This window comes from Granulicatella sp. 20925_1_28 (assembly GCF_041433575.1).
Taxonomy (GTDB): Bacteria; Bacillota; Bacilli; order Lactobacillales; family Aerococcaceae; genus Granulicatella.
Genome location: NZ_JAPWBS010000010.1, coordinates 1 through 51,268, shown reverse-complemented (window position 1 = coordinate 51,268; position 51,268 = coordinate 1). Strand labels below are relative to the sequence as shown.

Sequence of the window (51,268 nt, the reverse complement as noted above, 5' to 3'; positions counted from 1 at the left end):
TAGATAGGCTAGAAGTGGAAGTGCCGCGAGGCATGGAGCGGACTAGTACTAATCGGTCGAGGACTTAACCACGAGTTGTATAGCTGGTAGATTGATGGAGTTGGATATAGATTCAGTTTTGAAAGAACGAAAGTTTTTTCAGAAGATAAAGTGTGGTGACGATGGCAAGAAGGATACACCTGTTCCCATCTCGAACACAGAAGTTAAGCTTCTTAGCGCCGATAGTAGTTGGGGGTTTCTCCCTGCGAGGGTAGGACGTTGCCACGCTTTAATATTTTTCCGCCATAGCTCAGTTGGTAGTAGCGCATGACTGTTAATCATGATGTCGTAGGTTCGAGTCCTACTGGCGGAGTTCTTTTTTTTTACCCAAAAAACGCTGCTTTAGCTCAGTCGGTAGAGCGTCACCTTGGTAAGGTGGAGGTCGCCGGTTCAATCCCGGCAAGTAGCTTTAAATGAATTTTATAATAATTGAGCAAACTAGAAATATTTCCGATATTTCTAGTTTTTTTATTTTTCATTTTTAAAAGAAAAAAATCATTAAAAACACATGATTTAGGGGCTTTTGAATTGCAGTTAGAGCAATAGTAGTTTAGAATAACTATTAGTTGATTTATGTTCAAATTTCTTTCAAAACGTAATCGCTTTTTCGAAAAAACCGTGTTGATTTTAGGATAAAAAATGATTGAGTTTGAAAGAATAGAATTTAAATCAAGAAACTAGGAGGATTTTTATGAAAAAGAAATTATTCTTATTACTATCCGCTCTATTTGCTTTAACAGTATTCTTTGCTCCAAAACAAGCAAGTGCGGCAGAAGTAACAAAAAATGGAACAGCGATTGAAGTGAAGAATCCAACTGTTCAAATTTCGGGAGATGCAGCCGATTTATATGCTCGTTGGGGAATTACATTTAAAGTAGATATTCCTGATAATATCGATATCAACATGAATGACACAATGACATTCAAAGTGAATTCACCTGTAAAAATTCAATCTTCTTACAGCTTCCCAATTTATAATAAAGCGGGAGAAACAGTAGCATATGCTGAAGTGTCACCAGAAAGCGGTGCAGTTACAGTAACGTTTGGTCCATACTTTAAAGACCACAAATTAAACAAAAACATCGAATTAAAAGTTGATGTTAAGTGGGAACCAGACAATCGTTTAGCAGATACTACTCAAGAACTTGATTTTAACGGTACTGTCGTATCACAAAAAATCGATCCACTTGAAGGACCTACTCCAGGAGAAATGGTTACTAAATGGGGTCTTCAACCAACAGAGAACGCTGAACAAGTTCACTGGTGGGCACGTTTAAACGCCGCTAGAAAAACATTAAGTAATGTTGAAATTAAAGATGTTTGGGATTCAAACCAAACATACGTACCTGGTTCATTACGTGTTGAATTAGTGGATTCAGAAAATCCATGGGTTTCATCTGGATTCCTTTCTGAAAGTGACTACGAAGTTACTGATACTGGTATTAAAGTAAAAATCGATACAACAGATAAAATTATTTATATTGACTATATCGTAAACTTAGTGGATCCTACAAAGAACCCACAAAACAAAATCTCAATTACTGCTGAAGGTTTAGATAGTGAACAATCAACAGATGTAATTTACACATTATTATCTGGTTCTGGTACAGCTGATGGTGAAATGCCTGAAACTACTACTACGACAACAACTACTACAACTGAAAGTACTACAGAGAGCACAACTACAACAGAAAGTACTACAGAAAGTACAACAACGACTGAAAGTACTACAGAAAGCACAACAACGACTGAAAGTACTACAGAAAGCACAACAACGACTGAAAGTACTACAGAAAGCACAACAACAACAGAAAGTACTACAGAAAGTACAACGACAACTGAAAGTACTACAGAAAGTACAACGACAACTGAAAGTACTACAGAAAGTACAACAACGACTGCAAGTACTACAGAAAGTACAACGACAACTGCAAGTACTACAGAAAGTACAACAACAACTGCAAGTACTACAGAGAGCACAACGACAACTGCAGCAACTACAGCTGTAACAACAGAAGGAACTACAACTGAAGGTTCAACAACAGAAACTCCAGCAGTTCCAACGACAGAAGAACCAAAACGTCCTGAATTACCAAATACAGGTACAGCAAAAGGTTTCACTGTTATCATTGGTGGCGTACTTGTGGTTGTAGCGGCAGCGTTATTATTCACTCGTAAAAAAGAAAACCAATAATCTTAAATGACGAAGAAGTCTTACGAAAGTAAGGCTTCTTTTTTTGCAAATTTTTTCATGAGTCAAATCCACTTTCATATTGATGCGAAAGTTTGCTATAATAGACAGTAACAGAGCAATTGAGGTGTAGAAAATGAAAAAAACATATTTTATTATTGGTGATATTCACGGCGAAGCAGACATGATGGAAGAAATGCTTCAAAACTGGGACGAAGAAACTCAGCAACTGGTCTTCATGGGAGACTTGATTGACCGTGGTCCCGACAATAAACGTAGTGTCCTTACAGGGATGAAATATGCGAAAGAGAAAAACGCATGGTATTTGATGGGAAATCATGAAGTGATGTTCCTGGCATTTATCGACGATCCCGAAGGTCGTTTTCCACACTACTTCAGAAACAATGGGGATACAACGATTAACGACTTACTCGGACGTCCACAAGGCACTCCAGTCAATCCGGTGGAAGATGCCGAAGCGATTAAAGCACAATATCCAGAACTAATCGCGTTTCTAAGAGAACGTCCTCTCTTTATCGATGAAGGCGATTTGCTCTTAGCGCATGCTGGGGTAGATTTACGCTTGGACGACTGGCACGACACTGAGCCAAAAGACTTCTACTGGATTCGCGAACCGTTCCATAAAGGGGTTAACAACACTGGCAAAACGATTATCTTCGGACACACACCTTTACGTGGCTTAAACGAAGATGGCGACTTTATGAAATTATGGCAACACGATGGCAAAATCGGTATCGATGGCGGAGCTGTTTTTGGCGGCGCGCTTCACGGTATCGTATGGCATGATGGCAAAATCGAAAAAATCTATAGCATTAAAAATACAAAACCAGTCCGTTTCACGGATGACTAGAGGTGTTCTATGAAGAAAAATGCGGTTCTATTATGGGTTGTTTACTTTTTAAACTTGATGGTGTTCCCGGTGTTCTTTATTCGTTATACGTCTTCGGGACCAAGTGTGGATACAAACGCCTACCTAATTCTTCAATTGGTTTCAACAGCGATTGGGGTCGCATTGTTCCGCGAGAAGCTTGTGGAAGGGTTCAAAAACTTCATCAAGCGTCCGTTTATTCGAGATTTGGCAATTGGATACGCACTTCGTATCGGATTAGCAATTGCGGTCGCTCAGTTTATTGGAGATGTGACGTCGGACAACCAAGAACAAATTGAGAAGATGATGAGCGCAAATGACGCCGTCTTGATGTTTGTTCTACTATGCGTTGTGGCGCCAATCCTAGAAGAATTGGTGTTTCGTGAAGCGATTATCGGGTCATTTAAGAAATCGCTCAACGTTCACGTATTAACGTTTATTTCAGCGTTTCTATTCGTGCTACTTCACGCACTTTCAAAAGATGCTGCAGGTTTGATTGATTGGACAGCGGCATTGATGTACGTCCCATTAACGATTCCGATTGTTGGGATGTATCGTTATTATAACGACAATGTTTTTGCATCTATCTCGATGCATTTTCTCAATAATTTTATCGCGTTTTTATTTTTATTAAATCAGTAATGACAAAGGGGTGAAATCATGAAAATCGATCAATGGGTACGATTCATTATTCGGTATGGTTTCATCCTTTTTGCGCTTTTTGAATGGTCGCAACTACCGAATATGAACGCAGGAGACATCGCCTTCTTCTTTGGATTTATCGCGCTTGTGCAAGTTGGCTATTATTCATTGAAATATCAGTGGTATATCCTGATTGAAGGCATCGCGGTCGTCCTCCTCTGTTTGTATTTCCATACTATTTTTACAGGACTGATTCTACTTCTCTGCTTCGAGGTGAGTCTGCGATTCTCCTTTAGAAATGCATTGATTCTACAGTTCATATTAGGGGCGGTCGTTATCGTTCCAGCCGTTCAACAAGGGAACAGCATTCAAGTCGTGATGACTTTGTTCTTCCTTTTATTCTTCTCTTATGGAAATCATATTTTGGAAGAGCGAAGAGCGCTGCAAGAAGAGTTGGAAAAAGCCGAGCAAAAACTCAGCGAGCAACGGTATGACTTGCAACAAGCCCAATATAAAATGGGGACGATGAAGGAAATTTTCACGTTGCAAGAGCGAAACCGAATTTCTCGTGAGATTCACGATTCTGTGGGACACAGTCTGTCCACGATTATTATTCAGCTAGGGGCGATTTCGCAACTGGCGAAGCAACAAAATTCACCGATTCAAGAAATGAGCGAAGGGCTTCGTGATTTTGCGGTCGAAGGATTGCAAGAAGTGCGTAAGATTGTTCATGACTTGAAGCCGGAACAAATGGATAAGAAGCAGCTGGATATTGCGCTGGAAGAATTTTTCCATGAGGTGCAAGTCAACAGCGGTATCGATATTCAATTTAGAAAAAATGAGCCAACCTTCACGCTCACAAGTGAGGCAGAGCTCAGCATCTTCCGTGGGGTCCAAGAGGCGATTACAAACGCGATGCGACACGGACAAGCGACACGCATTACCGTGCTACTGATGTATAATCCATCGCAATTAGTCGTAACGATTAAGGATAACGGAACGGGAGCGGTCGATTTAGCTCCAAAAGGCGGACTCAAATCCCTCCAAGAACGACTTCGTGCAGAAGGTGGGTCGGTGACACTTGAGGCGTCAAATCCAGGTGTGACCGTGCAAATGATCCTACCGAATACAGAAAAACAATAGAAACGAGGAGAACCATGACAAACCCAATCAAACTTATTATTGCCGACGATGAAATGCTCATCCGTACGGGTTTAAAAATCATGCTTGAGGCGAGCGGTAATGTCGAAGTCCTCGCTTTAGCAGAGAGTGGACGTGCGGCCTTTGAAGCCTGCAAGGAGCACCAACCAGATGTGGTCTTGATGGATATTCGCATGCCTGAGAGTAACGGAATCGAAGGAACGAAGCTGATTAAAGAGACATTTCCGGAGGTGAAGGTGCTGATTGTGACGACCTTCCAAGATACCGAATATATCGTCGAAGCCGTGCAAAATGGTGCTTCGGGGTATTTATTAAAAGACAGTAGTCCAGAGGCGATTCTTGATGGGATTAAAGTCGCTCTGTCTGGGAAAGTCGTGATGGATACGGTGATTTCAGAGGCTCTACTGACGAATACGACTGTTGAGAAGCCTGCAACCTTTGATGCGGAGAAATGGGGACTGACACCGCGTGAAGTGGAACTCATCCAACAAGTGGCGCAAGGCTTAAGCAATAAAGAAATCGCGCAAACCCTCTTCCTTTCAGAAGGAACCGTAAAAAATAATATTAGTACGATTTTATCGAAATTAGAATTGCGTGACCGTACACAACTTGTGATTTTTGCGTACGAAAACAAACTCAAACAATAATTAAGACTGCTCCGATTCTTTCAGACAAACCACTATGGAGTATAGAATCTGAAAGAGTCGGGGCATTTTTTATAAAAACATGACTTTCGTCACGGTATGTGATGACGTTTTGGACTATAGACTCCGATGGGTGTTTGCTATGATAAGGGTACAAACAAGTAGGAGGGTAAACAAATGAACGAATCCAAGAAGACCCCTAAAGATTTAAAAGAGGAAGCAATTGTCGCGATTGTTCTTTGTTTATTAACAGCCATTCTTTCATTTATTCGATAAAGAGGTGTACATATGATTGAAATTAAAGACGTAACCAAATCTTACGGACGACAAAAAGTCCTACAAAATGTTTCCTTTGAAATTATGGAAGGGGAACTTTTTGGATTACTTGGACCTAATGGAGCCGGGAAAAGTACATTGATTGATATTCTGACAGGGATTCAATCGATGGATAGCGGTGAGATTTTCATTAATGGAAAGTCGATTAAAACCGATAAAGTAGAAATTCGAAAACACTTAGGCTTAGTGCCACAAGATATCGCGCTTCTTGAGGAATTGAACGCGGTTGACAACTTAGAATACTTCGGTGGACTTTACGGGCTAGCGGGAGCAGAGTTGAAGAGTCAAATTGAGAAGTTGCTGGAAGTGGCAGGTCTAACCGACAAGAAGAAAGAGAAAGTGAAAAACTACTCTGGCGGGATGAAACGTCGCTTGAATATTGCCGTTGCGATGTTGCATAATCCTTCGATTTTGATTTTAGATGAACCAACTGTTGGGGTGGATGCGCAGTCGCGTCAACATATCTTCGACTATATTCAATCTCTTGCCGAACAAGGCACGACGATTCTTTACACGTCGCATTATATGGAGGAAATCGAAGCCCTCTGTAAGCGTGTCTTCATTCTCGATTTAGGAGAAGAAGTGGCGTATGGCACGAAAGAAGAAGTGAAAAAACTCGTGGGGCATACACAAACGGTGGCGCTCACATTGGACCGCGTGCCTGCTGGATTTGACGAAGTGTTGAAGAATAGCGAAAACGGCATTCAATTTGTAACCGTCGACGGCCAAGACATGGAACTTACGATTGACCAAACGATTTTCTCGATGATGAAGTTGATTGAGCAAGTCGAACAGGCACAACTCGTGATTAAATCCGTCAACGTCAAAGAAACGACATTGGAAGAGGCGTTCTTACAATTAACAGGAAAGACGCTTCGTGATTAAGGAGGACTTATGAGATACATTCGTTATATTAAAGCCAATTTAATATCCTCTCTGAAGTCTTTGCCGGCGCTATTACTCATGGTCATAATGCCGTTTCTATTATCGTTATTCTTAGCCTTCTCCACAAAGGGAGCCTTCAATCCATCTGATTTAAATATAGAGACGAAGATTTATATCGATAATCAAGACAAGGGTGCTTACGGACAACAAATCGTTGCGTTATTTGAGCAACTCACTGAGGAAAAACAAATTGCGCTGACAAGTGTGAAAGACGATGCCAAAATCATTGCGACGATTCCATCTGATTTTACAGAGTCGATTCAAACGCGTTCGCAAGCAACTCCGATTACCATTGAGAAATCAGGACGAACATCGAGTACGTCACTTGCGGTGTATGAATCTCTCTTGAAAACAATGACTTCGCAATTATTAGAAGCCAGTTCGGTGATACATGAAGTTGCAGAAAGTAAAAATGCAACCATTACACCCGAACAAGCAGCTGCGATGCTTGTATCCTTGCAACAGGAGATTCTGGCGGGGGCCTTCGAGACGGACCAAGTGGAAGCTGAGTCCCAAGTAACCGCGAACCAACACTACGCAATTACAGGGCTTGGATTTCTATTCATCATATTCCTTGAAACTGCGATGCGCTTTGGGGTACAACGAGAACTCAGTGGCCTTCGCAAACGCTTGAACGTATTGCCATTTAGTATTAGTGAACGAGACAGACTTGATTTAGCCGTGAATATGATTATGACGACGCTATTGGCATTCGTGTATATCGGCCTATGGAAAATCCTCGATCCAACAACTTTTGGAGGAAACATCGGTAGCATCTTTGTCCTCATCGTTTTCTATAGTCTAGTCTTTAATGTTCTTGGAAACTTACTCGGCAATTTCGTGACGGAGAAGAACTTACCAGCCTTCTCTACTGGAATCAACTTGGTTTACATGTTCTTATCGGGTGTCATCCCTCTAGATCGAATTAGTTCAACCTTTAGTTTCCTAAGCGGAAATCCGTTTCGCCAATTTACTTACACCCCATTTATCGATGTGATGAATGGTGTGCCGATGAAAGTTACGGTTGCTTCAACGATTATTATAGTGTTAAGTCTAGTCTTTAACTGGTCATTGAAGAGAAAGGAGGCGCGTCAATGAATCTTGTAAGAATGACAATCTTTCATTTGAAACGATTATTGAAAATACCAAAAATTCTCTTTATGATGATTGGAATGCCGGTCCTTGTCAATGGGATTATGCTGGCTTCGCAAGGAACGGTGGATACGAAAGCGCCAAGTACGGTCGCAAAAACCGTTGCCTTTGTATTCAACGAGGGAAATGAGGAGTACCAAGAATTGATTGCGCCGTATATTCGAGAAGAGAATGTGTACTTCGATTTAGATAGCGCCAAAGAGGCCTTGAAAAAAGGCGAAATGACCGTTATTTACGAAGTGCCTGCGAACTATTTACAAAAGGCAAAAGAAGGCCAAGTGCCAACGATTCGCATCTGGAATACGCAGCGCGGCACGAGAGACTTTCTTCTTGATGCACAGTTGACGAAGGTGTTAAAAGAAGTCATGCTAAACGCGAAGCTGCAACAAACAGGCGTGTTGACGAAAGAAGAGACCTTGCCAGAGAGTGACAATCAAATGGTGGTTACTATCAATGAAACGAAGACGAGTGTTGCGAGTGGAGTCGTCATACTCATCTCTCTTCTCTATGTCATCATGAATGCATCGGTGATTGCTTCGGACTGGATTAACTTCAAGAAGAGTCATGTGTTGAAACGCTCAGTCGTCTCTCCACGCTCTAATTTGGAAATCACACTTTCGTTTTTATTGGCGTACTTTATCTTTATGTTTATCGTTAATATGATTATGATGGCAGCGATGGTCTTGACAGGCCTCGTTCCAGAAATGAACTGGGGAGTGTTTTCAGGACTATTAGCCGCGACGATTATTTTCAGTCTCTGCCTAAACTTATTCTTCTTCAGAATTTTCAAATCACCAGGACACGCGACGACGTTTGGAGTGCTGTTTGTAATGATCATGGCGGGGATTGGAATGCCAGCAGCGTTTGGTGATTTTGGAGGAAGTTGGCTCAGACTTGTGGCGTATATCAGCCCGATTTACTGGTTGTACAAGTCGATTGACCTTCAAACGCTCTTCCCATCAGTTTGGGTGATTCTTGCGATGGCAGGGGTCTACCTCACTGCAGGAAGCTACCGATTAGAACAATACGTGCAAAATAAATAGGACGGACAAAAAACAGGATACTACAAGCTCCTATGGATATCTTCATAGGAGTGACAATAGCTACACCGGATTGAGCCTTACGTCTCAATTCCTTTCAAGCTTCAAACTGCCGCTAGGAAATAAATTCCCAAGCGGCAGTAATTCACATTGAATGCACACGCTATTGTTCCTACTATAGAATCCATGGAGCTTTTCGTATCCTGTTTTGTCCTTTTTGCTAAAAGGGAATGGGGTGCTTTCTGGGTGAGGTGCCTCTCGAGATAAGAAGCTGATGAGAAGTACGTTCTCAGGTTGAAAGGAAACAAAAAAAGCAAAATGTAACTTATATGTTACATTTTGCTTTTTCTATTATTAGTCTTCTAAGTTTACGTTGTGGTACACTTTTTGAACGTCTTCGTTGTCTTCTAGAGCGTTAATCATACGTTCGAATAAACGTAAGTCGTCGCCTTCAAGTGTTACTTCTGATTGAGGAATCATTTCGATTTCGCTCACTGTGAATTCAGTGATTCCTAAATCTTCTAATGCTTTACGAACAGTGTGGAAGTCGTTTGGTTCAGCGTAAACAATCGCTTGGTCGTCTTCTTGAACAACGTCACGAACGTCAACGTCTGCTTCCATTAATTGTTCTAATAATTCGTCAGCATCTTTGTTTGCGATACCGAAGATTGCTGTGTGGTCAAATAAGTAAGTTACAGAACCTGGTGCACCCATGTTACCGCCGTTTTTGCTGTAAGCGGCACGTACGTCAGCTGCTGTACGGTTTACGTTATTTGTTAAGGCATCTACGATAATCATAGAGCCGTTTGGTCCGAAACCTTCGTAACGGAGTTCTTGGTAGTCGCCATCGCCGCCACCTTTTGCTTTTTCAATCGCACGTTCGATGATATGACGTGGTACATTATAAGTTTTAGCACGGTCAATAACGAATTTTAATTTTTGGTTTGAATGAGGATCTGGTTCCCCTTGTTTTGCAGCTACATAGATTTCAATCCCGAATTTAGCGTAGATTTTACTATTGTTAGCATCTAATTTTGTTTTCTTTTCGACAATATTTGCCCATTTACGTCCCATTGTTTCACTCACTTTCTGATTTTCATCTGGACTTAACTCTTCCATTATACACAATCAAGACGCGGTTTGTTAAGTGTTTTCTACTAAAAAAGGGCCTATGAGCAAAGTTTGCAAGAATTCTTGGGCTATCGGGTATGATAGGAGTGAGGTGAGAAAATGGAAACCGTAAAAATCATCTATATTTCGACTCCAACATGCGGCGTGTGCCATGTGATTCGTCCGCAAGTTATGGAAATCGCGGGAGACTACGGCATTACCGTAGAAGAAATCGACGCCACTCTTCATCCAGAAGTGGCTAGCCGCTATGAAGTATTAACCGTGCCCGCCATTCTCTTGATGGTTGGAGACAAAGAATTCGCGCGCCAAGCTCGCTTTATCGACCTGATGGAACTCGAAAAGCGTATTGTTCAAGCAAAGGCGTATGTGAAAGAGGAGGAAACAGAATGAAAACCATGAAAGAACGTATGCTCACGGGAGACTTGTATATTCCGTCTCTGACAGAAGGGCTAAGAGACTTATCAATTAAAGGGAAAAAACTAGCGCAACAATACAATCGTTTGGACTTCGATGATTTCGAAGGAAGACGTGCGTTGTTGAAACAGTTATTCGGGAAAACAGGCGAGAAGATTTACATGGAGCAACCAGTCTATGTGGACTACGGAGTTCATACAACGATTGGCGAAGGCTTCTATGCGAATTTTGACTGTACATTACTAGACGTCGCGCCGATTACGATTGGGGACAACTGCATGTTCGGTCCGCACGTATCGCTTGTGACGCCAGGACATCCAACTGATGCCGAAACGCGCAATGCGGGTCCAGAATTTGGCAAGCCGATTACGATTGGCAACAGCGTATGGCTGGGGGCGAATGTGACGGTGAATCCAGGAGTGACGATTGGCGATAATACGGTCATCGGGTCTGGCTCTGTGGTGACAAAAGACATTCCAAGTAATGTGATTGCGGTCGGAAATCCATGCCGCGTCCTTCGTGAAATTACCGAAGAAGAGAAGGCAGATTGGCGCCAAAAACACCAAGAACTATTAAAAGAACTTGGAAAATAGAAGTCCATTAAGATAGAAATTAAGATAAAAAGTAAAAGGTCGTCCTAATAGGACGACCTTTTCGTTTGATTTATTTTTCAGTACAAGCAATAAAGCTTTCGCGTAATTGGTTTTCTGGAAGGTTCTTTCCGATGAAGACCAATGTTGAGCTGCGTTTTGTATCATTCCAATCACGGCCTCTTGAAATATCAAAGCTCATTTGAACCCCTTGGAAGATGATTTGGTAATCTAATCCTTCCACGTTTAAGATTCCTTTATAACGGTATAATTCTGGCCCGTAAATATAAACAAGCTCGTTCAACCATTCATTAATGTTTGCGAGAACTAAAGGTTTATCAGTCTCGATAACGAATGAGTTAATACCGCTATGGTGGCTATGACTGTGGTGATGATGTTCGTGATCATGTTCATGGTGTTCATGTTCATGTTCGTGATCATGTTCATGGTGTTCATGTTCGTGGTCATGGTCATGATGATCATGCTCATGGTCGTGATCATGATGGTGATGGTTGTGATCGTGGTCACCGTGCGCATGTGTATGGCCACATTCCTCGCAATATTCTTCTTCGGCGTGTTCTTGCATTTCTAAGATTTTCTTCTCAGATGCGTAGAACAATTCAAGCCCAAACATGTCGCTCATATGAACAGGACGTGCGTCAAGGTCTTGAATTTCTGCAAAGGCATTGATGCTACGAACTTCGTTTACAACTTTTGCGTAAATCGTTTCATCGACTAAGCTATGTTTTGACATGAAAATTTTATCCGCGAACCCAACTTGTTTTGCTGGTTCAGGTTGATGCGCTGTTTGGTATAGGAAGTTTTTAGAATCCACAACCGTTAATACCGCATCTAAGATAAAGTGCTCGTTTAAGAATGGCACGTTAATAAATGTTTGTGCGATTGGAGCTGGATCAGCAAGACCTGTTGTCTCGAATAACACGCGGTCCACGCGAATGCCGTTTTGTTCTTTCACCATTAAAATAGATTTCAACATATCGGCAATGTCTGTACGAAGAGTACAGCAGAGGCAGCCGTTATCCATTTGATAGATTTCTTCTTCAACGTCAAGTACGAATTGATGGTCTACACCGATTTCGCCGAATTCGTTAATGACAACCGCGATATGTTCGCCGTGTTTTTCTTTTAAAACTTTGTTGATTAAAGTCGTTTTCCCAGCGCCAAGGAAGCCGCTGACGATTGTAACTGGAATTTTTTGTGTCATAATTCTTCTCCTTCACCTTTTCCATTTTCTTCAAGTAAATTCATTGTAGCACTCTCTTAAAAATTCTCAAAATAGACTGTTTCCAGCATTTGGTTGCGAATGTGCTATACTGAAACAGAGAAAACGAGAAAGAGTGTATCGAATGACAAAACAGGAAGCACTAAACGCGGCCATTAAGAAAATCGATTGGGCCGAACAATTTATCAACCAACACTTATATGCCTTTCGTTGCCCGTATTGCCATGATGCGATGGTTTCTGCCGAGAATCATAGCGTCGTTTGCGGAAAGGGGCACCGATTTAATATTTCGAAAAAAGGCACCTTGCATCTCATGAAGCAAAATGCGAATACGGACTATAATGCGCCTCTTTTCCATCATCGCTATGAACTCGCGCAGAGTGGGTTCTTTGAGCCTTTATTAGAGGCAATTTTGCCGCATCTTCCGACAGACGAAGAGAAGTTTATTGTCGATATCGGATGCGGGGAAGGTAGTCATTTATCGTGGTTATCTAAGCGTGTGAAGGCACCCTTATGCGGAACGGATATCGCTAAAGAAGGCATCCATCAAGCGTCGGTTCATTTTGGAAACCAAGCGCTATTCTTCTTAGGGGACCTGGCGAACTTGCCATTTGCGGATGCATCTTGTGGAACGCTTTTGAATATTTTAACGCCATCGAACTACCAAGAGTTTATGCGCGTATTGGCTCCAGGAGGGACGCTCGTGAAAGTCATCCCTGGCAACGATTATTTAGCGGAATTACGCCAACAGCTCTACCGTTCGAATCCGGAAAAACAAACGTATTCGAATGCGGACATTCTAGAACGCGTGCAGTCCGAATGCCCTCAAGTCACGTTTGAAGAGGTACGTTACACGGTCGATTTAACAGAAGAAACTTATCGTCATTTACTCGAAATGACGCCGTTATACTGGGGAGCAAGTGCCGAAGATAAGGCCTATAGCACCTCTCATCCGCTCTCAAAAGTAACGGTGCACTATTTTGTAGCTATCGTGAAAAAAGGCGAAAACAAACAATAAAAGTATGTTATAATACAATTATTAACAGCCAGGAGGTTTAATAATGGGACTAAAGGATTTATTTTCTCGTAAAAAAGAAGAACCGAAAGTAGAAGAAAAACCGGTTCAACCAGAAGAAAAAAAGGAAGAGCAAGCAGCAGTTGAGACTGCTCCAAAAAAAGTAGAAAAAACTAAAGAAACTGAAGAACCCCGTGTGTTTACAGTGGGAATTGAATATATATATACTGTCTCAAAAGATTCACCAGATATGGTTGTTGCTGGACAAGTAACAGGAACCATAAAAGTTGGGGATGAAGTCATTCTTACTAAAATGGGGAGCGATGATGAAGAACCATTTAGAACAGCAGTTTACGGAATTCAAGTCGGTGAAGATCGTGTGATGGAAGTGTCGAACAAAAAAGCTGTTTTATGGGTGGAGAATGCAACACAATTCTTCCCATACGTTGGAACGGTACTTCATTCTGAAGGCGTCACTGAGCAGCAAATGTACTCTGCATACATCAATGCTCTTGGCGAACGTTTTGTTGGTGTGGAGGACGGCGTCATCACTGATTTAGACCGAGCTCACTTATCAATAACCGACATTGCCGAAATTTGGAGACTCTTTTTATGGTATTGTAATGCCAATGCAGAGAATGATTCGGAAGAAAAACGTGAAGAGAATTTCAACAAACTTCGTACTCTTGTGACAATCGTTCGAGATAAATTATTGATTTTAGATGGTATTTATGCAGTCTATTCTGTTAAAACAGGTGAACCGTTCTTATTTGCTAAGACATCGACAGAAGATGAGGATAACTATTTAACATCACCTCCAATGATTCACTTGGTAACGAAAGCGAACAAGAAACACTTAAAAGAGCGAAATGCAGATGACGAAAACTATGAACTTCGTTATATCGATAATGGAGAAGATAAACAAGGTATTTTAAACTTCCTCAGAGAGGCCATATTATTAGATGGAGCACAAGGGGTTCAGATTCTTTCTGAATATACTGCGATTGCGGCAGAAGGCTTGGTTGAACTTCCAAACTATGAGGGAATGCGTGAAGTAGATATCCCTGTTGAAAATCCAGGATTGGTTCGTTGGATGTTGCTTCTAGGTCAATTAGGGAAACCAGATACTCCAGAAAAAGAATTTCTTCATGAAATGTACTTCTATTTCTTCGGGCAAGAATTATTGAAGGCTAACTTCATCACTCCAATGCGTGCCCACGGAGAAATTCCACAAGCGAATGAAAAAGGCGTTACGAAATTCAAAGACGGATTCAAGTTTGATTTAGCCATGGAGAAAGGTACAGAAAAGCAACAAGCAATGATGTTCTTTACAGACTGGCTTCGATTCCGTCAAAAATTCGGAGAAGACTGGCAAGGACTCATCCAGCAACTTGATGGTAATCTTAGTATCCATGATGTAATCATTAATGGAACAGGAAAACCAGAAGCAGGTGCCTATATTACAGAAAGCATCTTTAATAAAATTAAAGAAGCCCACAAAAAAGACGCATAATGCATAAGGACTCACAGTGTGGGTCCTTATTTCTTTGATTATTTGGCAATGTTTATAGGCAGTTTTAAGGGTGATTAAATGCTGAAATTTGTCAATTTTTCTCTTGTCTTAAATTTCTTACACTTTTCTTAACTTTTCAGTTGATTTTTTCTAAGAAAAGCGCTATTATACAAATAATCTTTTGCTCTGTAATTCATTTTGCACGGCAATTGATGTTCGACTAACGTTAACTTTCGCAGTGTTTACACCGAAGGCTAGCGTTCTTTTTTTGCGCAAAATTTAGACACTTTGTGATAAAAGAGAAGTATAGTACAATAGATAGGAAGAAAGAGAGGAGGTTTTTGATGGATACAGCAGTCTTAAAACAGAAAATTATTGCTAAAAGTAAAGAGCTTGGCATCGATAAGATTGGTTTTGCTTCTGCCGAGCCGTTTACGCACTTAGAAGAGAGTATGCGCCGTTCCAAAGAACTCGGCCATACGACAGGATTTGAGCATCCAGTGCTAGAAGAGCGTATTTATCCTGAGAAAATCTTCGATACTCCAAAAACCATTATTTCCATTGCGCTGGCATATCCGACACTTCCAAAGAATAAGCCGGAACGTGTGAAAGGAGAGCGTCGCGGGGCCTTTGCGCGGGCTTCGTGGGGGGAGGATTATCACTTTATTCTCTCAAGACGCATGGAAGCACTGATTAACTACATCAAGGAAGAAGTTCAAGACGAAGATTCTAGATTTAAGCCGATGGTCGACACCGGCGAATTAATCGATGTCCGAGTGGCCGAGCGTGCAGGAATTGGCTTTGTCGGCAAGAATGGACTTCTCATTACGAAGGAATTTGGATCGTATGTCTACTTAGGGGAGCTGATTACGAATATCGAGTTTCCAACCGACGAAATGGTGGACTACGGATGCGGCGATTGTACGCGCTGTGTGGATTTCTGTCCGACAGGTGCGCTCCTTGGCGACGGGCGTATGAATGCCATGCGCTGCTTGTCGTATCAGACGCAGACGAAGGGCTTTATGCCGCAAGAGTTTCGTAAAAAAATCGGGCATGTGATTTACGGCTGTGACATTTGCCAGCAAGTGTGTCCGTATAATAAGGGGAAAGATTTCCACTTGCATCCTGAAATGGAGCCATCCGTTGAGGAGACGCATCCGCTATTGAAACCGCTCGTGACGATTTCGAATAAGGAATTTAAGGAGCGTTTTGGCAAAATGGCTGGATCGTGGCGTGGGAAGAAGCCGTTGCAACGAAATGCGATTATTGCCCTGGCCAACTACCGCGATAAAACGGCGGTGCCACTGCTGCTTCGTGTCATGAAAGAAGATATGCGTCCTGTGATGAAGGGAACCGCTGCATGGGCCGTTGCAGAAATCGTAAATGAATCCAACCAAGAGATGATTGATTATTTTAACGAGCAAAAAGCAGCAGCAACCAAGAAACTCGAATCGCTCGAAAATCCATCGAAGGAAGATATCGAGTTAGTGGAAGAATTAGACAAAGCAATTGTAGTCTTACAAGAAAAATATAGAGAAGAGGCAACCAAATGACGGTGAATCATATCGTATTATTTGAACCACAAATCCCAGCCAATACTGGGAATATCGCAAGAACCTGTGCGGCGACGAATTCGCCACTGCACCTGATTGAACCGCTTGGATTCTCGACAGATGACAAGCACTTAAAACGCGCGGGGCTTGATTATTGGCATGATGTCGATATTACGTATCACAAATCCCTCGAAGCGTTCTTAGAATATTTAGGAGAACGTCCATTATATTTAATTACAAAATTCGCCAACCACACGTATGATGAGGTGGATTTAGCCCGCGATGAGGAACAATTCTTCATGTTCGGGAAAGAAACAACCGGTCTTCCTGAAGAGTTTATGCGCGAAAACGAAGAGAAATGCTTGCGTCTTCCGATGAACGATACGCATGTGAGGTCGTTGAACTTATCGAATACGGCAGCGATTGTCGTGTATGAAGCGCTTCGCCAACAACGTTTTGCAGGGCTTGAACTCGTGCATACGTATGACCATGATAAATTGAAGTAGGTGACAGGGATGAATCAAAACTTATATCAATGTATTGTGTACGCCATTTGTGCGATTGCATTTGTGATTTTAGCATTTACTTCGAAGCCCCTCTACGGAATTGTGGCAGTATTATTTGCGATTTCTTCAGTGGTCAATGGGATTCGTTATTTCAAAGAGAAGTAAAATTGCAAAATCAGGCTAGTTATGATACAGTGGATGACAGTTAAATAGCAAAATTGATGAAAAAGAGAGTAGTTTTTAACCGAATGTATTAGCGAGTTGGAAGGGTGAAAGCCAACCATTCATTAAAAATGAACCGCACTTTTGAAATGATTATTTGAAATGTAGGATAATCCGGATTCGCCGTTACCGAGTAAAGTGGCTCAATTTGAGCAAGCAGAGTGGTACCACGGGAATTCTCGTCTCTATATGACTGTCGTCGTATAGGGATTTTTTTGTGCAAATGGATATCCGAGTATAAAAACCAAAGAAAAGGAGAACAAAGATGAATTACAAGAAAATTGTTGCAGAACAAATCGCAAAAACAGTCGGCGAGCATTTAAGCGTTGATGAAATCGTATCAATGATTGAAGTGCCTAAATACGCCAACCAAGGGGACCTTGCTTTTCCTGCATTTACACTTGCAAAAGTATTACGTAAAGCACCACAAGCTATCGCGACAGAAATCGTGGAAGCTGTAAGCGATAAGCACATCGAACGCGCAGAGGCAATGGGACCATACGCGAACTTCTTCTTAGAACGTAGCGCATTTGCCGATGAAGTCTTAAAAGAAGTCTTAGAACTTGGAGAACATTACGGTGACTGGGATTACGGTCAAGGACGTAAAGTCGTGATCGATATGTCTTCACCAAATATCGCAAAACCAATGTCAATGGGACATTTACGTTCGACAGTAATCGGGAACGCGATTGCGAACCTTGAGAAAAAAGTGGGCTACGAACCAATTCGTATCAACCACTTAGGAGACTGGGGAACACAATTCGGGAAACTCATCGAAGCGTACAAATTATGGGGAAGCGAAGAGCTTGTAAAAGCAGATCCAATCGCAGAACTGATTAAATTATACGTTCGTTTCCACGAAGAAGCAGAACTAGATCCAACGTTAGATGACAAAGGTCGTGCATGGTTCAAGAAACTAGAAGATGGAGACCCTGAAGCCGTTCGTCTATGGGAATGGTTCAGAAGCGAATCATTGAAAGAATTCAACCGCGTGTATGACTTACTCGGCGTGACTTTTGATTCGTATAACGGAGAAGCGTTCTATAATGACAAGATGGACGTTGTGGTCGACATGCTTGAAGAAGCGAACTTACTAAAAGTGGATAATGGCGCTACCATTGTAGACCTTGAAAAATATGATTTACCACCAGCATTAATTAAAAAATCAGACGGCGCAACATTATACATGACACGTGACTTAGCAGCCGCAAACTACCGTAAGAATACTTACGACTTCGCGAAATGTATTTACGTGGTAGGGATGGAACAATCAAACCACTTCAAACAATTAAAAGCAGTCTTAAAAGAACTCAATTTACCTTGGTCTGAAGATATCGTGCATATTCCATTCGGACTAATCACATTGAACGGTAAGAAATTATCGACACGTAAAGGAAAAATCATCCTTCTTGAAGGCGTGTTAAAAGAAGCAACAGAACTTGCTTTGAAACAAATCGAAGCGAAAAACCCATCACTCGAAAACAAAGAAGCAGTGGCACACGCTGTTGGGGTAGGTGCGGTTATTTTCCACGACTTGAAGAACGACCGTACAAACAACTTCGATTTCGCGCTGGAAGAAGTCGTGCAATTTGAAGGAGAAACAGGTCCATACGTTCAATATACACACGCTCGTGCGATGAGTATTTTACGTAAAGCCAACCATACCGTTGATACACAGGCTGCCTTCTCATTAACAGACGATGATGCGTGGGAAGTATTGAAACTCATCGAAAACTATCCAAATGTTGTGCGTTTCGCTGAAGAAAAATGCGAACCATCAGCAATTGCGAAATACGTTATCAACTTAGCACAAGCGTTCAATAAATATTACGCACATACAAAAGTGCTCGTTGAAGATGAAGCCTTCAACAGCCGTATCGCTTTAGTACAAACAACAGCAAGCATCCTAAAACAAGGCTTAGCGCTTCTTGGCGTAGCTGCTCCTGATGAAATGTAGTCATTGACATCAAGTAGGATAAGCCGTATACTAAATGCACATATAGAAGCAATGAACAAGCGCAGTAGTGGTTGTCCACGGGAGAAAGAAGAGAATTGTCGGTCGGTGCAAGACAATCCCCCACATCCGCGAAGTACACTTGGGAGCTATCCGTCAGGACGTCTCATCCGCGATAAGGATGCTCGAGTGGATGATGCCTCGCATCGTCAACAAGGGTGGTAACACGGTGAAAATCGTCCCTAATAGTCTTTTTGGCTATTAGGGATTTTTTATTTACAAGAAAGAAGGGAAGAAACAAGATGAACATTATCGATGATTTAGAATGGCGCGGCGCCATCAACCAAATGACAGATGAAGAAGGCTTACGTGCCTTAACAAACGAAAAGGCTGTATCGCTCTACTGTGGGGTAGACCCAACTGGGGACAGCATGCACATTGGACACTTAATTCCATTTATGATTCTTCGTCGTTTCCAATTAGCAGGACATAAACCAGTCATCTTGATTGGTGGAGCAACAGGTTCTATCGGAGATCCAAGTGGTCGTACAAGCGAACGTGTGCTTCAATCAATGGAACAAGTTCAACACAATGTTGAAAAATTAACAGCGCAAATGAAGAAATTATTTTTCACAACAGATGAAGACCAAGCAACATTACGCCTTGTAAACAACTACGATTGGACAAAAGATTTATCATTATTAGACTTCTTACGTGATTTCGGAAAGCATTTCAACTTAAACACAATGCTTGCTAAAGACGTGGTCGCAAGCCGTCTAGAAGTGGGAATTTCATTTACAGAATTCTCTTACCAAATCCTACAATCAATGGACTTCTTACATTTATTCAAGACAGAAGACGTGCAAGTCCAAATCGGTGGTGCAGACCAATGGGGGAACATCACTTCAGGGCTTGAATTAATCCGTAAGGTAGAAGGAGCAGAGTCTCGCGCGTACGGTTTAACGATTCCGTTGATGTTAAAATCAGACGGTACAAAATTCGGGAAATCAGCTGGTGGTGCTGTATGGCTTGACCCTGAAAAAACAACTCCATACGAATTCTACCAATTCTGGTTAAACCAAGATGACCGTGACGTGATTAAATACATCAAGTACTTCACATTCCTAGAACGCGAAGAAATCGAAGCGCTCGAAGAAAAAGTGGCGACAGAACCACATAAACGGGAAGCGCAAATCCGCCTTGCAGAAGAAGTGACTCGCTTCGTTCACGGCGAAAAAGCCCTAGAAGACGCGAAGAAAATTACAAACGCGCTCTTCACAGGGAACGTACAACAATTAACAGCCGACGAAATCGAACAAGGCTTCAAAAACATGCCAACCTTCGAAAGTTCAAAAGAAAGCCAAAACCTAGCGACATGGCTTGTGGATCTTGGCATCGAACCATCAAGAAGACAATCACGCGAAGACATTCAAAACGGCGCGATTTCAATCAACGGTGAAAAAGTAACGGACCTCGAATTCGAATGGACGAAAGAACAATCCTTCGAAGAACGCTTCGTCATCGTCCGCCGCGGCAAGAAAAAATACTTCTTAGTGGTGTTGAAATAAAAGACTTATGGATGATTCTTTTGAATCCTTGCGGATTTAATGATCATCACTGTAACGTTGCACCGGCGCAAGCCTTGGTCTTGCGCCTTAAAAGCCTCAAAGAGGGAGTAAGACCAAAGACAAAACAGGACTCACAGTGTGAGTCCTGTTTCTTTTAGTGGTTTCAAATCCTTCGCACTGTGAAGGATTTCCGCAAGGCTGATTAGGATTAAGCGAATCACGAGTGATGAAGCTTAATTCAATCAGCTACTGCGTCTAACTTTATAAAGTACTTTAAGTACGGATTAACAATCCTACGCCCTCTTAGCACAGTGGTTGAATGGAATGAGTCTAGCTGTAAACAGCTATCTCATTCCTATTCAACTTTGTGGGGGAAAGAAAACGAAATGCCATAGATACAAATGTATCCATGACATTTCTGTCTTTCTCCCTCGTTTTTATGCTCTACCACGTTACTGTGATGATAAAATCCGCAGTATTCTCTAGAATCATCCTGTGCCTGTTATATATAAAGTCACTTAGAAAATTATTCTTAACTAACCTGACGATAACGAGCAGTTCACAAAGTTTGAACTAAAAAAATGTTTTAAATAGATTTTTAAACATGCTATAAATGCCTACACAATCATATTTCAAAAGCAAATGTAAAAAACACAATATGACATATACGTTATATTGCAAAATAACTTTTTGGTCAAAAGCCCGAATTTATTGGCTCCCAAACTCAAGTTTTAGTGAGCGCATTTCGAATGCTAAAGCCAGAAATTTCCCATTTAAACCTGCATTCGCTCAAACCATAGAAGCTCTGGCTGTGTTAACGCAGAATGTGCAGAGTTATTTTCAAGCGGAGAAAAAATAAGATTCCAAAGAGTAGGCGGATTTTATAATAACCGTAATGAGGGATAGGATTAAATGCGAAATAGTAGGAGTTTTATATCCTTCTAAAATAATTATAGATATAGATTTCAACGCAGTAGCTGATTGCTTTCAGCTTCATCACTCGTGATTTGCTTAAAGCTAATCAGCCTTGCGGGGGTAAGACTACAAAGCAAAATGGACTCACACTGTGAGTCCATTTTTAGCTTTTGTCTTACTCCCAAAGGTGAGAGACTTCGGCTCGAACCGGTCCCCCATTACAGTTATTATAAATAAATCCGCAAGGATTCTTTGGAATCAATTTATACTTTTTTCACGCTAAAAATCTTCAAAAATTCACATTTTACCCTGTAATATTTCACAAAAAATAACCATTTATGTATCAAAAAGGTCAGTCATTCGAGTTATGTTACAGCTTTATTACAAGGTATTATCAATTCGAAGAAAATCAACATCAGCCTAAAGTCCTATGGTATTATAGTACCAAGTTAAGTTTTATTAAAAGCCGTGACCGGCTACTTCGAATATATATTAGTGAGAAACATTGGAGGGAATCACTTGAAGAAACGTTTATTAACAGTATTAGTAACAGGAACAGTATTATCATTAGGAGCTTTAGCGCCATCAGTTAACGCGCAAGATTTCGATTCAAAAATCGAAACAGTTAACTCATCAATCGCTAACATCAATGAGAAAAAATCAGCAGTTAATTCTACAATCGATACATTAGCGAAAGAATTATCTGATGTACAAACTAAAATTGATACAACTCAAGCTAAAAAAGCTGAAGTTCAAGAAGCAATTGAAACATTAAAAACTGAAATTGCTAAATTAGAAAAAGTAATCGCAGAACGTAACACACGTTTAGAAGAACAAGCTCGTTCAGTACAAACAAATGGTGCTCGTTCATACTTAGATTTCTTATTAAACGCTGAAAGCTTATCAGATGCGGTTAGCCGTATCGGTGTTGTAATGGATTTAATGGGTGCAAACCGCGAGTTAATGCAACAACAAGCTGAAGACAAAAAACAAGTAGAATCTAAAGAAGAAGCTCAACAAGAAAAATTAGCTGAACAAGAAGCAGCTGAAAAAGAATTAGCTTCTCTACAAACAGAATTAAACGATACTTTCTCTAAAAACAAAGTATTATTAGCGAACCTTTCACAAGAAGAGTTAGCTGAAATCGCAAAACGTGATGGATTAGTTGCTGAAAAAGAAGCTTTCCAAAAACGTTTAGCTGAAGAGAAAGCAAAAGCAGAAGCAGAAGCAGCTCGTATTGCTGAAGCATCTCGTCAAGCATTAGCAGCACAAGCTTCACAATCACAAACAACTGCTACACAAACTTCATACGAAGCTCCTGCAGCGGCAGCTAGCACAGCTTCAACAAGTACAGCTTCAACTTCAAGCTCTACTTCAACACCAGCAGCTCAAACACAAACATCAAGCTACACTTACACAGCTGGCGGAGGTTTCCCAGCAGTTGACCCAAGTTTCCGTGCTTCACTTAACGGTGGATACTTCGGACAATGTACTTACTACGTATTTAACCGTATGGCACAAGTTGGTACACCAATCGGTCACAGCATGATGGGTAACGCGGCTGAATGGCCATCATATGCTCGTAGCTATGGATACTCAGTATCTAACTCACCATCAGCTGGTTCAGCAATCGTATTCCAACAAGGTTTAGCAGGTGCTGACCCAACTTACGGACACGTAGCTTTCGTAGAAGCAGTTAACGCAGATGGTTCATTATACATCTCTGAAATGAACGTACGTGGATTAAACGTAATCTCTTACCGTACAATCTCAGCAAGCGTTGCAGCTCAAGCAACATACATCCGTTTCTAATATGAAATGAAATGACCGTCTCCTGAAAGGGAGGCGGTTTTTGTTTGCACTTTTTAGGGAAGCGCCGCTTTAACAGGAATAGGTTGACACATTCCTTCGCTTTCCTTATGATAAAGAAAAAACGTAAGGAGTATTCTAATGAAGAAAATTTTAAAAGTCTCTATTCTATTATTGGGGGCATTATTTGTTTTACTAGGTTGTAGCTCAGAAGCTAAAAGTGAATTTGTTTTTAATCTTAGTGATATAAATCAAAAAATAACCTATGTATACGATAAAGAAAAAGATTCAGTTTCATCTGTAACATTTAATCTCATCTACGACATTTCAAAAAGTAAAGAAATCGAAGAAAGAGCGCGTAGTACCCAAAAACTAATAGTTGACGACGCGAGCGGCGTTGAAGGGGTTAAAGTCACTCAATCTGATAGCGCAAAAGAACTAAAGATAACGATTGAAGTGGATCTTAAGAAGTTTAACTATGAGGATGGAAAGGCAGGTGCTAAAGCGCCAGCTCTATATAGTAGCGTTCATACAGCGGTAATAAAGAAAGATGGTATTTACAGCTTTGAAGAATCTAAAAAGAGTATTTTAAAAGAAGGATTTCAAGAAGTGAAATAGTCGAATAGAAACTTGGATTTCAGTGAATGGAATCCAAGTTTTTTATATAAATGATGAGTGTGGACTTCAACAGAATTTGACAAACGATAGTTCATTTTCTATGATTAAGGCAAGTCAGATTAAAGGAGTATTTGAATGAAGAGAATCTTGAAACTATCCATTCTATTAATGGGGGCGTTATTTGTTTTACTAGGATGTAGCCAAGAAACAAAAAGTGAATTTGTTTTACAGGAGATTGCTAATAAGACGAAATTAACCTATGTATATGATAAAGAGAAAGATTCAGTTTCTAAACTAACGATGGAAATCGTTTACGACATCACCAAAGACGAACGATATACAGAAGCCGCTCGTAGTCAACGAGACGAGGTTGTAGCGGAGATGGAAGGAATTGAAGGTGTTACATACACTAAGAAGGACGATAATAACTACATTACGCTAACGATTGAAGTCGACGTTAATAAATTTAAGTTCGATGATGCGGCAAGTCGCAAGAAGGCGCCAACACTCTATAACACCGTTAATGCAGCTTTGAAAAGAAAGGATAGTATTGTTAGCTACCAATTATCTAAAGCCGCTATTTTAGAATACGAGTTTAAAGAAGTGAAATAAAGGGGAGTTTTCTAATGAAGAAAATCTTGAAGTTATCGATTGTACTATTAGGAGCGTTATTTGTATTGCTAGGTTGCCGTTCGGAAAGTAAATCAGTCTTTGTTTTACAAACAGATACTTCGAAAGTTACTTATACCTATGTATATGACAAAGAAAATGACACAATTTTATCTCTAACAACCGATATAGTAGTACGTTTATCAGGGGTTCAGGAATTTGCAACAGAAACACGTCAAAAAAGAGATGAACTCGTGAATCAAATGAAAGATATTGAGGGCGTAAAAGTCACTTCGTCAGATGGTGAAAATGCAATAGGTTTCACTATTGAAATAGATGTGAAGAAGTTCAAATTGGATGACGCAGAAAGTCGTGAAAAAGCGCCAAGTTTGTATCAAACAATGGATACCGCACTGATTAAGAAAAATGATAAAGTCAGCTTTTCAGCGTCTAAGGAAAGCATTGAACGACTTGGACTTGAAGAGCAAAAAGAAGAGAAATAAATATAGAAGAACTTGCGTTACGGCAAACGTAATCCAAGTTTTTTTATTCGAGAAACAGCATAAATACAGCTTTGTTGAGGCAGAGAGATTGCCTTAGCGGCGTCGAGGTGCTACAATACAACCATAAATAACATTTTCGGGGCAAGGTGAAATTCCTGACCGGTGGTATAGTCCACGAGCCGATTGGCATGATCTGGTGCGATTCCAGAACCGATAGTATAGTCTAGATGTGAGAAAATGGCACTATTTCAACAAGTCTATTTGACGAGCAGTATTGAAAGGTCCATTTCAATGCTGCTTTTTTCTTTGAAACTGAGAAACAGTGCAATTTCCTTCGCCCTATGAAGGAGGACGTACCATGAGTACAAATGTAAGAAAGTCGAACAGAACATCGGCTAAAAAAATTGTTCTAGTAGGAGTTTTTGGTGCGATTAGTACCGTGTTAATGCTGTTGTCATTCAACGTACCGTTTATCCCAACATTCGTGAAGCTCGACTTCTCGGATTTACCAGTGTTGCTGGGTGGATATCTTCTTGGACCATTGCACGGAAGCTTGATTGCGCTCATCAAAGTGTTGCTAAACTTCTTCTATAATGGGTCAATGACTTTTGGAATCGGAGAGACAGTGAACTTAATCGGTAGCTTAAGCTTTATGTTACCAGCAGTGCTTTACTATCAGCGCCGCCGTAATTTTAAATCAGCGGTGATTAGCTTAGTCATCGGTACGATTTCAGCGACAGTGGTGTTACTGCTAGCGAACTATTTCGTGATGTTCCCACTTTACGCAACAGCGATGAACTTCCCAATGGAAAAAATCGTGGCTGCAGCACATGCGTTAAACCCATTTGTAACAGACTTAGGGTCATTAATGGCATTTGCATTGCTTCCATTTAATATCGTAAAGTTTGGCCTAAATAGCGTACTTGCGATGTTAATGTACAAGCGTTTAGCACAAACCTTAAAATTAGAACATTAATCTAGAGTCGGGCTTCGTGCTCGGCTTTTTGTTTATAGGAAAATTTCTTCTATATAATAGTAGAAAACTGCTTAAAAATTTCCAGAAACTCTTTATTTCCAATAGCAATCTATGAAAAAATGAGGTAGGATAGATAAGAATGAGGTGAACCAATGAAAGGAAAAACATGGACTAAGTTGCAACTATTCATCGTTGCACTCAGCGCCGTTCTCATGGGAATGAGCGGTTATTTAACCATTACACAAGGAACATTCTTTGGACTAGCGGCACCGACCGTTTCCATTCTATCCATCTTCTTTAGCAGCCTTCTACTTTGGCTCTTTGTCGCAACAGACTGGCCGAGTGTTCTCTGCTATGTGATGTTAGGCATCGGGATGCTTCCAGGCGTCAACTACGGACAGATTTTTAATTTGTCGTTTGGGAATACAACCTTTGTCTTCCTATTATTTACATTCTTAATGACATATGCCCTCGAGCAAACGCCTGCACTTAGACGTTTCGTCGCACGTGCACTCGGCAGCTCCTTTGCAGGGAAGTCTCCATGGCATTTTATCGGGGCTTTTTATGCCAGCGTTCTTGCCATCAGCCTCTTTATTTCGCCGACGATTCTCTTTATGATCGTCTTCCCGATTTACGAGGAAATCATGGCCGTTCTCGGTTTGAAAAAAGGCGATAGACAGGCTTCGGTGCTCCTTATCGTACTTTTTGCAACAGTAGCAATCGGTACAGCGATGACACCAATCAACCACGTCTTCTCTGTGACGGCTATGGCGCTTTACAAGAATGCGACAGGGATCGCGATTTCCAACGCGCAATATATGATGATCGGAATTCCCGCCGGACTCGTGCTCTTTATTGCGATGTGGGCTGTTCTTAGAACCGTTTGGAGAGTGGATTTATCAAACGTGGAAATGAAACCACTCGAATCGCTTGAAGCACTTCCTGCCAAATCAAAGCGCGAAACTGCAACAGTGCTGATTTTCATGGGAGTCGTTTTATTATGGGTACTTCCAGAACTCGTAGGAGGATTCTTACCGGACGTTGCGGCCTTCCTAAAAACAGCAGGGATGGCATTCCCACCGATGATTGGAGTTATCCTGATGGCGATTCTGTCATTTGATAGGAAACCACTCTTATCGATTCAAGAAGGGCTACAAAAGGGCGTGTACTGGCCAAGTATGTTCTTGGTAGGAGCGACTCTAAGCATGGGAACTCTTGTCACAAAACCGGAATTAGGAGTCATCGGACTTCTTGAAAGTTCACTCGTACCTGTATTTGCGACACTATCTCCAATTCTTGTCGTAATCATCTTCGTCCTTTGGGCAGGATTACAAACGAATGTCTCTTCAAACTTAGTAACCGTATCGGTCGTCACAACCGTATTAACGACTGTCTATGCGACAGGCTCTGTGGATGTACAAGCTGGGACCATTGCCTGCTTGATTGGATTCATGGCGAGCCTTGCCTTCATGACACCACCAAGCATGCCGTATGTAGCGATTTCGGTCGGTTCTGGTTGGACGAATGCAAAAGATGCCTTCGTATACGGAGGAGGCCTATTCTTACTCAGTGCCGCTAGTGCGATTATTGTAGGCTACCCATTAGGCGTCTTCTTTGGAATTTAAATGAGGAGGAAATCTCTTGTTAGAAAAACAACGTGCAGAAATTGATGCCATCGACCGCGAGATTGTAGCGCTCTTTGAACGCCGCATGCAAGTCGTTGTTGATGTCGCTCGTATTAAAAAAGAAAATGGCATTGCGATTTTAGATGCGAATCGCGAAAAAGAAGTGATTACCAAGGTGCAGTCGTACTTGAAAGATGCCACTTTAAAAGAAGAGTTGGCAGAAGTGTACGAGACTTTGATGAAAGTCTCAAAGGACTATCAGAAAAAAAGAATGAATCATTAATAGAACAAATCTCTTAGAAGGTAATCCTATCTAAGAGATTTTTTGTATTGTTATGATATTAAAAGGCAATCCTGTTCTTTCAAGAAAAAGGTGTAATTGAAAAGAGAAGAGTGCTAGAATAACATTAGTTGAATGTATTGATGTAAAGGAGTGGAGGGAAATGGAGAATTCTTTAGAAATCATTTTACAAAGGACCAAATGGTTTAGACAAGCTCGATTTGGGATGTTTATTCATTTTGGCCTTTATGCGATTCCTGGAAGGGGAGAATGGATTCGCAGTAATGAAAAAATGACAATTGAAGACTATCAACCTTATTTTGACGCATTTAATCCAAGTGAATTCGATGCCAAAGTATGGGCAAAGGCTGCTAAAGAAGCGGGAATGAAGTATGTCGTATTGACGGCTAAACATCACGACGGATTTTGTTTATTTGATTCCGAGTATACAGATTATAAAATTACCAATACACCCTTCGGAAGGGATTTGGTTCGGGAATTTGTAGAGGCAGTAAGAGCAGAAGGGCTTCGAGTCGGACTATATTTTAGTCTGTTGGACTGGTATCATCCAGATTATCCGAAGTACTCAGATCGACATCATCCTATGAGAGGAAATATCGCTTATAAGGATGAACAAATCGATTTTGAGCGTTACTTGGACTTCATGCACCACCAAGTGGAAGAAATTGTAACAAAGTATGGGAAACTCGATATTCTCTGGTTTGATTTTTCCTATGGAGAAATGTTTGGCGAGAAATGGAAGGCAAGTGACTTAATAGAACTTGTAAGAAAACATCAACCTGATGTGGTTGTTGACAACCGCTTAGAGACTTCTGGAGAGGGCTTCGGAAGTATTGCAAGTGAAGAGATTCAACTCTATTCCGGAGACTTTGTTAGTCCTGAACAAATTTTACCCCATGAAGGGATTCGGAATTATAAGGGAGAGTTATTACCTTGGGAATTGTGTCTAACGATGAATAATCACTGGGCGTATAATCCTTCTGACAAACAGTTTAAAAGTTCTAAAGTTCTTATTCGAAAATTGGTCGAATGTGTTAGTAAGGGCGGAAATATGATTTTAAATGTGGGACCAAATGCAAAGGGAAGCTTTCCTCAAGAGAGTATCGATATTTTGCGTGAAATAGGATGCTGGATGAAGAGCAATGGAGAATCTATCTACGAAGGAGAATTAGTGAATCTGCCAAAACCGGAATGGGGTTATTATACAAAGAATGGAAAAATTTTGTATGCTCATGTGTTTGAACAACCTATTGGTCCGATTGCGTTAACAGGGATCGATAAAGAGCAGATTGAACGAATGAGTTTTGTCCATGATGGTAGCGAAGTAAGAATTTCTAACAGTTGGACTACTTTAGCTTTTCAAGACATTTGTTTTGCACAATATGGAGAAATTGGGGCTTACACCTATCCATTGCCAGATGAGGTGGACAGTGTTATCAAAATCGAATTAAAAGAAGAAATCTGATGGTATAATGAATGAGCAAAGGAGGGGTTACATGTTCGAACACTTATCTTTTAAAGGCGAGTGGAGAGCGTATCAAAAGCGCATTTTAGAAAAGAGCGATTCGATTATGGCGGATGGCCATATTCATTTGGTGGCGGCTCCAGGTTCTGGGAAAACGACGCTAGGAATTGAATTTATCCGTCGTAATAGTAAGCCGGCGCTTATTTTAGTGCCGACTGTAACCATTCGTCAGCAGTGGGTGGACCGTATTCGTGAAGCGTTTTTGGATGATGCGAGTCTAGCCGATGAAATGATTTCGCAAAATCTGAAGCAACCAAAGACAATCACCGTTGCGACATATCAAGCGTTGCACAGTGCCATCCATCGTCTGGAAGGCGACGCGGAAGCCGAGGATACGGACGATGTGGTCGAAAACGAGCACTTTGATTTTAAAGACGTGGATATTATTGCACTCTTCAAGAATGCGTCTCTAGGAACATTATGCCTCGATGAGTGTCATCACTTGCGAAATGAGTGGTGGAAGAGTCTAGAAACCTTCCGTAAATCCTTTGCGGATATAAATGTGATTTCGCTAACGGCAACACCGCCATATGAAGGAGAACCTGCACTTTGGGAGCGTTATGTAGCCATGTGTGGGGAAATTGATGAAGAAATTACCGTCCCAGAACTTGTCAAAGAGGGAAGTTTGTGTCCGCACCAGGACTATGTGTATTTCTCTTTCCCAACGAAGGAAGAAGAGAAACAACTCGATCAGTTTTCTACGCAGAAGAGAGCGTTCTTGAAAAATCTATCCTCTGATTCGATGTTTTGCGAGGCGGTGAGAACTAGCCGTGCGCTCGATGGAACCATCTCGGAAGATGAACTCTTAAATGAGCCGAAGTATCTCTCGGCAACACTGATTTTCCTACGACATAAAGGAATCGAGTTCCCGAAACATTTCCAACAATTACTGGGGGCAAGCCTCCTTCCGACGTTTGACTTGGCGTGGTTTGAAATCCTCTTACAAGGAATGTTATTCGACGTGCCGCATTGGTATGATTTATCTGAAGAAGACTGTAAAGAATTGAAGCATGAGTTGAAATCGCTCGGATTGATTGACCGTAAACAAGTGCAGCTGCTTCGCAATAAACAACTCGACCAGCTATTAAATCAATCGCTTGGAAAATTAAACGCCGTCCGAGAAATCTTTAAGGCTGAATATGAAACCTTAGGCAACGACTTGAGACAGTTGATTCTAACCGACTTCATTCGAAAAGATTTTGAGGTGCACTTAGGAAATCCAGAAGTCCAATATAGCCAACTGGGTGTATTGCCTTACTTTGAAGTCCTACGTAGAGAGCTTGTGGAGCACCAATTAGACGTTCCTGCGGCTGTTTTAACGGGAAGTCTCGTAATTATTCCAATAACCGTAAAACCGCGTCTAGAGGCTATTTTTGGACCGGATAAGATTACCTTCCAACAAGTGGGACAGCTCGATGAGAAGGACTATGTGAAGGTGCGTCTAGTAGGTTCGCAACATGACTTAGTCAGCGCCGTGACGCAGCTCTTCCAAGAAGGACAAATTCATGTCGTAATTGGGACAAAATCTCTCCTCGGAGAAGGATGGGATGCGCCATGCGTGAACTCATTGATTCTCGCTAGCTTTGTCGGAAGTTTCATGCTCAGCAATCAGATGCGAGGGCGCGCGATTCGTATTTGGCCGGAAAATCCCGATAAAACAAGTAGCGTTTGGCATCTTGTGTCCATTAATCTTGCGGAGAAAAAACTCTTCAAGAAGAAAGAAGACGAAGAGGTTGCTGTCGGAATCGATAGTCCGGATATAGAATTATTACAACGCCGCATGAAGCAGTTCTTAGGACTACACTATAATGAAAATACAATTGAATCAGGCGTGGATCGACTAGACCTTGGAACGATCAAGTTTACGAAGAAGGATTTAACAAAGCTCAACCAAGAAACTATCGAGCGCTCGCGTAACCGCGAAGAATTGAGGGAGCGCTGGAATGAATCCCTTCCGCTTTTAGAAGACATGGAAGTTTCTAATGAGGTGGCAGTGGACAAGACATTCTTGCCAACTGTTCTGCTAACAGATGCACGGAAAATTTTAACCTATGCGCAAGCAATCGCACTGACGGAACTAATCATCTATATCATCCTCGATTTAGCGAACGGACCGTCCCAACTCTTATATCCAGTGTTCATCCTGTCGCTTATCGTGTTAAATATCATCTGGTTGAGATATTTCCTATACAAGAGTCCGTATAAACGCCTCGAACTCTTTGCCGAAGCCGTCCGAAAAGCCTTGCTGGCATCGGGGCACTTGCAGACACAAAACTGCAAGGCCAGAGTCGTTCGTGGGGATAAGAATTCGATTCACACCGCCACTTATCTAAAGGGTGGAACCTTGCGCGAAAAAGAAATTTTTGCACAGGCGCTATCGGAATTCTTCGCTCCAATCGAGAACCAGCGCTATATTCTAAGAGCTACGACTTGGGTCAATGACCAAACGAAGTATTTCGCCGTTCCAAGTATGTTCGATAAACGTAAAGAAGACGTCATCGTCTTTGTCGCTAATATCGAAAAATACATCGGCTTATATGAAATCATCTACACTCGTAACGTAGAAGGCCGTCATATTCTCCTAGATGCTCGTCTGAACGCATTAGGAAATAAACAAGAGCGTACCTTCTCGAAGAAGAAAGTGACATCTAAATTAAAATAAACGCTTAAAGAATCTAGCCAGGAAACCGACTAGATTCTTTATTTTTTTGCGGTAAAATCCTTGCATTCTATTTCAAACTATTGTAAGATATCTGAGTACGAAATTTTAATATTTGCTGGAGGGGTAGCGAAGTGGCTAAACGCGGCGGACTGTAAATCCGCTCCTTCGGGTTCGGCAGTTCGAATCTGCCCCCCTCCACCATTGGGGTATAGCCAAGCGGTAAGGCAACGGACTTTGACTCCGTCATTCGTTGGTTCGAATCCAGCTACCCCAGTCCTACAGGCACCGATTCCGGTGCCTTTTTTGTTGCCCATTTTTCTGCACAACCTAAATTTTCCCCACCTTGTCCTTCCCACCGCCAGAAACCATTCGTAATTTTCTTGTTGACTGAATGTTGATAGAGCAGTTGAAAAAGATGTCTCGAAAGAGTTGAAAAGTTCCATAGTAGCAGTAATAGGGAATAGCATTCAAAGTGAATTACGACCTCTTGAAGATTGATTTTCTAGAGGTCGTTTGAATCTTGAAAGAGCTTGAGACTTCAGCTCAAGCAGGTGCCCTATTACCGCACTTTACCTGTCCATCCCACCGCCAGAAACCATTCGTAATTTTCTTATTCACTCAATTTGTGATGTGTGCTAAAGGGAAATTTATAGAAAGCGGTAATTATATGGAGTCTCAGAAGAACTCCTAATGGATTTCATCATAATAACAATAAGGTAATCGCAAGCAATGTGAATTACTGAGGGTTAGCGATTTATCACTTACCCTCAGTTTGAAGCTTGCTACCCTTGAGACGAAGGCTCGAGGGGGTGCCGTTATTGTTATAATGATGAAAATAATCCATAGGAGTTCTAAGAGACTCCATTATTTTTTAACACACTTATTATTATTATTTTCCTTTAGCACACCAATCCTCCAAATTCTGTCAAAAAGTAAGAAAAATTACGAAATGTTTCAAAAAGGGACTAAAAATTTCCTAACAATAGGAAAAGATTTTAGGTATAATGGAATCAAAGAATCTGATATAGTCAAATTGAGGTGGAGGGATTTTTAATGAAACAACGACACCAACAACTATTGCACTTACTTGCACGCCACGAATGGATTAAAGGACGCGAATTAGCTTCCTGCCTCGGCGTCAGCGCAAGAACAGTGCGTTCCGATATCGAACAAATCAATCGAGAAATGCCGCATATTATCGAAGCGGATCGCCAAAAAGGATATCGTCTCGTGGCCTTCCAACAAAATCGATATGTGGATCCAGAAAGTTTACTACGAACCCCGCAAGATAGCGCAGAAAGAAGCGCAAACTTATTGAAGCAACTCTTGTTCAATGGGGAGGGTGTTTCCATCGAAGGTTTTTGCGAACAATGTTTTGTAAGCGCTAAAACGTTTGATATAGACCGCATTCGTGTCCAAAAACAGCTGGAAGAATACGAGTGGTTGCTCCTTGTTACAAGAAACGGTTCTCTAGTTTTAGAAGGGCCAGAAGCCAGCAAGCGAAAATTGTATAGAGAACTACTGAAAAAAGAATTAAACGAAGACTTCTTGAATAGTTCAGAGCTCATGAATGTGTACCCTGAGTTGGATATGGAGCAATTAGAGGCGATTATTTGGGCGAAATTAAAAGAATATCGCTATTCGATTCGCAAAACGCTCATGCCGTTTCTATTGTTACATTTAGGACTGGTGTTGCAACGAGTAAGACTAGGACAAACGGTACAAGAGAGTGTTGTAGAAAAAGTTGATCTAGAAGTCGAAGCTACGATTGTTCGGTCGATTTTTAAAGAAATTCTAGGCGATAAAGAGATTCCGGAAGGAGAAATTCTTTCCTATGCAAAACTCTTAAAGGCGTATCATAATTCAAATGCCTTTCAATCAGAAGTTCATTTCAAAGGAAAAACCATTCGATTAGAAGAACTAACGAACGCTATTGATGAGCGACTCTTTCAGTGGATGGGCATCTCGTTTGTGGATCAAAAGGAATTCAAGGTGCGATTCCAATTGCACTTACAAGGATTACTCGAACGAGTACAGATGAACTTAAGCCTACCTAATCATTATGTGCAAACCTTTAAACGACAATATCCGCTGGTGTTTGATACGGCAGTTTCCGTGAGTCAGTATTTGATGAGCGAGCTGCAATGCCAAATTACCGAAGAGGAAATTGGATTTTTGGCACTGCATATTGGTGCAGCATATATGCAAGGAGCGACAAACGCGAAACTACGCGCGGTCCTTATCGCGAATACGCAATATCCGTTGATTGCTGGAAGTGTGGAGCGATTGAAGGAGCAGTTCCAACATCGCTTGGATTTTGTAGCCGAAGAAGCGACGTTCACTATAGGTGTGACGGAGTTTTACGAGGCCGATTTACTCATCACTTTTGAGCAGATGGAACCATCCGTTGCGATTCCAGTCGTTCGATTAGGACTGTTTTTCAATACGCAAGATGAGATTCAGCTGATTCGAGTGATGAATACGTTAGAAACGCAGAAGATGAGTGAAACGATTCGCACGCAAATTGGACAGTTGATGGATGCAGATTTCTTCTATGCGGACGTGGAGGCTACTAGCCGAGAAGAAATCTTAATGCAAATGGGCTCACGCTTAGAAGTAGCAGGAATCGTGAATGAGGACTTTCTACCATCGGTCTTGAAACGCGAAAGCCTCTCTTCGACGGACTTCGATTATTCGATTGCGATTCCGCATCCGTTGCATCCATCTAGCAAGCGCTCGATGATTTCAATTGCGGTATTAAGAGAGCCGATTCAGTGGAATCATTTCCCAGTGAAACTCGTCATCTTACTCGCGTTGAAGGAAGAGGATATGGAATTCATGCAACTCTTCTTACGATGGCTCGGGAAGCAACTGGACTCCCCGGACAAAATGATGTGTTTATTAGAAGCAAAAAATGTAGAGTCGTTTATTCAGGCGATTCGATAAGGAAGGAGGAAATCGTATGGAAGGCATTGAGCTAGTGTGTTTTAAGATGATTAGCGCACTAGGTGCAGCAAAATCCAGTTTTATGGAGGCGGTGCAAGAAGCGCGTTTAGGACATTTCGAAGAAGCGCGTCGATGCATTGAAGAAGGGGATAAATATCATGCAGAAGGGCATGAAGCACACTTCGGGTTATTGCAACAAGAAACATCCGGTGAGCCAGTGCAATTATCGCTCTTACTCGTGCATGCGGAAGACCAATTGATGAATGCGGAATTTCTTAAAATCACAGCAGAAGAAATTATCGCCCTTTATGAACGGATTGAAAGTATTAAATAGAAACGGAAGGAGGAAAAGAAAATGAAAAGAATTTATCTATTTTGTAGTGCGGGGATGTCAACCAGTCTAGTGGCCAGCAGAATGCAAGACGTGGCAGATAAGCATAATTTGCCGCTAGAAATTAAAGCGTTTCCAGATCGCAATATCGATGCGATTTACGAGCAATACCATCCAGACGTAATCTTGTTAGGACCTCAAGTGAAATTCAAATTCAATGCGGTTCACGAAAAATATGATCCACTTGGAGTTCCTGTCGATGTCATCAATCTTGAAGACTACGGAAATGCAGATGGCGAACGTATCTTGAAACGTGCCATTCAATTATTAAAATCTAAAAAAGAACAATAGGAGGTTAGTACAATGTTTGCAGGTTTAGAAAGCACGATGGGCCGCGTGGCAGAACGTCTCAGCACGAATAAGGTGCTGATTGCGATTCGTGACGGGTTCTTAGTCGGTACACCATTAATTATCGTAGCGTCCATTTTCCTTGTTATTGCGAACTTCCCAGTGCCAGGGTATAGCGATTTTATGGCGCAATTCTTCGGCAAGGGTTGGGAAAACTCAATGGATGCCGTGATTGACTCTACATTTAGTATTTTAGCGGTTTTAGGAGCCGTTGGTATTGGGTATTCATATGCTAAACAATTAGAAAGTGATGCCATTGCAGGGGGAGTATTATCACTTGTCTGCTACCTTATCATGACTCCAAAAGTGCACCCAAAATTTGTGAATGAAGCAGGTAAAGCGTTTAGTGGATTTGCATTCTCAAACCTTGGTTCTGCAGGGGTGTTCCTAGCGATGATTACTGCGATTGTGTCAGTGAAAATCTTCGTAACGATTCAGAAAAAAGGATGGGTTATCAAATTGCCTGATGCAGTGCCACCAGCAGTTTACCATTCATTTGCAGCTTTAATTCCTAGTGCGTTTGCGATGTTCTTTGCATTTGCAATCTATCTCATCTTCTCATTAACAGAATTCCAATACGCACAAACATTTATTTATAAAGTATTACAAGCTCCATTGATGGGATTCGGTCAAAGCGTCTTCTTCGAACCATTGTATCAATTCCTATCAACACTCTTCTGGTTCTTCGGTATTAACGGGCCAGCTGTAACAAATACAGTCTTCAACCCAATCCACTTAATTTTAACAAACGAAAACTTGGAAGCGTTTAAAGCTGGACAACCATTACCAAACATCTTCACTGGACCTTTCGGAGACTTCTTCGGTAACTTCGGTGGTGGAGGTAGTACATTATCTCTTGTATTCTTAATGGTCTTCCTTGCTAAATCAGAACGAATGAAGAAACTCGGTCGATTAGCTTTAATCCCTGGTATTTTCGGTATCAATGAAATGGTTACATTCGGTTTACCAGTAGTATTAAACCCAATTATCGTGATTCCATTCTTATTAACACCACTTGTAAATATTACTTTAGCAACTCTTGCAACAATGTGGGGAATTATCCCTTATACAACAGGGGCTTCACTTCCATGGACAACGCCATTCTTCTTCTCAGGATGGTTGTCAACAGGTAGTATCGTAGCCGGATTCTTCCAAATCTTCTTGATTCTTTTAGGCTGCTTAATCTACTTCCCATTCTTCAAAGCATTGGATAACCAATACTTGAAAGAAGAAGCAGGCTCTAGCATGTTAACAGGTGATGAATTAGACGATGTTGACTTAAACGACTTATCATTTGATGATTTATAAAATTACAAAAGCATAAGTCACAAGATTTCATATCATTGGGTGGCATGCGAAAACGGATGCCACCTTTTTACATAGAAAGGGGTGAACAGATGAGAACACTATTATTATTCGACCAAGTTCAAGCAGGATACGGCGGAAAGGAACGTGGCGATACAGAATTAGGCCTTGAAAAAGGTGGGGTTGGTTCTTATTTAATGTTCAAAGACGACTTCGAAAAAGCAGGACTTACAGCGCTTGCGACGATTTATTGTGGACCAGATTATTTCCAAGCGCATAAAGAAGAAGTGATTCATAAAATCAAAAATCTGATTTTAAAAACGAAAGCAGAAGTGCTGTTTGCAGGGCCATGTTTTAACTACGGAACCTATGCGCAAATGGCGGCAGAAATTGCGTTAGCCATTCAAGATCAAACCGACTGCAAGCCTTATGTGATTTGTTCGAAAGAGAATGAAGAAACCATCGCAGCTTATAAAGATAAAGTCGTCATGCTAGAAATGCCGAAAAAAGGCGGCGTGGGCTTACGCGAAGCATTAGGCGGAGCCGTTGCCATTATTAGCGGAACAAAAGACGAAAGTGAACAACGATTTCAGTAAAAGAGGTGACAGAGAATGTGGGGTATGATTGCGACATGGAGAATGGCGCTCGAAGGAATCCAGAAGGTGACCCCGAATTTAGAAGCGGGCGGGACGGCAGGAGATGCTATTGAAGGCGCGATTAAAGAAGTGGAGGACTTCCCTTACTTTAAATCTGTTGGATATGGCGGACTTCCAAACGAAGAGATGGAAGTGGAGTTAGATGCCGCTTATTTAGATGGATCAACGTTTGATTTCGGTGCGGTCTGTGCCTTAAAACAGTTCGCCAATCCAATCTCGGTGGCGCGGGCCTTGAGTGCTTATAAAGTGAATAATGTGCTTGTCGGAGATGGAGCAGTAGCTTTTGCGAAGGCTCATCATTTCGAAGAAAAAGACATGCTGACGGACCGTGCGAAGATTCATTTCCATAATCGATTGAAAGATATTGAACGCAAACAACTCACGCCGTATGCTGGACACGATACGGTTGGTATGGTGGGATTGGACGCATCTGGAGATATGGTCGCAGGGACCTCAACGAGCGGACTCTTTATGAAGAAGCCGGGTCGTGTAGGAGATTCTCCTTTTATCGGATCTGGATTATATGTCGATAGCACGATTGGTGGCGCGACGGCGACGGGTCTTGGGGAAGACTTGATGAAAGGCGTGATTTCGTATGAAATCGTCCGTCTCATGAAAGAAGGCCTTTCTCCGCAAAAGGCGTGTGAAAAAGCCGTGAGCGACCTTGCAGAACGATTGAAGAGAACGCGTGGCGAAGCAGGAGATATTTCTGTAGTGGCCATGAATGCCAAAGGAGACTTTGGGGCAGCTTCCAATATCGAGAACTTCTCATTTGTTGTTGCCACAAGTACACTAGCGCCAACGGTATTCCGTGTGCATCCACAAAGTGATGGCACGATGCGACATGAATTAGCGACAAAAGAATGGCTTGAAGCGTATTTAGAAGAGCGCATGAAGCCGTTGGAGGTCAAAGAATGAATCAAGAAGAATGGATTGCAGAGTTGAAAGGCATTCAACCTGCACTCTTTGAAGGGCTGCGACGAATGGTCGCCATTCCAAGTATTCGAGGCGAAGCAGAAGATGGTGCTCCATTTGGCAAGGGGCCTAGACAGGCGCTTGATGAAGTGCTTGCGATTGCGAGTGAACTTGGATTTCAAACAAAGAATATCGATAACAAGATTGGATACGCACAGTACGGAGAAGACCGACCAGATGGCGCGTACTATGGCATCTTCGGGCACGTGGATGTGATGCCGCTTGGAGAAGGATGGATTTCTCCAGCGTTAGACCTTACCGTTCGTGACGGAAGACTCTACGGACGCGGCACATTGGATAACAAAGGGCCTATTCTATCGAACCTATATGCGTTATATGTGTTGAAGGAAAAGGGTGTGACCTTTGATAGACCGGTGCGGATTGTCTTTGGGACGAATGAGGAGACAGGATTTGGATGCGTGAAGCACTATTTAACGAAAGAAATTCCTCCGACATTCGGGTGGACGCCAGACTGTAAATGGCCAGTTGTCTACGGCGAACGCGGTCGTCTCAGAGTACGATTGTCTGTATCCTCGGATAAAGTGTCCGGATTGTATACATTTGCCAACGAAAAACTGCTCCATACAAACCATCGCGGGGAAGAATTGGGCATCGCCTATGAAGATAGTGACTTCGGGATGATGCAACTGAGAGGAGAAACGTTTGGAGTGGAAGACGGTCGTCATTATGTCGAATGGACGATGTGCTACCCAGCGAGTTGCACAAAAGACGAGTTGATTGAGAAAATCAATGCGCATGTACCAGAAGGTGGCGTGCTAGACGTGATTTCTCATTGGGACCCAGTGCTTTATGACAAGGATTCCGCCTATGTGCAAGCCTTGCAACAGGTGTACACGGATATCACGCAGAGCGATAGCGTTCCAGTGACGACAACGGGTGGAACCTATGCCAAAATTATTCCAAATATTATCGCGTATGGGCCAAGTTTCCCAGGGCAAAGAGATATTGCGCATTTGCCAAACGAATGGATTGGGATTAAAGACTTAGAAACAGACACGATTATTTACGGATTAGCGCTACTCGCATTGTCGCGCATGAAAGAAGGGACGTTATGACAGTAGAAGTATGTGCTGGAAGCATCGCAGACTGCCAGATTGCAGAGCGTGCTGGTGCTGACCGCATTGAATTGAATAGCGCGCTTTTCTTAGGAGGATTAACCCCAAGCATCGGAAACTTGCAAAAAGTGCTCGATTCTGGAGTGAACCTTCCGATTGTGTGCATGGTTCGTCCTCGTGGCGCAGGCTTTTGTTACACGAAGGAAGAATTCGAGAGCATGCTCATCGATGCAAAACTTTTATTAGAAGCGGGTGCGAAAGGATTAGCGTTTGGATTTCTATTAGAAGACCGGACGATTGACTGGAACCGTACGAAGCAGATGATTGAGTTGTGTCAGAAATATCATGCCGAGAGTGTGTTCCATAAGGCGTTTGACCTTGTGCCGGATGTGAATAGTGCTATCGAGGGCTTAATCAAACTTGGATGCACGCGCATTTTAACAGGGGGACAACAGGCGCACATTGAAAAAGGAATTCCGCTCTTAAAAGACTTGCAAGCTCGCTACGGAAGTCAGATTGAACTGCTTTGTGGCGGCGGTGTTACCAAAGAAAATGTACAACACTTAATGCAGGAGACGGGGATTTCGCAAATCCATGGAACGTTTAAGACGTGGAAGACGGATCCGACGACTGCAGGCGAGGGGCTCAGCTATGCCTATCATGAAAATGGAGATTACGAACAGACGGATGAAGCGTTGTTGAAAGAAGTAGTGGCGCTTGTTCGTGGACAGGAGGAAACGAAATGAGTAAACGATTGTTAAATTGTGTGGCCAGTGATTTCAGAAAAATGACAGGAAAAGAATTGAAAAAGGCGATTGAAGCTGCAGAAGGAAGAACGGTGTGCTGTGAAACGGTATGCTCACGTCCAACGATGCTGAATGAATTATCGAACGCAGAAATCGCAAAGGCGTTCGGTGGAGACATGGTGCTCTTGAACGGGTTTGACTGTATTGATCCACTGATTTATGGTGCTGAAGAAAGTGAAAATCCAGTCCAACGCGCCAAAGAACTGAGTGGATTGCCAATCGGGGCGAACTTGGAGCCAGTGGATATGAATGCAGAAATGCTAGAAACACGTATCGAAATCTCACCAGGGCGTCAATGTACGGTAGAAACAGTGAAACGTGCGGAAGAACTTGGCCTTGACTTTATCTGCTTAACGGGAAATCCAGGGACAGGGGTAACGAATGAAACGATTGAAGCGTCTCTTTCCATGGTGAAACAACATTATTCAGGGCTTGTAATTGCTGGAAAGATGCACGGGGCAGGCTCGAAGGAACCTGTGATGAACGTGGACATCGCGAAACGTTTCATTAAAGCAGGGGCCGATGTGATTCTTGTTCCAGCGGTTGGAACGGTGCCAGGGTTTACAGACGTAGAACTGGTGGAAATTGTGAAAGTGGCGCATGCCAACGATGCACTCGTGCTTTCTGCAATCGGAACAAGCCAAGAAGGTTCTTCAAGAGAAGTCATCGAACAAATTGCTATCCGTAATAAAGTTGCCGGTGTGGATATTCAACATATCGGGGACGCAGGATACGGCGGTTTAGCGACAGTGGAAAATATTTACGCATTGTCAGTTGCGATTCGAGGAATTCGTCATACAGTAGCTCGTATGGCACGCTCAGCGGTTCGATAAGAAGGAAAAAAAGAACAGCACACTAGCTTAAGGCTGGTGTGCTGGTTTTTTGTGTTCTGGCGTTCTGCCTGTGAAGTTGAGTTCGGTCTCGTATCCTAGTAGTTGAGTTCGCAAAAGCAGAGACTCAAGCCTTTCTTGCTTTGTCCGCACGACTTTACAAGTCGCTTACGGCAAAGCTCGAACCGTCATCGTCTCTGAGCGCTTTTGCTCACATCCTAGTTGTTTTGTAAATCTTCCACTTCCGCGACTGAGTAGTCTTTCTTTTCGAGGTTGTCGATGATTTGTTGTAGGGTGTCTTTTGTTACGCCTGCTGGCAATGTCACCAAGATACGACGTAAGCTTTTATCTTTCTCAGTATCGATGGTCATTACGTTCGCGATAGAAGCATACTTGTTAATGACTTTAGAGATATTCGCAAGTGCGCCTTTTTCACCGCCAGAGATGATGGTTAATACGTAAGAACCGTTTTTCACGTTCCATGATTCTTGAAGCATGCCAAGTAAGCTGCTGTGTGTCAAGATTCCGTAGAAACGTTGTTGTTTATCTAATACGGCAATGTAAGGTAATTCTTTAATCGTGAAGAACACTTTGAAGAAAGAGCTATCCACGCTGATGAATTTAGTCGAGTTTTTAATTAAATGAGTAACTGGAAGACTCATATCTCCACCGTTTGCTTTGTGGCGATAGATATGCATTTTATAAATATTTCCTCTAAAGAACGTTTCCGTTTCATCTAATACAGGAACACAGCGGTACCCTGATTCTTCTAAAATCTTAATCGCTTCTTCTAACGTGCATGATTCTTTAACGACCGTTAGACTCTTTTTTGGAACTACAAGAGATTTTAATAACATACTCATTCCTCCTTGAGATTGGTTTCACTACAATAGTACCACTTTTTAGGCAAATTGTAACTAGAAAAGTTAGGAAACGATGAGAAAATGGAAAGAATCTATCTGAAAAATGCATTAGAAAGGGTTTTAAACATTAAAGAACCATTACAAAACAGTACTAAATCTTGATTTTTCAAAAAAAACTGATATGATATCTCTATACCATTCATAGAATAGGTAAAATCTATAGTTAAAAGGGGTTAACAAAATTATGACAGCTGATTCAGATGGGAGTTCGCTGGGAGTCCAGATCTTAATCATTGTATTATTAACTGCATTAAATGCATTTTTTGCCGCAGCGGAGATTGCGTTCGTGTCTATCAACCAAGGGAAAATGGCACAAAGAGCGCAAGAAGGAGATAAAAAAGCAATTAAAGTAATGCGCTTGTTAGAGAATTCAGATGAATTTCTCGCAACAATTCAAGTAGCGATTACGTTTGCAGGATTCTTCTCGAGTGCGTCTGCCGCAACAAGTTTCTCTTCACGAATCCAACCATTATTAGGAAACATTCCTGGAGCCGAAACATTTGCATTAATTATTGTGACGGTCGTTCTATCATACCTCACTTTAGTTTTTGGGGAATTATATCCAAAACAAGTGGCGTTACAAGTGGCAGAACCGATTGCATTAAATACTGCAGGAATTATTTTGTTTGTCAAAAAGATCTCAAAACCATTCGTTTGGATTTTGACGTTCTCAACAGGATTATTAAAACGAATGACACCAATTGAATTTACTAAGGTGGAAGAAAAATTAACACGAAGCGAGATGAAGTCTCTACTTGCCAATAGCCGTAACGACGGAGCGATTGATATTTCCGAGTTTGCGATGATGCAAGGGGTACTTTCTCTAGATACGAAGCTTGCTCGTGAAGTGATGGTTCCTCGTACGGATACGTTGATGCTTGATGTCGACGATGAGTTAGCGGAGAACTTAGAGATTATCTTGAATTGCTCCTATTCACGTCTTCCTCTTTACGAAGAAGATAAAGATACGGTTATCGGGGTCGTTCACGTGAAAGATGTCTTCCGTGCTGCAAGAGAGCAAGGATTTGACAATATTGACTTACGTGCCTTAGCGCATGAGCCAGTATTCGTTCCATCAACGATTTTCGTGGATGATTTATTAGTAGAATTTAGAAAAACTCGTCAACACTTAGCGGTATTAAAAGATGAATACGGCGGGGTTGAAGGGATTGTTACATTAGAAGACTTGATTGAAGAAATCGTCGGAGATATCGAAGACGAATACGACGAAGAAGAAAAAGAAGTCGTAGAAATCGACGAAAACAATTCGGTGATTGATGCCGGAATGTCGCTCGACCGATTCAATCAAATTTATCAAACGTCATTAGAGTCTGATGAAGTGGACACAATGGCGGGTGCAATTATCGAGAAGCTTGGCTACTTCCCAGATGATGATGAGGTAGTGAAAGTGAGATTCGAAGGGTATCTGTTACAACCGACAGAAACCGAGAATGATCGTATTCGTAAGATCCATGTCATAAAACTTTCTGAGGAAGAACTCGAGCAGATTCGTGCTGAAGAAGGCGAAACAGACGAAACCTATGAAGATAATGACTAATCAAAGGAGGGGGCAACCCCTCCTTTTTTTGTGTGCTGAAAGTGCTAAAAATAATAAAAGTAGACTTGCGTCTATCTTTCAGATTCCTCGGATGTCTTCATAATAGTCATAATGGGGCACCGGATTGAGCCAAGGTCTCCAATCATACCAAGCTTCAAACTGCCTCTAGGAAATGAATTTCCAGAGTCAGTAATTCACATTGGTTGCACTTCCCCAATACGACTATTATGGAATCCGGGAATCTTCCAGATAGACTATTTTTTTGAGTATACAAAGAAGAAGGGAGCCGCCTTTGTATGTTTATAAAAATGAGTCTTCTTTTCGTAAAGGGAAAGGTGCTTGGAACTTTGGGGAGTTTTGTGCATGGTTTATGAGGATGTTTAAACCGATAGAAAGAAATGATATACTTTCAGTGAGGAGGTGGGGTTGTTGAAAATCATTTTAAAAGAGGACATTGAGCTGTATCGTTATTTGATTGCTAAGGCGACATTTTTACAAACGCATAAAGAGTACCGATTGGTGGAATCCTTCTTAGATAGTAATTGTTTTTTAGTAGCCAACCGCAAAACAAGAGAGAAAGTGTTTGTGTCGCTGTTTAAACAACCGACGAAAGAATCGATTGACCTAGAGTGTAAAAAGGTTGTATATATTCAAAATGCGAATACGAAGATTCCGGAAGGGTTTGACGTAGAAAAGGCGGATAAAGAGTTCAATGACCAACTCGCCAAGAATATTCGACTGGGTTTTTTAGCACCAGATCAGTTAGTCGAGCAGTTTCAAGGGGTCTTTAAAGAAGACGTTGAGACGTATTTTAATAAGGCAGAAGCAGCAATTCGAGAAGAGCGGCAAGTTTTTGTGAAGTACTATGCCAAGGAAACCATTGATGAGAATCCGTATCAGGTGGTGGAAGGGAATGTGTCCTTTAGCCATCCGAAGCATTTCAATGACCCGTTTGACTGTAATTGCTACTACGCGGATGGTCATTCGATGATGGATTTCTTCCGAGTATTTTGCTTTACGCACGCTGCAGATAATATTTTAATGTGGTCTTATTACGCCAATAGTCACGCGGGTTATGCGCTTGAGTATTCATATGCGAGTCTTTTGGATAAAATCCATTCCTTGAAGGTAGACGGACTCTGTGTATACGGCCCGGTGGAATATATTGATAAACGTCCGAACACGAGAAGCAATAGCAATCAATTCTCGTATTCGAATCTGAATTTCTATATTAAGGCGACCTTTGCAAAATTCAAAGAGTGGCAACACGAGAGAGAATACCGTATCGTGTGCATTTTGGATGAAAACACAGAAGACGCCCGAGAAGTTCTGGGAGATTGGGTGGTCATTCCACAAGTGGATGTCGTGCAAGGCTACGCTGGATGTAACAATGCAAAAATCAAAGTAAAGGCGCAGTACCCCGTCCGAAAATTAGAAAAAGATATATTGAATTATCAACTAAAATAAGTAGTCGTCATTTGAAAATTATCAAAAAGGAGTATGACAATGAAAAAAACAAAAAAATTATTAGGGATGCTTCTAGCGTTAATGTGTGTAGTTGTTTTTGCTGCATGTGGAAACCTTGGAGCAGAAGAAGTCGCACAGTATGATTTAACATCCCAGGGAATAAAGGTACTGTCTAATAAAGGGAACGTCTATTATATTGGTAGAGGCGTTCAAATGGAGAATTACGATAAATTTACCGAATCTCTAACGAAATATATTGAAAATGTGAAACAAGTAGTATCTTCAGAAGTTTGGATTGATAATAATAACGATTTGTATATCGGAGAAGGTGGCGAACCGAAAAAAATCGGTAGCAATATCGTTATGGCATCCGGAACTCAAATGGGACTCTTAGCAGTTGATAAGGATGGTTACTTGTATGCTTATGGGATAAAACCATATAATGGATTCGACAAAGATTTCAAAGAATTAACGAAAATTGAAGATGTTAAAGATGTCGTCAAAGTATCATCGATGGGAGATTCAGCTTGGAGATTCTTTACGTTAACGAAGGACGGAACTGTTTATTTTAAGCAGTATGACGGGGAATTTACAAAGATAATGGATAATGTGAAAGATATTCAAGGTAGCTATTTTATTGATAAACAGGATGTTGTATATCTTTGGAATACTAAGGGTATCGTTAAGATGGCTCCAAAGCTACAAATCAATTTGCAAAAAGATATAGCAAATACCGTGCTTCTTGAGAATAATACGATCTCGTATTATGCAGGGATCGGAGTAAAGTTTGATAAGGATGATTCGAAGATAGAGCAGCTCTATAATCATTATCCTAAAGATATCAAACAGGTGCTGTTCGTTAATTATCCAGGAGACTCGAAAGAAGACAGGGTTATCAATCTAAAATTAGTATATGTAAATACAAAAAATGAAATTGTTCTGTACGGAGTGCACAATGTTTATGACGCAGAAGGGACAGTGGATGTCAATACAAAAGTGTCAAGGAGTTTAGACGACGTGTCTAAGATTTGGGAATTTATTCGAAATCCGGAAAAGAATTAATAAGCGTTCCTTATGATCCCTACTATGAAGATATCCGTAAAGATTTTAAATCATCATTTATAAAGAAAAAAACAGACTTAAAACCAACCTTTTACAAGGGAGATTTTAAGTCTGTTTTTATTTTTGTAGCATTTTGAATGGATTTAGTTTCTCGAACAGTGGAATCAATAAGATCCAGAATACGACATTTCCGATGGCGTGGTACGTATCGAATAGAACGCCGTTTAAGTAGTAAATCCAGAAGTTCAGACCGGGCATGCAGTATACCCAGAAAATCGAGATAATAAAGCCATATAAGTAGCCCATAAGTCCTGCAAAGATTGGAAAAAGAATCCAAGCTAGGCGCGGGAATTGTTTTCTTTTTCTCCACAACGGACGAAGAAGCAATGCACAAGTGCAGACGAGGGCAAAACTAATCATCTGATAGAGCGTCCACGGCCCCATTCCTACTAAAAGGTTGGAAATCAACATGGAGATGCTCCCAATAGCAACACCGTACAAAAGGCCAAGCTCTAGCGTAATCCAAATGACCACAACGGTAATCGGTTGAACATTTGGAAGTGAGAGAAGTCCAAGTCTTCCAATCACGCAAAAGGCTGATAGTAGGGCGATAAGGGTGATTTTTTTAGTTGAATTGACCATCGGACTATTGAAGTTTATTGAGTTTCCAGTCGATGACGTCGCCTGCTTTTAGGATGACTTCTTTTGCACCGACAGGGCTCATCGTACCGTTCACGTCGAATAACCAGTATTTGTTTTCGGCTGGGACTTGTTCCACACCGTTAATAGAAGAGATAAAGCCGTCTTTCTCAACGATTTTTAGTTGTGCTTTCATCACGTCTAGAAGATTATCGCCTTCTTTGAAGGTAAGGGTGAACGGGCTACCTTCAATGGCTTGTCCGTCTTTTGTGATGTTGAGTGTCGCTGTTGTCGATTGCGCTGCAGTTGTTGCAGTGGTTGTTTCCGTAGTCGTTGTTGTCGTTGGGGCTTGTCCACACGCTGTTAAGAAGAGTGCAGTCGCCAAAATTCCAATAATTTTTTTCATGAGAATCTCCTTTAGGCTATTTTAATCAGCCCTCATTCTAACAATCTTCATAAAACTTGTAAAGGACTTTTTGCCAAAAACAATAGAAAAGACTTTGCATTTGTGATAAAAATGGTATACTAAAGTGTAATTAATTTTTAGGAGGAATGTTATGGAACACACGAGTGAGTTCAATACAAAACTTGAAAAAGCATGTCAAAAAAAGGAGGCACTTTTTGACGAGAGTAAAATGCGTTATGCACTACGTTCAATGTTTGCAGGTGCATTTTTAACGATGAGTACAGCTGCAGGAGCTCATGCAGCACAAATTATAGCTGGATTAAACCCTGCGCTAAGTAGATTTACTTTTGCATTTATCTTCACTTGGGGATTAGTTTATGTTGTATTTTTAAATGGAGAGTTAGCTACTTCAAATATGATGTTCTTAACAGCGGGAGCTTATCAAAAGCATATTAAATGGTCTAAAGCAATTGCTATTTTATTCTATTGTACGCTATTTAATTTAGTTGGGGCCATGTTTATAGGAGCGTTATTCGCAAATAGTTCAGCATTTAACGGAATCAATGCAAATGAATTCATAGCAAAAGTTGCTGAATTGAAATTGTCTCGTTCAAACGAACTAATTTTATTAGAAGGTATTTTAGCAAATGTCTTTGTTAACGTAGCAATTCTTTCGTTTATTTTAATCAAGAGTGAAGAAGCTAAATTATGGATTGTTATTTCTGCAATTTTTATGTTCGTTTACCTAGTAAATGAACACGTAGTGGCGAATTTTGCATCGTTCTCTATCGTGAAATTCTCACCCGTTGGAAACTCAATCGATGCCTTGAATTGGCTAAATATTATTCGTCATTGGTCAGTATCATTTGTTGGGAACTGGATTGGTGGAGGAATCTTAATCGGGTTAGCTTATGCATTCTTAAACCGTACAAAAACTTCATATGTTGATTAATCAAAAATGAATATTGTAAAGGAAAAGAACCGCCATAGAGAAAATGGCGGTTCTTTTTTGGGTGTATTTATCTTTTTAGGTTGGATGTCTCACATCCGGAGTTGAACTCGAAAAGGCAGAAACGACGTCCACTTCGACAAATATCCGCACAACTGCAAGCAGTCCCTTGCGTTATTTGTCTCCAGTGATTCGTTTCTAAGCGCCTTTTCTCGTATCCTTGTTAGAACGGTCTCTTGCTTTTGTTTTCGAAGCCTAATAGGATGTCTGGGAATTCTTGGCTTACTGCATAGAAGAATGGTTGTAGTAAGTCATCTGTTTCGTCCCCAACGTTCTTAATGAGTAGAGAAGTTTTCTTTCTACGGTATGATTTGTCGTTCGTTAGAAGGATTAATTGAGAAGTACGGCTAACCGTCATTCCGTAAGATTTTTGAGTGTAAATGTAGTGGTAAATTCGCTCAGCTTTTGTTAAGTCGTATACTTGGAAATTCTTGTATGTCGCAAGTAGGTGGTGTTTGTATAAAACGATTCCTAATTGATTATCAACATAAGTAGCATCTTCTAATACAGAATCCATAGAGTAGTTTAATTCTGGATAAGCACTGTATAATTCGTTATACGCTTTGTCTTCCCCTTTACGTGTTGCAAAAGCACTGTAGAAGAATACAAGAGCAATAATTCCAGCAATACCAGCAACGATATACGCGAATTGACGGTCTTTGTCAAATTCGTAAACAGATACGTAATATTCTGTTTCTGCTAGTTTTGAAATGTTTTCGTTCTCGCTAATGGTTGCTTTAAATTCAGAAGTGTAGTTACGGACAGCACCGTCTGCACCTGATTTACGCATTTTAGCTGCTACGATGACAGGGTTTGCTACAAGATCATCGGTTGATTTTAATTTTTCAATTAATTTATCGCCCTCTTTAACTTCGAGACTTGCATATCCAAAGTCATCGTTATCTGTTTTAGTGAACTCGATTAAGTATAATTTTGTACCTCCATCGATAGTAGCGATAGGATTTTCTGCGTAGCCTGTAATTTTAACAGCAGTAACAGCTTCGTCTTTCATTGGGACTTCACCGAAGATGTTCCCTTTATTGTATAAATTGTCGGCTGTTTGGTAGAACTGGAAGAATCCTAGCGCTCCAAGAGCAACGATGATGGAAAGAACTCCAGCGATAATGAGGCCGACAAAGCCTTTAGTATTGCGTTTTTCAATCATGATTATTCTCCTTTAATATGGGTTGTATGATAGATATAATATACCACAAACAATTTTGAACTGCAAAATAAATTTTTCACTTTAATGGAGAGAATTTATTGGATTTGCGTATAAAAAACCGACCCGCATTGCGAGTCGGTTTGGTGGTTTTAGCTTCTGTCTTTCTGCCTAGTCGAGCTCGGGCTCACATCCTTGTGAAGTCGAGCTCGCCATCGCAGAAATGGCGTGCGTTTCCCGAAACGTCCGCAGAACGTTTCACGTTCCTTCCGGCGTTCCGGTCCAACGTTCCATTTCTGAGCGCGATGTCTCACATCCTGTAGTTGAACTCGAAAAGGCAGAAACGACGTCCACTTCCCAGAATAGCCGCACGACTGCAAGCAGTCCTTTGCGTTATTCTGGTCCAGTGATTCGTTTCTAAGCGCCTTTTCTCGCATCCTTAATTAGAATGGTCTATTATTTTCATATCCTACTGCTACGTTAGGGAATTCTTGGGCCACAGTTTGGAAGAATGGTTGTAAGAAGTCATCGGTTTCTTCCCCAATATTATGAATGGCAATCTTCGTTTTCTTACCACGGTATGATTTGTCATCTGATAAGAAGATAAGGAATGAATCAATGTTTGTTGTCACTCCATATTTCTTGTGTGTTACTTGATAGTGGTAAACGCGATTTGCTTTTGTGATGTCGTATACTTCTAATCCGCTCCAAGTAGTGAAGAAGTGGTTCTTGTAGATGTATACAAACATTTCATCGTCGACATAAGTTGCATGTGTTTTTAATAAATCCAAGTTGTCACGTAATTCTGGGTAAGCAGCGTAAATTTCATCGTAAGCCGCACTAACTTTTCTACGTTTCCAGAAGGCTAAACCAACAAATACAAGACCTGCGAGTGTAAGACCAGCAGCGATGATTAATTGAGTTTTTTGAGTAGATGATTTGTCAGAAATAGATAAGTAGTCTCTATATTCAATCTCTTGTTCAATTAAATTATAGCTTTTGAAACCATTGAGCATAAGATCATCGTAGTTTTTAATAGCTCCTTTGTTTCTAGAAGAGTCCACAAGGGTAACGGCCATTATCTCAGGGTTATCTGGTAAAGTACTATTCTTTGCAACTAATTTTTGAGCAGTCTCTTTATCGAGTTCAAGACCTACATAAGCGTATTTTTTTTGGCCATTTGACTCTTTACCTTCATCTTCATACTCAATAATGTATACGTATGAACTTCCTTTATCCACTGTAATTACAGGGTTAGCTGTAATTTGTGTAATTTTGACAGCCAGTTGTTCGCCATCCTTTGCAGAATAGTGAGTAAAGAATTTATTGTCCTTTACCAATGTATCAACGTCTACTTTCTTGAGAGCGAAGAAAGCAAGGACAGCAGCTGCAATTAATAAAATTACTCCGAAATAAAA

46 protein-coding genes, 4 tRNA genes, 1 rRNA gene, 1 riboswitch and 2 other annotated features are annotated in these 51,268 nt (G+C 41.3%); of the genes, 44 read left to right on the top strand and 7 right to left on the bottom strand.

All coding sequences use genetic code 11. The features are described from left to right. Nucleotides 1-151: 151 nt before the first annotated feature. The 11 genes from rrf to O3793_RS06110 all read left to right on the top strand — a co-directional run bounded on the left by rrf (nucleotide 152) and on the right by O3793_RS06110 (nucleotide 9,042). Nucleotides 152-267: ribosomal RNA gene (gene rrf / locus O3793_RS06160) — 5S ribosomal RNA — on the top strand. Between the two features lie 11 nt (nucleotides 268-278). Further along, nucleotides 279-352: transfer RNA gene (locus tag O3793_RS06155), tRNA-Asn, on the top strand. 23 nt (nucleotides 353-375) lie between these two features. Then, a tRNA-Thr gene (locus tag O3793_RS06150) sits at nucleotides 376-448 on the top strand. A gap of 282 nt (nucleotides 449-730) precedes the next feature. Continuing rightward, on the top strand, nucleotides 731-2,233 hold the full coding sequence (locus tag O3793_RS06145) for an Ig-like domain-containing protein (RefSeq protein WP_371446298.1): 1,503 nt from the start codon (nucleotides 731-733) through the stop codon (nucleotides 2,231-2,233). 133 nt (nucleotides 2,234-2,366) lie between these two features. Continuing rightward, entirely contained in the window at nucleotides 2,367-3,101 is a 735-nt protein-coding gene (locus O3793_RS06140; RefSeq protein WP_371446297.1) for a metallophosphoesterase family protein, read from the top strand. Nucleotides 3,102-3,110: 9 nt separating this feature from the next. Then, nucleotides 3,111-3,761, top strand: coding sequence for a lysostaphin resistance A-like protein (locus tag O3793_RS06135; RefSeq protein WP_371446296.1), 651 nt, complete (start codon nucleotides 3,111-3,113; stop codon nucleotides 3,759-3,761). A gap of 18 nt (nucleotides 3,762-3,779) precedes the next feature. Then, nucleotides 3,780-4,904: a sensor histidine kinase gene (locus O3793_RS06130; RefSeq protein ID WP_285252420.1), complete on the top strand. Its 1,125-nt coding sequence runs from the start codon at nucleotides 3,780-3,782 to the stop codon at nucleotides 4,902-4,904. 14 nt (nucleotides 4,905-4,918) lie between these two features. Beyond that, the gene (locus tag O3793_RS06125) at nucleotides 4,919-5,569 is read left to right on the top strand and encodes a response regulator (protein WP_371446295.1); all 651 of its coding nucleotides are present in this window, start codon (nucleotides 4,919-4,921) and stop codon (nucleotides 5,567-5,569) included. Between the two features lie 285 nt (nucleotides 5,570-5,854). After that, nucleotides 5,855-6,787, top strand: coding sequence for an ABC transporter ATP-binding protein (locus O3793_RS06120; RefSeq protein WP_371446294.1), 933 nt, complete (start codon nucleotides 5,855-5,857; stop codon nucleotides 6,785-6,787). A 9-nt stretch (nucleotides 6,788-6,796) separates the two neighbouring features. Beyond that, nucleotides 6,797-7,945 (top strand): ABC transporter permease, encoded by a 1,149-nt coding sequence (locus tag O3793_RS06115; RefSeq protein ID WP_371446293.1) that lies wholly within the window; start codon nucleotides 6,797-6,799, stop codon nucleotides 7,943-7,945. Beyond that, a complete protein-coding gene (locus O3793_RS06110) occupies nucleotides 7,942-9,042 on the top strand; it encodes an ABC transporter permease (protein WP_371446292.1) in 1,101 nt (366 codons plus the stop codon). Before O3793_RS06115 ends, O3793_RS06110 begins: the two co-directional genes overlap by 4 nt. 351 nt (nucleotides 9,043-9,393) lie before the next feature. On the opposite strand, the gene O3793_RS06105 is transcribed toward O3793_RS06110, so the two are convergent. Beyond that, nucleotides 9,394-10,113, bottom strand: a complete 720-nt coding sequence (locus O3793_RS06105) for a YebC/PmpR family DNA-binding transcriptional regulator (RefSeq protein WP_048782106.1) — start codon at nucleotides 10,111-10,113, stop codon at nucleotides 9,394-9,396. 156 nt (nucleotides 10,114-10,269) lie between these two features. Here O3793_RS06105 and O3793_RS06100 point away from each other — a divergent pair, with 156 nt between their 5' ends. Both O3793_RS06100 and O3793_RS06095 read left to right on the top strand, forming a co-directional pair. Further along, nucleotides 10,270-10,560 (top strand): thioredoxin family protein, encoded by a 291-nt coding sequence (locus O3793_RS06100; protein WP_371446291.1) that lies wholly within the window; start codon nucleotides 10,270-10,272, stop codon nucleotides 10,558-10,560. Then, nucleotides 10,557-11,177 (top strand): sugar O-acetyltransferase, encoded by a 621-nt coding sequence (locus O3793_RS06095; protein WP_371446290.1) that lies wholly within the window; start codon nucleotides 10,557-10,559, stop codon nucleotides 11,175-11,177. The genes O3793_RS06100 and O3793_RS06095 overlap by 4 nt, the downstream gene beginning before the upstream one ends. A 70-nt stretch (nucleotides 11,178-11,247) precedes the next feature. Here the strand turns inward: O3793_RS06095 and O3793_RS06090 are convergent, their stop codons facing one another. Further along, entirely contained in the window at nucleotides 11,248-12,399 is a 1,152-nt protein-coding gene (locus O3793_RS06090) for a GTP-binding protein (RefSeq protein ID WP_371446289.1), read from the bottom strand. A gap of 142 nt (nucleotides 12,400-12,541) precedes the next feature. On the opposite strand from O3793_RS06090, the gene O3793_RS06085 reads away from it, so the two are divergent. The 27 genes from O3793_RS06085 (at nucleotide 12,542) to O3793_RS05955 (ending at nucleotide 41,627) form a co-directional block, all read left to right on the top strand. Then, on the top strand, nucleotides 12,542-13,435 hold the full coding sequence (locus O3793_RS06085; RefSeq protein WP_371446288.1) for a methyltransferase domain-containing protein: 894 nt from the start codon (nucleotides 12,542-12,544) through the stop codon (nucleotides 13,433-13,435). A gap of 43 nt (nucleotides 13,436-13,478) precedes the next feature. Then, a complete protein-coding gene (locus O3793_RS06080) occupies nucleotides 13,479-14,945 on the top strand; it encodes a hypothetical protein (RefSeq protein WP_371446287.1) in 1,467 nt (488 codons plus the stop codon). A 344-nt stretch (nucleotides 14,946-15,289) separates the two neighbouring features. Beyond that, nucleotides 15,290-16,498, top strand: a complete 1,209-nt coding sequence (gene queG, locus O3793_RS06075; RefSeq protein WP_371446286.1) for a tRNA epoxyqueuosine(34) reductase QueG — start codon at nucleotides 15,290-15,292, stop codon at nucleotides 16,496-16,498. Then, nucleotides 16,495-17,004 carry a tRNA (uridine(34)/cytosine(34)/5-carboxymethylaminomethyluridine(34)-2'-O)-methyltransferase TrmL gene (gene trmL, locus O3793_RS06070; RefSeq protein ID WP_285252276.1) on the top strand — a complete coding sequence of 170 codons (510 nt, stop codon included), beginning with the start codon at nucleotides 16,495-16,497 and terminating at the stop codon, nucleotides 17,002-17,004. Before queG ends, trmL begins: the two co-directional genes overlap by 4 nt. Nucleotides 17,005-17,013: 9 nt before the next feature. After that, nucleotides 17,014-17,169 (top strand): hypothetical protein, encoded by a 156-nt coding sequence (locus O3793_RS06065; RefSeq protein ID WP_371446285.1) that lies wholly within the window; start codon nucleotides 17,014-17,016, stop codon nucleotides 17,167-17,169. Nucleotides 17,170-17,216: 47 nt separating this feature from the next. Then, nucleotides 17,217-17,416, top strand: a binding site (T-box leader). A 75-nt stretch (nucleotides 17,417-17,491) separates the two neighbouring features. Then, a complete protein-coding gene (gene argS / locus O3793_RS06060) occupies nucleotides 17,492-19,183 on the top strand; it encodes an arginine--tRNA ligase (RefSeq protein ID WP_371446284.1) in 1,692 nt (563 codons plus the stop codon). A gap of 42 nt (nucleotides 19,184-19,225) precedes the next feature. Next, nucleotides 19,226-19,427 (top strand) — a binding site (T-box leader). 55 nt (nucleotides 19,428-19,482) lie between these two features. Further along, nucleotides 19,483-20,748 (top strand): tyrosine--tRNA ligase, encoded by a 1,266-nt coding sequence (gene tyrS, locus O3793_RS06055; protein WP_371446283.1) that lies wholly within the window; start codon nucleotides 19,483-19,485, stop codon nucleotides 20,746-20,748. 1,434 nt (nucleotides 20,749-22,182) lie between these two features. Continuing rightward, a complete protein-coding gene (locus tag O3793_RS06050; RefSeq protein WP_371446282.1) occupies nucleotides 22,183-23,475 on the top strand; it encodes a CHAP domain-containing protein in 1,293 nt (430 codons plus the stop codon). Nucleotides 23,476-23,613: 138 nt separating this feature from the next. Then, entirely contained in the window at nucleotides 23,614-24,090 is a 477-nt protein-coding gene (locus O3793_RS06045; protein ID WP_371446281.1) for a hypothetical protein, read from the top strand. A gap of 135 nt (nucleotides 24,091-24,225) precedes the next feature. Next, nucleotides 24,226-24,702, top strand: a complete 477-nt coding sequence (locus tag O3793_RS06040) for a hypothetical protein (protein ID WP_371446280.1) — start codon at nucleotides 24,226-24,228, stop codon at nucleotides 24,700-24,702. Nucleotides 24,703-24,716: 14 nt separating this feature from the next. Next, nucleotides 24,717-25,202, top strand: a complete 486-nt coding sequence (locus O3793_RS06035) for a hypothetical protein (protein WP_371446279.1) — start codon at nucleotides 24,717-24,719, stop codon at nucleotides 25,200-25,202. A gap of 128 nt (nucleotides 25,203-25,330) precedes the next feature. Beyond that, nucleotides 25,331-25,445: riboswitch (FMN riboswitch) on the top strand. A gap of 115 nt (nucleotides 25,446-25,560) precedes the next feature. Then, nucleotides 25,561-26,178 carry an ECF transporter S component gene (locus tag O3793_RS06030; protein WP_285252267.1) on the top strand — a complete coding sequence of 206 codons (618 nt, stop codon included), beginning with the start codon at nucleotides 25,561-25,563 and terminating at the stop codon, nucleotides 26,176-26,178. A gap of 152 nt (nucleotides 26,179-26,330) precedes the next feature. Further along, the gene (locus tag O3793_RS06025; protein WP_371446278.1) at nucleotides 26,331-27,803 is read left to right on the top strand and encodes an SLC13 family permease; all 1,473 of its coding nucleotides are present in this window, start codon (nucleotides 26,331-26,333) and stop codon (nucleotides 27,801-27,803) included. 16 nt (nucleotides 27,804-27,819) lie between these two features. Next, entirely contained in the window at nucleotides 27,820-28,086 is a 267-nt protein-coding gene (locus O3793_RS06020) for a chorismate mutase (RefSeq protein WP_371446277.1), read from the top strand. A gap of 160 nt (nucleotides 28,087-28,246) precedes the next feature. Continuing rightward, on the top strand, nucleotides 28,247-29,569 hold the full coding sequence (locus tag O3793_RS06015; RefSeq protein WP_371446276.1) for an alpha-L-fucosidase: 1,323 nt from the start codon (nucleotides 28,247-28,249) through the stop codon (nucleotides 29,567-29,569). A gap of 31 nt (nucleotides 29,570-29,600) precedes the next feature. Further along, nucleotides 29,601-32,291, top strand: coding sequence for a DEAD/DEAH box helicase family protein (locus O3793_RS06010; RefSeq protein ID WP_371446275.1), 2,691 nt, complete (start codon nucleotides 29,601-29,603; stop codon nucleotides 32,289-32,291). Nucleotides 32,292-32,408: 117 nt separating this feature from the next. Continuing rightward, nucleotides 32,409-32,492, top strand: a tRNA-Tyr gene (locus O3793_RS06005). A gap of 1 nt (nucleotide 32,493) precedes the next feature. Beyond that, nucleotides 32,494-32,565: transfer RNA gene (locus O3793_RS06000), tRNA-Gln, on the top strand. 779 nt (nucleotides 32,566-33,344) lie between these two features. Then, nucleotides 33,345-35,237, top strand: a complete 1,893-nt coding sequence (locus tag O3793_RS05995) for a transcription antiterminator (RefSeq protein WP_371446274.1) — start codon at nucleotides 33,345-33,347, stop codon at nucleotides 35,235-35,237. A gap of 16 nt (nucleotides 35,238-35,253) precedes the next feature. Continuing rightward, nucleotides 35,254-35,571 carry a PTS lactose/cellobiose transporter subunit IIA gene (locus tag O3793_RS05990; protein WP_285251674.1) on the top strand — a complete coding sequence of 106 codons (318 nt, stop codon included), beginning with the start codon at nucleotides 35,254-35,256 and terminating at the stop codon, nucleotides 35,569-35,571. Nucleotides 35,572-35,592: 21 nt separating this feature from the next. Further along, nucleotides 35,593-35,919 carry a PTS sugar transporter subunit IIB gene (locus O3793_RS05985; protein ID WP_371446273.1) on the top strand — a complete coding sequence of 109 codons (327 nt, stop codon included), beginning with the start codon at nucleotides 35,593-35,595 and terminating at the stop codon, nucleotides 35,917-35,919. 12 nt (nucleotides 35,920-35,931) lie between these two features. Then, complete coding sequence (locus O3793_RS05980) at nucleotides 35,932-37,284, top strand: PTS sugar transporter subunit IIC (RefSeq protein ID WP_371446272.1); 1,353 nt, start codon at nucleotides 35,932-35,934, stop codon at nucleotides 37,282-37,284. A gap of 89 nt (nucleotides 37,285-37,373) precedes the next feature. Further along, complete coding sequence (locus tag O3793_RS05975; protein ID WP_371446271.1) at nucleotides 37,374-37,877, top strand: GrdB-related putative oxidoreductase; 504 nt, start codon at nucleotides 37,374-37,376, stop codon at nucleotides 37,875-37,877. Nucleotides 37,878-37,892: 15 nt separating this feature from the next. Beyond that, nucleotides 37,893-38,855, top strand: coding sequence for a N(4)-(beta-N-acetylglucosaminyl)-L-asparaginase (locus O3793_RS05970; protein WP_371446270.1), 963 nt, complete (start codon nucleotides 37,893-37,895; stop codon nucleotides 38,853-38,855). Further along, the gene (locus tag O3793_RS05965; protein ID WP_371446269.1) at nucleotides 38,852-39,988 is read left to right on the top strand and encodes a Sapep family Mn(2+)-dependent dipeptidase; all 1,137 of its coding nucleotides are present in this window, start codon (nucleotides 38,852-38,854) and stop codon (nucleotides 39,986-39,988) included. The genes O3793_RS05970 and O3793_RS05965 overlap by 4 nt, the downstream gene beginning before the upstream one ends. Then, nucleotides 39,985-40,734, top strand: a complete 750-nt coding sequence (locus O3793_RS05960; protein ID WP_371446268.1) for a copper homeostasis protein CutC — start codon at nucleotides 39,985-39,987, stop codon at nucleotides 40,732-40,734. Before O3793_RS05965 ends, O3793_RS05960 begins: the two co-directional genes overlap by 4 nt. After that, nucleotides 40,731-41,627, top strand: a complete 897-nt coding sequence (locus O3793_RS05955) for a haloacid dehalogenase-like hydrolase (protein WP_371446267.1) — start codon at nucleotides 40,731-40,733, stop codon at nucleotides 41,625-41,627. Before O3793_RS05960 ends, O3793_RS05955 begins: the two co-directional genes overlap by 4 nt. A 215-nt stretch (nucleotides 41,628-41,842) precedes the next feature. On the opposite strand, the gene cbpA is transcribed toward O3793_RS05955, so the two are convergent. Continuing rightward, nucleotides 41,843-42,481 carry a cyclic di-AMP binding protein CbpA gene (cbpA, locus tag O3793_RS05950; RefSeq protein ID WP_371446266.1) on the bottom strand — a complete coding sequence of 213 codons (639 nt, stop codon included), beginning with the start codon at nucleotides 42,479-42,481 and terminating at the stop codon, nucleotides 41,843-41,845. Nucleotides 42,482-42,731: 250 nt separating this feature from the next. Here cbpA and O3793_RS05945 point away from each other — a divergent pair, with 250 nt between their 5' ends. From O3793_RS05945 to O3793_RS05935, 3 genes are all read left to right on the top strand, one after another. Then, on the top strand, nucleotides 42,732-44,105 hold the full coding sequence (locus O3793_RS05945; RefSeq protein WP_371446265.1) for a hemolysin family protein: 1,374 nt from the start codon (nucleotides 42,732-42,734) through the stop codon (nucleotides 44,103-44,105). Nucleotides 44,106-44,525: 420 nt separating this feature from the next. Then, nucleotides 44,526-45,572, top strand: coding sequence for a DUF2971 domain-containing protein (locus O3793_RS05940; protein WP_371446264.1), 1,047 nt, complete (start codon nucleotides 44,526-44,528; stop codon nucleotides 45,570-45,572). A 39-nt stretch (nucleotides 45,573-45,611) separates the two neighbouring features. Continuing rightward, a complete protein-coding gene (locus O3793_RS05935) occupies nucleotides 45,612-46,634 on the top strand; it encodes a hypothetical protein (protein ID WP_371446263.1) in 1,023 nt (340 codons plus the stop codon). Between the two features lie 117 nt (nucleotides 46,635-46,751). On the opposite strand, the gene O3793_RS05930 is transcribed toward O3793_RS05935, so the two are convergent. Together O3793_RS05930 and O3793_RS05925 are read right to left on the bottom strand one after the other, a co-directional pair. Next, nucleotides 46,752-47,276, bottom strand: coding sequence for an ECF transporter S component (locus O3793_RS05930; RefSeq protein WP_371446262.1), 525 nt, complete (start codon nucleotides 47,274-47,276; stop codon nucleotides 46,752-46,754). Nucleotides 47,277-47,280: 4 nt separating this feature from the next. Continuing rightward, nucleotides 47,281-47,679 carry a DUF4430 domain-containing protein gene (locus tag O3793_RS05925; RefSeq protein WP_371446261.1) on the bottom strand — a complete coding sequence of 133 codons (399 nt, stop codon included), beginning with the start codon at nucleotides 47,677-47,679 and terminating at the stop codon, nucleotides 47,281-47,283. Nucleotides 47,680-47,830: 151 nt separating this feature from the next. Between O3793_RS05925 and O3793_RS05920 the strand changes: the two genes are divergently transcribed. Continuing rightward, entirely contained in the window at nucleotides 47,831-48,631 is an 801-nt protein-coding gene (locus O3793_RS05920; protein ID WP_048713722.1) for a formate/nitrite transporter family protein, read from the top strand. Nucleotides 48,632-48,851: 220 nt separating this feature from the next. Here the strand turns inward: O3793_RS05920 and O3793_RS05915 are convergent, their stop codons facing one another. Together O3793_RS05915 and O3793_RS05910 are read right to left on the bottom strand one after the other, a co-directional pair. Further along, entirely contained in the window at nucleotides 48,852-49,853 is a 1,002-nt protein-coding gene (locus tag O3793_RS05915) for a hypothetical protein (protein WP_371446260.1), read from the bottom strand. Between the two features lie 440 nt (nucleotides 49,854-50,293). Beyond that, the coding region (locus tag O3793_RS05910; protein ID WP_371446259.1) for a hypothetical protein at nucleotides 50,294-51,268 on the bottom strand (975 nt) is incomplete at its 5' end.

Excerpts from the sequence above, each read along its gene's own strand:
- O3793_RS05980 (WP_371446272.1), top strand. The coding sequence starts at position 35,932 with ATGTTTGCAGGTTTAGAAAGCACGATGGGCCGCGTGGCAGAACGTCTC.
- O3793_RS05990 (WP_285251674.1), top strand. The coding sequence starts at position 35,254 with ATGGAAGGCATTGAGCTAGTGTGTTTTAAGATGATTAGCGCACTAGGT.
- O3793_RS05915 (WP_371446260.1), bottom strand. The coding sequence starts at position 49,853 with ATGATTGAAAAACGCAATACTAAAGGCTTTGTCGGCCTCATTATCGCT.
- O3793_RS06025 (WP_371446278.1), top strand. The coding sequence starts at position 26,331 with ATGAAAGGAAAAACATGGACTAAGTTGCAACTATTCATCGTTGCACTC.
- O3793_RS06110 (WP_371446292.1), top strand. The coding sequence starts at position 7,942 with ATGAATCTTGTAAGAATGACAATCTTTCATTTGAAACGATTATTGAAA.
- O3793_RS05975 (WP_371446271.1), top strand. The coding sequence starts at position 37,374 with ATGAGAACACTATTATTATTCGACCAAGTTCAAGCAGGATACGGCGGA.
- O3793_RS06120 (WP_371446294.1), top strand. The coding sequence starts at position 5,855 with ATGATTGAAATTAAAGACGTAACCAAATCTTACGGACGACAAAAAGTC.
- O3793_RS06135 (WP_371446296.1), top strand. The coding sequence starts at position 3,111 with ATGAAGAAAAATGCGGTTCTATTATGGGTTGTTTACTTTTTAAACTTG.
- cbpA (WP_371446266.1), bottom strand. The coding sequence starts at position 42,481 with ATGTTATTAAAATCTCTTGTAGTTCCAAAAAAGAGTCTAACGGTCGTT.
- O3793_RS06035 (WP_371446279.1), top strand. The coding sequence starts at position 24,717 with ATGAAGAAAATCTTGAAGTTATCGATTGTACTATTAGGAGCGTTATTT.
- tyrS (WP_371446283.1), top strand. The coding sequence starts at position 19,483 with ATGAACATTATCGATGATTTAGAATGGCGCGGCGCCATCAACCAAATG.
- O3793_RS05970 (WP_371446270.1), top strand. The coding sequence starts at position 37,893 with ATGTGGGGTATGATTGCGACATGGAGAATGGCGCTCGAAGGAATCCAG.
- O3793_RS06065 (WP_371446285.1), top strand. The coding sequence starts at position 17,014 with ATGAATCAAAACTTATATCAATGTATTGTGTACGCCATTTGTGCGATT.
- O3793_RS06015 (WP_371446276.1), top strand. The coding sequence starts at position 28,247 with ATGGAGAATTCTTTAGAAATCATTTTACAAAGGACCAAATGGTTTAGA.
- O3793_RS06095 (WP_371446290.1), top strand. The coding sequence starts at position 10,557 with ATGAAAACCATGAAAGAACGTATGCTCACGGGAGACTTGTATATTCCG.
- O3793_RS06105 (WP_048782106.1), bottom strand. The coding sequence starts at position 10,113 with ATGGGACGTAAATGGGCAAATATTGTCGAAAAGAAAACAAAATTAGAT.
- O3793_RS05955 (WP_371446267.1), top strand. The coding sequence starts at position 40,731 with ATGAGTAAACGATTGTTAAATTGTGTGGCCAGTGATTTCAGAAAAATG.
- O3793_RS06115 (WP_371446293.1), top strand. The coding sequence starts at position 6,797 with ATGAGATACATTCGTTATATTAAAGCCAATTTAATATCCTCTCTGAAG.
- O3793_RS05945 (WP_371446265.1), top strand. The coding sequence starts at position 42,732 with ATGACAGCTGATTCAGATGGGAGTTCGCTGGGAGTCCAGATCTTAATC.
- O3793_RS06090 (WP_371446289.1), bottom strand. The coding sequence starts at position 12,399 with ATGACACAAAAAATTCCAGTTACAATCGTCAGCGGCTTCCTTGGCGCT.
- O3793_RS06085 (WP_371446288.1), top strand. The coding sequence starts at position 12,542 with ATGACAAAACAGGAAGCACTAAACGCGGCCATTAAGAAAATCGATTGG.
- argS (WP_371446284.1), top strand. The coding sequence starts at position 17,492 with ATGAATTACAAGAAAATTGTTGCAGAACAAATCGCAAAAACAGTCGGC.
- O3793_RS06130 (WP_285252420.1), top strand. The coding sequence starts at position 3,780 with ATGAAAATCGATCAATGGGTACGATTCATTATTCGGTATGGTTTCATC.
- O3793_RS06100 (WP_371446291.1), top strand. The coding sequence starts at position 10,270 with ATGGAAACCGTAAAAATCATCTATATTTCGACTCCAACATGCGGCGTG.
- O3793_RS05930 (WP_371446262.1), bottom strand. The coding sequence starts at position 47,276 with ATGGTCAATTCAACTAAAAAAATCACCCTTATCGCCCTACTATCAGCC.
- O3793_RS05925 (WP_371446261.1), bottom strand. The coding sequence starts at position 47,679 with ATGAAAAAAATTATTGGAATTTTGGCGACTGCACTCTTCTTAACAGCG.
- O3793_RS06010 (WP_371446275.1), top strand. The coding sequence starts at position 29,601 with ATGTTCGAACACTTATCTTTTAAAGGCGAGTGGAGAGCGTATCAAAAG.
- queG (WP_371446286.1), top strand. The coding sequence starts at position 15,290 with ATGGATACAGCAGTCTTAAAACAGAAAATTATTGCTAAAAGTAAAGAG.
- O3793_RS06040 (WP_371446280.1), top strand. The coding sequence starts at position 24,226 with ATGAAGAGAATCTTGAAACTATCCATTCTATTAATGGGGGCGTTATTT.
- O3793_RS05965 (WP_371446269.1), top strand. The coding sequence starts at position 38,852 with ATGAATCAAGAAGAATGGATTGCAGAGTTGAAAGGCATTCAACCTGCA.
- O3793_RS06045 (WP_371446281.1), top strand. The coding sequence starts at position 23,614 with ATGAAGAAAATTTTAAAAGTCTCTATTCTATTATTGGGGGCATTATTT.
- O3793_RS06140 (WP_371446297.1), top strand. The coding sequence starts at position 2,367 with ATGAAAAAAACATATTTTATTATTGGTGATATTCACGGCGAAGCAGAC.
- O3793_RS05995 (WP_371446274.1), top strand. The coding sequence starts at position 33,345 with ATGAAACAACGACACCAACAACTATTGCACTTACTTGCACGCCACGAA.
- trmL (WP_285252276.1), top strand. The coding sequence starts at position 16,495 with ATGACGGTGAATCATATCGTATTATTTGAACCACAAATCCCAGCCAAT.
- O3793_RS05935 (WP_371446263.1), top strand. The coding sequence starts at position 45,612 with ATGAAAAAAACAAAAAAATTATTAGGGATGCTTCTAGCGTTAATGTGT.
- O3793_RS06145 (WP_371446298.1), top strand. The coding sequence starts at position 731 with ATGAAAAAGAAATTATTCTTATTACTATCCGCTCTATTTGCTTTAACA.
- O3793_RS05985 (WP_371446273.1), top strand. The coding sequence starts at position 35,593 with ATGAAAAGAATTTATCTATTTTGTAGTGCGGGGATGTCAACCAGTCTA.
- O3793_RS05920 (WP_048713722.1), top strand. The coding sequence starts at position 47,831 with ATGGAACACACGAGTGAGTTCAATACAAAACTTGAAAAAGCATGTCAA.
- O3793_RS06030 (WP_285252267.1), top strand. The coding sequence starts at position 25,561 with ATGAGTACAAATGTAAGAAAGTCGAACAGAACATCGGCTAAAAAAATT.
- O3793_RS06080 (WP_371446287.1), top strand. The coding sequence starts at position 13,479 with ATGGGACTAAAGGATTTATTTTCTCGTAAAAAAGAAGAACCGAAAGTA.
- O3793_RS05960 (WP_371446268.1), top strand. The coding sequence starts at position 39,985 with ATGACAGTAGAAGTATGTGCTGGAAGCATCGCAGACTGCCAGATTGCA.
- O3793_RS06125 (WP_371446295.1), top strand. The coding sequence starts at position 4,919 with ATGACAAACCCAATCAAACTTATTATTGCCGACGATGAAATGCTCATC.